We start from the raw sequence: 55,211 nt of genomic DNA on the forward strand, positions 1-55,211 counted from the left end.
AACAGGAGTTGTGGCCATGACCGACCTGGACGTGAGCCCCGCGCGGTCCGCGCGCGAGGTGCTGAGCTGGAGCCGTGCCGAGGTGGACCCGGCGCTGAGGGCCGCCGTGGAGCGGCTGCCGGAGTCGATGCGGCTGATCGCGGGCTACCACTTCGGCTGGTGGGACGAGCGCGGCAGGTCCGCCGACGCCGACCCGGGCAAGGCGATCCGGCCCGCGCTGGCGCTGCTGGGCGCGCAGGCCGTGGGCGGCTCGGCGGACGACGCGATGCCCGCCGCGGTGGCGGCGGAGCTGGTGCACAACTTCTCGCTGCTGCACGACGACGTGATGGACGGCGACGTGACGCGGCGGCACCGGCCCACCGCGTGGAGCGTGTTCGGGATCAACCCGGCGATCCTCGCCGGCGACGCGCTGCTCACCGCGGCGCTGGACGTGCTGGCGGGCAGCGGGCACCCGGCGGCGCCGCAGGCGATCCGCGTGCTGTCCGCGGCGGTGCAGGCGCTGCTGGAGGGGCAGTGCGCCGACCTGGCGTTCGAGGAGCGCGGTGACGTGCTGCTCGCGGAGTGCGTGCGGATGGCCGAGGGCAAGACCGGGGCGCTGCTGGGCGCGTCGTGCGCGGTGGGCGCGCTGTACGGCGGCGGCACGGCCGAGCAGGTGGGGCACCTGCGGTCGTTCGGCGAGAAGCTGGGGCTGGCGTTCCAGTTCGTCGACGACCTGCTGGGCATCTGGGGCGACCCGGCGGTGACCGGCAAGCCGGTCTACTCGGACCTCCAGAACCGCAAGAAGTCGCTGCCCGTCGTGGCCGCCCTCACCTCCGGCACCCCGGCCGCGCGCGAGCTGGACGAGCTGTACCGCGCGAACCGGCAGCTGACCGTCGCCGACCTGGGCCGTGCCGCCCACCTGGTGGAGGTGTGCGGCGCGCGGGCGTGGAGCCAGGGGCGCGCCGACGACCTGCTCGCCCAGGCCCGCGTGCACCTGCGCGCCGCGCAGCCGTCCGACCGGGCGGCGCGCGAGCTGGACGCAGTGGCCCGCCTGGCCACCCAGCGCACCCACTGACCATCCCCCCGAACGCGGGACTCACCCACCCCCAACGCAGGACTCACCGAGCCCGAGCGCAGGACACACCGGTCATGAGCGCATGACACACCGGTCATGAGCGCAGGACTCGCGGGACGCCCGCGAGTCATGCGTTCGCGACCCGCGAGTCATGCGTTCGCGACCCCCGGGTCGTGCGTTCGCAGTCGCGTCTACCCGAGGAGCGTCCGCATGGCCCTTCCCGTTGTGCTGCTCGCCTCACCGCGGTCGTTCTGCGCCGGGGTCGAACGGGCCGTCGACATCGTCGACCGACTCCTCGACCAGCGCGGCGGGCCGGTGCACGTGCGCAAGCAGATCGTGCACAACACGCACGTGGTGGCCGAGCTGGAGGCGCGCGGCGCGGTGTTCGTCGACGAGCTGGACGCCGTGCCGGACGGCGCCACGGTGGTGTTCTCCGCGCACGGGGTGTCGCCCGCGGTGCGGGAGGAGGCCGCGCGCCGCAACCTGGACGTGGTCGACGCGACGTGCCCGCTGGTCACGAAGGTGCACGCCGAGGCGAAGCGGTACGCCGCGCGCGGCGACACGGTGGTGCTCATCGGGCACGCCGGGCACGAGGAGGTCGAGGGCACGCTCGGCGAGGCGCCCGACCGGACGGTGCTGGTGGAGACCGTCGAGGACGTGGCGGCGCTGGAGGTGCCGGACCCGACGCGGGTGTCGTACCTGACGCAGACCACGCTCGCCGTGGACGAGACGACCGAGGTGCTCGACGCGCTGCGGGCCAGGTTCCCGGCGTTGCGGGGACCGGCGTCGGCCGACATCTGCTACGCCACGACGAACCGGCAGGAGGCGGTGCGCGAGGTGGCGCGGGACGCGGACCTGGTGCTCGTGGTGGGCTCGGCGAACTCGTCGAACTCGGTGCGGCTGGTGGAGCTGGCCCGCCGCTCGGGCACCCCCGCGCACCTGATCGACGACGTGTCCGACATCGACCCGGCGTGGCTGGAGGGCGTGCGGGTGGTGGGCCTGAGCGCGGGCGCCTCCGCGCCGCCGCGCCTGGTGGACGAGGTGGTCGAGGCGCTGGGCGCGCGGGACGTGCGGGTGCGCGAGACCACCTCGGAGACCATCCAGTTCACGCTGCCGGCGGCGGTGAGGCGGCGATGACGCTCCTGGGCGGCATCACGGGCCCGGCCGACGTGCGGGCGCTGCCCGCCGAGGCGCTGCCGGCCCTGGCGGAGGAGATCCGCGACCACCTGGTCGAGCACGTGACGCGCGCGGGCGGGCACCTGGGCCCGAACCTGGGCGTGGTGGAGCTGACGATCGCCCTGCACCGGGTGTTCGACTCGCCGCACGACGTGCTGCTGTTCGACACCGGCCACCAGTCGTACGTGCACAAGGTGCTCACCGGGCGGGCCGCCGAGTTCGTGGCGCTGCGCCGCGCGGGCGGCCTGTCGGGCTACCCGTCGGCGGCCGAGTCGCCGCACGACGTCATCGAGAACTCGCACGCCTCCACCGCGCTGTCCTACGCGGACGGGCTGGCGAAGGCGATGCGGCTCAGGGGTTCCGCGCGCCGGGTGGTGGCGCTCGTCGGCGACGGCGCGCTGACCGGCGGCATGGCGTGGGAGGCGCTCAACAACCTCGCGGACGCGCGGCACCCGGTCGTGGTGCTGCTCAACGACAACGGCCGCTCCTACGCGCCGACGACCGGGGGCCTGGCCGCGCACCTGGCGGACCTGCGCCGGGGTCGGCGGCCGTCGCTGTTCGAGGAGCTGGGCCTGGCCTACGTCGGCCCGGTCGACGGGCACGACGTGGCCGCCGTGGAACGCGCGCTGCGCCAGGGTGCCCGGCTGGACCGCCCGGTCGTGGTGCACTGCCTGACCCGCAAGGGCGAGGGGCACCGGCCCGCCGAGCAGGACCTGGCCGACCACTTCCACGCCGTGTCGCCCGCCGGGTCGCCCGCCGGGTCCGCACCGGCCGCGACGTGGACGGACGTGTTCGCCGACGAGATCACCCGCATCGGCGAGGACCGCGCGGACGTGGTGTGCGTGACCGCCGCCATGCGCGGCCCGACGGGCCTGGACGGGTTCGCGGGCCGCTTCCCGGAGCGGGTGTTCGACGTGGGCATCGCCGAGCAGCACGCGGTGACCTCGGCGGCGGGGCTGGCGCTGGGCGGGATGCACCCGGTGGTCGCGGTGTACTCGACGTTCCTGTCCCGCGCGTTCGACCAGGTGCTGCTGGACGTGGCGCTGCACCGGCTGCCGGTGACGTTCGTGCTCGACCGCGCCGGGGTGACCGGGCCGGACGGGCCGAGCCACCACGGCATGTGGGACGCCTCCGTGCTGCCGGTCGTGCCGGGCCTGCGGCTGGCGGCGCCCCGCGACCCGGCGCGGCTGCGCGAGGCGCTGCGGGAGGCGGTGGACGTGCACGACGGCCCGACCGCGGTCCGCTACCCGAAGGCGAAGGCGGCTGGCGACGTCCCCGCGCTGCGCCGCACGGGCCGCTGCGACGTGCTGCGCGAGGAACCCGACGCGGTCGGCCTGCTGGTCGCGGTCGGCGCGATGGCGGGCCCGTGCCTGGCGGCGGCCGAGGAGCTGGCCGGGCACGGCGTGCCGGTGACCGTGGTCGACCCGCGCTGGATCGCGCCGCTGGACCCGGAGCTGGTCAAGCTCGCCGCCGCGCACCGGCTGGTGCTGGCCGTGGAGGACACCACGACCACCGGCGCGCTGGGCGGCCGGCTGGCGCAGGCGGTGGCCGTGCTCGGCGCGCCCACCCGCGTCGGCACGTTCGCGCTGCCCGCGAACTTCCTCCCGCACGGCTCGCGCGAGGAGATCCTGCGCGCGCACGGCCTGGACGCGGCGGGCATCGCCACGTCCGTCCTGAAACGACTGAAGGAGCACAGTTGACCACCCTCCGCCTGGAACCGCCCGTCCGCAGGCGCCGGCTGTCCCGCCGGCTCGACGTGGGCGGCGTGGCGGTGGGCGGTGGCGCGCCGGTGAGCGTGCAGTCGATGACGACGACGCCGACCGCCGACGTGGAGGCGACGCTGCGGCAGATCGCCGAGCTGACCGCGGCGGGCTGCGAGATCGTGCGGGTCGCCGTGCCGTCGCAGGACGACGCCGACGCGCTGCCCGCCATCGCGCGCAAGTCGCCGATCCCGGTCGTCGCCGACATCCACTTCCAGCCGAGGTACGTGTTCGCCGCCATCGACGCCGGGTGCGCGGCGGTGCGGGTCAACCCGGGCAACATCCGCCGGTTCGACGACCGGGTCGGCGAGATCGCGCGGGCGGCGGGCGCGGCGGGCGTGCCGATCCGGATCGGGGTGAACGCGGGCTCGCTGGACCCGCGGCTGTACGAGAAGCACGGCGGCGCCACGCCGGAGGCGCTGGTCGAGTCGGCGCTGTGGGAGTGCTCGCTGTTCGAGGAGCACGGGTTCACCGACATCAAGATCTCGGTCAAGCACCACGACCCGATGACCGTGGTGAACGCCTACCGGCAGCTGGCGCGGGCGTGCGACTACCCGCTGCACCTGGGCGTGACCGAGGCGGGGCCGCTGGTGCAGGGCACGGTGAAGTCGGCGGTGGCGTTCGGCGTGCTGCTGTCGGAGGGCATCGGGGACACGATCCGGGTGTCGCTGTCCGCGCCGCCGGTGGAGGAGGTGAAGGTCGGCGGGCAGATCCTGGCGTCGCTGGGGCTGCGCCCGCGCAAGCTGGAGATCGTGTCGTGCCCGTCGTGCGGCCGGGCCCAGGTGGACGTCTACCGGCTCGCCGAGGAGGTCACCGCCGCGTTCGAGGGCTTCCCGCTGCCCCTGCGGGTCGCGGTGATGGGGTGCGTGGTCAACGGTCCCGGCGAGGCCAGGGAGGCCGACCTGGGCGTGTCGTCGGGCAACGGCAAGGGGCAGATCTTCGTGCGCGGCGAGGTGGTGCGCACGGTGCCCGAGGCCGGGATCGTCGAGGCGCTGCTGGAGGAGGCCCTGAAGCTGGGCGAGGCCCAAGCGGCGGAGGAGGCCTTGGCGCCGGGGGCGGACGCGGTGCGGGGTGCCGGTCCGGTGCGGGGTGCCGGTCCGGTGCCGGGTGCCGGTCCGGTGCGGGAGGCGGAGGGCGTGCTGGAACGGGGTGCGTGACCGTCGCCCGGCCAACCTCAAACCTTGGTCAACAACCGTTGTGGGAGCGCTCCACCCGTCACTAGCGTCGCGTTCGGCCACAAGCCGCTCGGTGGTGGGCTCATCACCAGGACACATCCCCCACGTGTTCTGCGAGGTCAACGTGATCGCGAATCCGACACCCATCGGGTAACCCCCGACGGACGCCTGGGACGACCGTCCCAGGCGAGCCGGCGGGAACGGCATGCGGGAGCAGCCCACCGGGCCGATCATCCGACGCGTGCGGAAGGGTTCAGAAACGCCCGGCGCACAACCCGGCACGCACCGTCAAAACGGCCCGGTATTCCTCCCACATGACGGGAAAGCCGAGACAGGAGCGTTGATCGCCGCCTAGGGTCTACCGTCGTCAGCGACCCTGACCGCGTGCGACCGTGATCAACGACCGACCGTTGAGGAGCTGGTGTGTCGACCCTCCGGGTGCGCCCCTACACCAGGACCGGCGGCCGTACGCACGCCGCGACGGCGTTGGCCATCGAGGCGATCGTGACGACCAACGAGCGCGCCGGCCGCGACGCCCTCACGTCGACCGCGGAGCACCGGATCATCAGCGACCTGTGCCGCCTGCCGCACTCGGTGGCGGAGGTGGCGGCGACGCTGCGGCTGCCGCTCGGCGTGGTCCGCGTGCTGCTGGCGGACATGTCGGGCATGAGCCTGATCAACGTGCACGCCGAGGAGGCGGTCGACGAGAAGGGCAGGCCGTCACTGGACCTGATGGAACGCGTCCTGGCCGGCCTGCGCCGCATCTGAGCGCTCGCGGATCGCGTGCACGACGGCGGCCATGTCGTCCGCGCCGCGCCCCTGCTCCACGGTGCGGGTGAACAGCTCCAGGCACACGTCCAGCAGCGGCGAGGCGATCCGGGCCGACCTGGCGGCGGCGGCGATCAGCTCGTTGTTCGTCAGCACGTCCCGCGCCGCGGCCTGCGCGTCGAGGTCGCCGGCGAGGAGCTTCGCGGTCTTGGCCCGCGACACCCGGCTCGCCATCGGGCCCTCGTCCAGCACGCCGGTGAACACGTCGAGGTCCAGGCCCTGCCGCTCGGCGAAGTGGAACGCCTCGGCCAGCCCCGTCGTCATGGTGATCAGGAAGAGGTTGACGGCCAGCTTCATCACCAGCGCCTTCGGCGCCTCGCCGCACTCGACGACCCGCGCGCACATCGGCGCGACGACCTCCCGCACCCGCGCGACGGCCCCCGGCTCGCCCGCGAGCATGGCGATCAGCTCACCGGCCTCGGCGGGGCCGCGCGACCCGGACACCGGGGCCTCCACGTAGTGGCCGCCCGCGGCGCGCACGTCGGTCTCCAGGGCGTGCGAGAACCCCGGTGACGTGGTGCCCATGTGCACGACGGTGCGCCCGGCGACGAGCCGCGCGAACCCGGGACCGCCCCGGCCCAGCGCGTCGTCGATGGCCGCCTCGCCGGCGAGCATGAGGATCACCACCCCGGCCCGCTCGAACACCTCGGCCACCGAGCCCGCGACGTCCGCGCCGGCGTCCCGCAGCGGCCCGCACCGGTGCGGCGACCGGTTCCACACCACCAGCGGCGTCCCGGCGCGGGCGAGGTTGAGGGCCATCGGCTGCCCCATGATCCCCAGCCCGATGAATCCGACCTGCACCACGACCTCCTCGTGCACGCGACGGCACGGCGCCGCCTCCCGTGCGGGAGTCAACGCCGTGCCGGTGCGCCGGGTCTAGAACGGTGGTGCGGACCCGCCGCGCCGCGGGGCCGGTCGTGGGACCGGGTCGTGCGGGGTCCGGGTCGTGCGGGTCCGGGTAGCAGGGGTTCGAACAGCAGGGGAATTCGGGTGGCAGGGGTGGGTCAGGAGACGGGGAGGCGGACCAGGGTCGCGCCCCCCGCGGTGTCGCGCACCGAGAACTCGGTGATGTCGTGCCACCGCAGGCCAACGGCGGCCTGGAGCCGCACGGGCTGGGCGTCGGCGTTCGCCGAGCCGACGAGCCACGAGCCGAGGACCATGCTCTCGCCGGTCCGCGACTTGGCGACCAGCTCGCAGCGGGTGGGGCCCTTGGCCCCCTTGACCTCCAGCTCCAGGGAGGTGCCCCACTGCTCGGGGAGCGCGGTGATCTTCGCGGAGACCCCGGTGGCCTGGTCGGTGCGGGTGAGGGTGCCCGCCGGGTCGGGTGCGGGGGCGTCCTTCGCCGCGTTGGACGGTGAGGGCACCCGGGACGAGTCGGTGGGGGTGGCGACCGAGTCGGACGGCGCGGTGACGCTCACCGAGACGACCGCGGTCAGCACGACGAGCAGCACGGCGGCGGCGGCGGCCAGCAGCACCGCGTTGCGGCGCTTGCGCGCCCGTTGTTCCGAGACCTCGTCGATCATCGCGCGCACCGAGCGGCCGTCGGGTCGCTCCCCCGTGTTGGCGCGCAGCATGCCGTTGGCGTCGGCCTCGTCGATCAGGTCGGGCAGTTCGGCGAAATCGCGCAGGTCGAGCGCACATCGACGGCACTGGGCGAGGTGGTTCTCGAAGGCGTCGACCTCGTCCTCGTCGAGGATGCCGAGGACGTAAGCCGCCACGTCGATGTGGTCCGTAGGCGAATTCACCTGCGTCAGCCCCGATCCTGCAAAGCACGCCGCAGGGCGCGGAGCGCGTAGTACACCCTGGACTTCACCGTGCCGGGCGGTACCCCGAGCACCGCTGCGGCTTCCCCGACAGTGCGATCCCTCAAGTACGTTTCGAGAATAGCCTCCCGGTGCTCCTCCGTCAGTCCGTTCATCGCTTCGGCCACGACTATCGCCGCCAGGGTGCGGTCCGCCTCGTCCCGCACCGGGGCCTCATCGGACGGCGTCAACTCCGACTCCTGCGGTCGGACGCTCCGCTTTCGACGGTCGTCGATGACCAGTCGCCGGGCGACGGTGAACAGCCAGGAGCGCAGCAGGACCGGGTCCCGCTCCAGCTTCTCGGCGTTGCGCCACGCCCGCACGAGCGTCTCCTGGACGATGTCCTCTGCCCACTGCCGGTCGCTGCCGGTCAGCCTCATGGCGTGTCCGAGCAGCGCACTGCCGAACTCCTGGTAGAGCCTGCGGATCAGCTCGTCTTCCAGGCTCAGTTCCGGCCAGGGCTGATCTCTTTGGGGGGAAGTGCTGCGTCTGTGCCGCGCCACGCCGTGCATCCAAGCGCGCCGACCCGGGCCGCGTCGAGGGTTTGGCGGCAAAAAAAGTGGTCGGTTTGTTCGTGAACCGTGTCCGCATCGTGTCCGTACTTCTCGGTATCCGCTCCGATGACGAGGACCTCGACACCCCCGGTCCTGGTCCTCCCGGCGGAACCGCCAGCAGGAGAAAGGACCAACGATGCGCGGTCGACGTACCCGAAAGGCGTTGCTGCTGGTTCCGGCAGCCGCGGCGTTGATGCTGGTCAGCGCCTGTGGCGCGACCGGTGTCAGCGCCGGTGGCGGCCAGGGCGGCGCGGCGGGCGCCGACTCCGGCACGACGACTCTCCGGCAAACCCCGGATTTCGGCAAGGAACCGCACCAGATGCTGTCGGCGACCGAGTCGCGGCAGGTGGGCTGGTTCGTCTCGGACGCGGCCGGTTTCGCCCTGTACCGCTTCGACCGGGACACCGCGAAACCGCCGAAGTCCAACTGCGACGCCGCGTGCCTGGAGACGTGGCCCCCGGTGCTGGTGAGCGACCACACCATGACCTCCGGTGTGGACCCGACGCTGGTGGGTTCGGTGGCCCGCGCGGACGGGAAGAAGCAGGTGACGCTCGCGGGGTGGCCCCTGTACCGGTACGCGGGTGACAAGGAGGCCGGCGACCTGACCGGGCAGGGCAAGGGTGGCACGTGGTTCGCGGTGACGCCGGAGGGCCGGAAGGCGCAGGCCGACGACGGCGCCGCCCCCGCGCAGCCGGGCACCGGCGACGGCTACTAGCCCCCGTTGCGACCGGAACCCCCCGACGGCGACCACTCCCCCACGGCGAACCCAGGACGAGAAACCGATGTCAGCCAAGCGAATCGCGGCGGTCCTGCTGGCCCTGCACCTGCTGCTCCTGCCCGCGTTCACCGGTGTGTCGCTCGCCGACGACCCGGTCGACGCGGGCCCGGTGGAGCAGACCCCGCTCGGCCCGATCACCGCGCTGGACAAGGAACTGCTGGTGAAGGTGCGGCTCGCCGGCCTGTGGGAGATGCCCATGGGCGAGGAGGCTCAGGAACGCGCCGCCAGCACCCGGGTCAAGGAGGTCGGCGCGCAGCTCATGAGCGACCACGGGTTCCTCGACGAACGGGTGGTGCGCCTGGCGTCGCAGATGGGCGTCGAGCTGCCGGACGAGGCCAACGCCGACCAGCAGTCCTGGATGGCCGAGATGCGCTCGCGCACCGGCGCGGCGTTCGACGACTCGTTCGCCAACCGGCTGCGGGCCGCGCACGGCGCGATCTTCCCGGTCGTCAGCACGGTGCGCGCGAACACCCGCAACGAGGCCATCCGGCAGTTCGCGCAGGTCTGCAACCAGATCGTGCTCAAGCACATGACCCTGTTGGAGAGCACCAACATGGTCACCGAGGAGGGACTGTCCAAACCGGTGGCCGCCGGCGCGCGCAACGCCGCCGGGCAGCCGGTGGACGCCGACCCGGTGCGCGCCGCCCAGGTGACCGCGCGGACCGGGCCGACCCCCCTGACCGTCCTGTTGATCTGCCTGGTGGGTGTGGCGGTGACGATCGGGCTCCTGCGCCTGCTCAGGCCCCGCGGCAACGTCAAGTGAGAGGAGGTGGTGGCCGGACCCGGCGACCGCACCAGCGCGAACTCCCCCCACGGGGAGCTGCCACACCCGAACCCGCCCGGCGGACGTGACCACTCCTGCGCGACCGTCCGGGCGGGTCGGCCCGACCTCCCACCACCTGCGAGTTCTCTCCCGCCATCTCGGAGGTAACGTCCCGTGTTCTCCCAGGTTCCGCTGCTGATCGCCCAGGCGACCGGCGGCGACCACGACGCCGGGGTGCGCCACGTCGCGCAGATCTCGGCGCGCCTGGCCTACGCGTTCATGTGCGCCACCCTGTGCTGGGGCGTCCTGATCGCGACCGGCTGGGCCAACAAGATCACCGGCAGACAGGGGCTGCGCAACAGCCACATGGTGCTGGCGACGCTGGCCCTGGCGTTCGGTTCCCTGCACGCGTTCGCGTTCACGCTGCTCAAGCTGGGCGCGTTCTCCTACGTCAAGCTCGTGCTGCCGTTCGTCGACGGCGGCCTGCTGCGGCACGCCCTGGGCGTCGTCGGCCTGGAGCTGATGCTGGCCATCGCGTTCACCGCGGGCCTGCGCAAGAAGGTCTACTACCGCAAGTGGTTGCGGCTGCACCAGGTCGCCTACGCGGCCGTCACGCTCACCGTGGTCCACTCCTGGTTCGGCGCCGTCGCCAACGGCAACCTCGCCGTGCTGTGGCTGGCCGGCCTCACGATCCTCATCCCCACGGTCACCATCGCCGTCGCCCGCTTCCTGCCGCCGGACCTGCTGGTGAAGCTGGGCATGCTGGAGCCGGAGCCGGGCTTCGAACCCGAACCGGACGGCGCGGGCGGCAGCGCGCTCGACATCAGCGTCGACAACGAGCGCTGCCACCGCTACGGGATCTGCCAGGCCGAGGCGCCCGGCCTGTTCCAGCTCCTCGACGACGAGCGCCTGCGCTACGAGCGCAGGCCCCCACCGGAGCTGTTCGCCAAGGCGCGAGCCGCCGCGCGCGCCTGCCCCATGCGCGCGATCGAACTGCGGGAGCGTGTGCGGTGAAGAACGAGGAACGCGTGGTCATCGCGGGCGGCGGCCTGGCCGGCCTGCGCGCGGGCGAACGCCTGCGGGAGCTGGGTTTCCGCGGCGAGATCGTCATCGTGAGCGCCGAGCGGCACCTGCCCTACCACCGGCCGGCGCTGTCCAAGGAGGCCATCAACGGCGAGCTGACGGCCTCCGACCTGCGGTTGACGATCAGCCGCGAGCTGAACGCGGTGTGGCGGCTGGGCACGGCCGCCACCCACCTGGAGCCGGACCGGCACGTCGTGGGGCTGCCCGGCGGCGAGGAGCTGAAGTACGACGGGCTGGTCATCGCGACCGGTGTCGAGCCGCGCCACCTCGCGGGCGCGCCGCGCCAGGACGCGCGCATCCACGTGCTGCGCACGGTGGACGACGCGATCGCGATCAAGCAGGCGATCAACTCCACGCAGGGGCTGGTCGTGGTCATCGGCGGCGGCCTGATCGGCTGCGAGATGGCCGCCTCGGTGAAGATGATGGGCCGCGACGTGGCCATCGTCAGCAGGTCGTCCACGCTGCTGGGCAGCGCGGTCGGGAAGAACATCGCCGACACCGTCACCGAGGCGCACCGCGTCCGGGGCGTGCGGATGGCGATGGGCGTGAAGATCCGGCACTGGGTGCGCCAGGCGGGCGGGGTGGCGATCCACCTCTCCGACGGGCAGGTGTTCTTCGCCGCGGTCGTGGTGATCGCGGTGGGGGCGTCCCCGTCGATCCACTGGCTGCGCGGGTCGGGTCTGGTGCTGGAGGACGGGGTGCTGTGCGACCCCACGTGCCACGTGGTCGGCGCGGCCGACGTCGTGGCCGCGGGTGACGTCGCGCGGTGGCCCAACCTCCGGTTCGGAGGCCAACCGCGTCGGGTCGAGCACTGGCTCAACGCGGTGGAGATGGGGCGGGCGGCCGCGGAGAACCTGTTGGCGGGCAGGCAGAACTCGCGGCCGTTCACCCCCGTCCCCCGCTTCTGGACCGAGCAGTACGGGATGCGCATCCAGGGGTCCGGGCTGCCCGCGATGGGCAAGGACACCACGACGCTGGCCGGGTCGCAGAAGGACCACCGGACCATCACCGGGTTCGTCGACGACGGGCGCCTGGTCGGCATGGTCGGGCTGGACGCGCCCACGGCGATGATCAAGCTGTCGACGGAGCTGTGGCGGCAGAACCGGGTCGCGGCGGCGGGTCCGCAGCGCCGGCCGCCGCAGCACCTCGCGCCACCCGAGCGACTGGCCGAGCCGGTGCGGGAGCCGTTGCCCGGTCGGTACGAGGAGAGGCCGGCGCGGTTCGAGGAACCCGCGCCGGCCCCTGCTCCCCCGCCGCTCCCCGCCCCGCCGCCGCTCCCCGCCCCGCCTCTTCCCGCTCCGCCGCCCCCGCCGGCGGTCGGTCACCCGGCCCCGGCGCGGGTCGAGTGGCTGCGGTACGAGTCGGACCGGGTCGGCACGGGACCGGCGGGCACGGGCGCCCCTCCGCCGTCCTACGAGGCCGTGGCCAACGCCTACGAGACGGCCCGGTTGGAGGCCGCCAGGATGGAGGGCGCGCTGCTGGAGGTGGCCCGCCGCGAAGGGGCCCGGGTCGGGGTACCGCAGGTCGGGGTACCGCAGGTCGGGGTGCCGCAGGTCGGGGTGCCCCGGGTGGAGGGCACCCGGTTCGCCGGCGCCGCGGGCTACGACACCCGCTCCCACGAGGAGGCCGGCTACGAGCGCGGGTCCTACGAGCGGTCGCGGCACGACGTCGTCGAGCCCACCCGGTTCGAGCGGCCCGCCGGGCGGCCGGAGCCCGGCGACCGGCCCGAGCCGCCCCCGGAGCACGCGACCGACCTGCCCCGGCAGCAGCAGGAGTCCCAGCCGCTGCCGGTCCCGACGCACGCGCCCGTCGTGCGCACCAGGTCCAACGTCCGCCCGCTCGTCCGCACCGGACGGCGGGCCCGGCCGCGTTGACCCACCACCACCGGGTGTCACCCGGGCCGGTGGACCCCCGGCCGGGGCGCGCGTCTCCTCCGCGCGCGCCCCGGCCCCACCACGAGCACGTCACCGTCCGCCACGGGCACGTCACCGCCCCGCCGGGGGCCTCCCGACGCCGAGTCCACGGCAAACACCCTGCGATCTGTTACGCCGTCGCCGTGTTCCCGTAACCCGGGCCACCAAGCATTCGGTCTCATGGCGAACCGGAGTCAAGTCACCGTCGTCGGGCTCCCGGCCCGCGACGAGGCGCGCACCGTCGGCGCGGTGGCGCAGGCCGCCGACGCGGGCCTGCACGCGGCGTTCCCGGAGGGGACCAACGTCGTGGTGCTCGCCGAGAACGGCAGCACCGACGGCACCGTGCAGCGCTTCGCGGAGACGCCCCTCAGAGCGCGCAAGGTCGTCGCCAGCTCCAGCGGCGAGGGCACGGGCAAGGGCACCAACGTGTTCGCGATCATGGACCGGGCGCTGGAGCTGGACGCCGACCGGTTGCTGCTGCTCGACGCGGACGTGCGGTCCACCGAACCCCGGTGGATCCCGTCGCTGGCCGACGCGGTCGAGGGCGACGACCCGGTGCTGGCCGTGCCCGCGTACCGGCGCAACCGCTTCGAGGCGAACACCACCAACCACCTGGCCAGCCCGCTGCTGGCGGCCGTGTTCGGCGTGCACGTGCAGCAGCCCATCGGGGGCGAGTTCGCGTTCAACCGGGCGTTCCTGGAACGGGCCCGCACGTGGCCGCGCCCCGACAGCGCCTACCTGTACGGCATCGACGTCTGGCTGACCGCCAACGCGCTGCGCGAGCGGATGCGGGTGGTGGAGGTGCCGCTGGGGCGCAAGCTGCACAACTCGCCGTTCCCGAAGATCCTGCGGCTGCCGCAGCAGGTGCTGGACTCGCTGTTCCACGTCGTGCTGCGCACCGACGGGGTGCGGGAGCAGGTGGTCGCGAAGGCGTCGGCGCGGGCCGCGGTGGACGGCGCGGCGGTGCCCCAGGACCCGGCGGTGGTGTCGCGGGTGTCCGAGTCGGTCGCCCGCTACCTGGACGTGCACCGGGGCGACGTGCGGTCGCTGTTCCCGTCGGCGGGCTCGGTGCCGGCCGCGCCGTGGGGCCTGCGGGTGACCACCGAGGAGTGGCCGCACGTCCTGGCCGACGCGCTGGCCGCGGTGTCGGCCGGGCGGTTCGAGCAGGCGCGCGACCACCTGGTGGCGCTCTACGTCAACCGGGTGATGACGTTCTGGGACGAGATCGAGGGCCTGGACGACGACGCGATCGACGACCTGCTCGACCGGCAGGCGGCGCGGACCGTCGAGGCGGTGCGCGACAAGCGCATCGCGCTGGGCGGGCGGACCGGGCCGGACGGGTTCGATGTGCGGCACTGGGCGGGGTTCAACGAGGTGTCGCCCGCCTGGAGCGTGCCCGCCTGACCGCGCACCCACGTGGTCGCGTAACGCCGGACCTCGCGTGAACGCTGTTCAGGTATGAGGACGCGGGGCGCGCGGGTGCTGGTCGGGCTGGCCACGGTCTTCCTGGCGGTGGCGCTGTGGAACGGCGTGCTGGCCGTGGAGGACCAGACGGCGTGGCGGAGCGCCGCGGCGGGCATGTGCGTCGTGGCCTCCGCCGGCCTGCTGTGGGCGGCGGTCGGCGAGCGCAGGCGGTGACCGCCGGGGGGGGCGTCGGCACCCGGCGTTCACAAGCTATTCCTCTTGTGTGAATTTTTCAGACATCGGAGACAGATTGACGTAAGTTTTCAACTACCGGCAGGCTTCCGGACCTCCGCTTGATTGTCGAGAGGTCTGGAGGTCCCTGTGCTCCGACGTGTCCTGTCCTTCCTGGCGTCGCTGTCGTTGGTCGCCGTCGTGCTCCTGGTCGGTGGTGGCGGTTCGGCGCAAGCCGACGGCTGCTACACGTGGAACCGGACCCTGTCCCAGGGTGCGTCCGGCGAGGACGTGCGCCAGTTGCAGATCCGCCTGTCGGGCTACCCCGGCACCGGCGCGGTCCTCGGGCTGGACGGCCAGTTCGGCCCCGCCACCCGGTCCGCCCTCATCCGCTTCCAGCAGGCTTACGGGCTGGGCGCGGACGGCGTGGCGGGCAGCGCGACGTACTCGCGCATCTACGCCCTGCAGGACGACGACTGCACGCCGGTGAACTTCTCGTACGCCGAGCTCAACAACTGCAACTCCACCTGGGCCGGGGGCAACGTCTCGGCCGCGACGGCGAAGGCCAACGCACTCGTCTCGATGTGGAAGCTCCAGGCCCTGCGGCACGCCCTGGGGGACCAGGCGATCCGCGTGACCAGCGGTTTCCGCAGCGTGGCGTGCAACAACGCGGCGGGCGGGGCGTCGAACTCCCGCCACCTCTACGGTGACGCCGTGGACCTGGGCTCGGGTCCGCACTCGCTGTGCCGCCTGGCCCAGCAGGCCCGCAACCACGGCTTCAACGGCATCCTGGGCCCGGGCTACCCGGACCACAACGACCACACCCACGTGGACCACCGGAGCAGCCGCTTCTGGTCCGCGCCGTCCTGCGGCATCTGACCCGCCCGCACCACACCCGGGACCCCGCGACGCCCCACGCGCCGCGGGGTCCCGTCGTTCGTCCACACAGGACGGAGCAACCCGGTCGCGACCGAACGGCCCAATGGTCCGTTCAGGGGTTTTCCCGGACCGCACGGGCGGCGTACCGCCACTAGCATGGGGACATGATCGCCCTCGCCGTGGTGCTGACCCTGATCGGCCTCGGCACGCTGCTGTGGCGCGACGCCGACGTGCTCGGCCTGCCGCCGGGCGCGGTCGGCGCCGTCGCGCTGGTGCTCGGCGTCGCGGCCGGCGTGGCGTGGGCGCTGCGCAGGCGGCGCCGGTGGGAGCACGACGGCGAGCGGCGGCCCGTCGGCAACGTGGTGCAGCGCGCCAAGGCGCTCCCGCGGCTGCTGCGGGAGCGCAAGGCGTACGGGCTGCCGACGACCACCCTCGCCACCTGGGCGTTCGCCGCCGTCTACCTGGTGTCGCCGATCGACGTGCTGCCCGAGCTGCTGCCGCTGATCGGCGTGACCGACGACGCGGGCGTGGCCGTGTGGCTGCTCACCAGCCTGTCGACCGCGGCCGGGCAGTTCCTGAACTGGGAGCGCTCCGGGCGGAGCACCCCGCCGCCGGAGCCGTCAGAAGAGGGTCACCGCGAGCCCTAGCGCCACCACCACGTTGACCGCGGTCGAGGCGGCGAACACGCCGACCGGCCGCCAGCCGGCCTGCTTGAGCGCGCCCGCCCGGAACTCCAGGCCGATGGACACGAACGCGAGGATCAGGAACCACGTGCGCAGGTCGTTCACCACGGCGACCTGCGCCTTGCCCGCCGGGTTCGCCGACAGGTACGCCGTGGCGATGACCGACGTGGCCAGGAACCCCAGGACGAACTTGGGGAACCGGTCCCACAGCTGCCGCGCCCGCGACCCCGAGGGCGCGGCGGACCGCTCGACCTTCAGCGCGAAGTAGGCCGTCAGCGCCACCGCGACCACGCCGAGCAGCGCGTTCTGGGTCACCTTGACGATCGTCGCGATCTGGAGCGACTCCTCGCCCGCCAGGGTGCCGGCCGCGGTCACGGCGGCGGTGGTGTCGATGTTGCCGCCGATCCACGCCCCGGTGGAGCGCGGGTCCAGGCCGAGCGCGGTCGCGGCCGGCGGCAGCAGGAAGATCGACGGCAGCGCGAACGCGATCACCAGGCTCGCGCTGTAGGCGAGCTGCTCGCGCTTGGCCTGCACCGCGCCCGCCGCGGCGATGGCCGCGCTGACGCCGCAGATCGCCACCGCCGCGGACAGCAGGGCCCGCAGCTTGTCCTCCAGGCCGAGCCGCCCGCCCAGCCACCAGGAGAAGCCGAACACGACGCTGATCAGGACCACCGACTGGACGATCGCCGGCCCGGCCGCGCCCGCGATGACGGCCAGGTTGATCGACGCGCCCAGCAGCACCAGGCCCGTCTTGATGAAGAACTCGGTGCGGAACCCGCCGGCCAGCCGGTCGCGCCACCCGAGCGCGCCGAGCGCGGCGTTGCCGAGCAGGCCCAGCAGGATCGCGTAGACCGGGAACTCGACCGCCGCGCCCAGCCCCTCGGCACCGGTGCCCTCGGTCCACTCCGGCACGCCGGTGGACAGCCACCGGGCCACCCACGACAGGGCGAGCACGACCAGCACGCCCAGTGCCGCGAACAGCAGCGGCGACCTGCCGGCACCCTCCCCGGCGGCGTTCACCCCGGCCGAGTCCGTCCCGGCGGCGTCCACCCCGGCGGCGCTCTGCTCGGCCGCACTCGTCCCGGCGGCGTCCACCCCGGCGGCGTTCGTCTCCGCGGCGTTCGTCCCGGCGGCGCTCTCCCGCGCCGCGCGCCCGTCGGCGGCCATCACGGCACCAGCCCCGGGGTGATGACGCCGAGCAGGGCCAGGGCGAACAGCGCCAGGCCCACGCCCACGGCCAGCCAGTCCTCGTTCACGCGGTGGTCGGACATCGCTCACGCTCCACGATGTGGGAGGGGAAGTGAGCCAGGACGCTAGCGACACCACCGCACCCCGTCACCGCCTCCCAGGATGTGGGAGGTCCCGCACGCCGACGAGCAGGGTCGTGATGGCGTCCATGATCCGCGCCGTGGCCTCGTCCAGCACGGCCTTGGTCGGCTCCAGCCCGTACAGGTCCGACAGGTCCACCTCGGTCCCCGCGGCCACCGTCACCCGCCGCCACGGCCGGGGCACGAACGACCCGGGCGGCAGCAGCTCGCGGACGCCCCACTGCGCCACCGGCAGCACCGGGGTCCGGGTGGCCAGCGCGAGCCGCGCCACGCCGTTCTTGCCGCGCATCGGCCAGCCGTCCGGGTCGCTGGTGAACGTGCCCTCCGGGTAGACGATGACGCACTCCCCCGCCTCCAGGGACGCGCGGGCGCCGTCCACGGCCCGCCCGGCGCGCGCCGACCCGCGGTCGACCGGGATGTGCCGCCCGGACGACATCACCCACCCGAGGACGGGCACCTTCCACAGGCTCGCCTTCGCCAGGTAGCGGGGCACGCGGCCGGCGGCGAGCGCGAACGCCGTGAGCGTCACCGGGTCCGCGTTCGACAGGTGGTTCGACGCGAGCAGCACGGCACCCCGCCGGGGGACGTTCGCCCGGCCGGCCATGCCCATGCGGACGAACAGCACCACCAGCGGCCACAGCAGGTCGATGGCCACGGAGTACCAGAAACCCCTGCCTCGGCGCGGCAGGCGGGGGGTCAGCGCCACCATCCGGGAGAACGTCACAGCGCGATCCTCGGTCATGCCCCCGACGCCGGTCACCGCACCCCCGTGCACCGCCGTCGCCCGGCGCTGATCGAGTTCGACTAATCTCCTCCCCCGTGGCAGGGCTCCCCGCACCGCGCACCGCGGTGGACCGCATCAACGTGCTGCTCGTCGAGGACGACGAGGGCGACGCCGTGCTGGTCGAAGCGCTGCTGGACGAGGTCGAGGCGGACGTCTCGCTGCACCGCGCGCGCACCCTGCGCGAGGCCGAGAGGCTGCTGGGCAGCGCCGACTGCGTGCTGCTCGACCTGGGCCTGCCCGACACGACGGGCCTGGACGGCCTGACCCGCCTGCTCGGCCACCCGGCGCCGGTGGCCATCATCGTCCTCACCGGCCTGAACGACGAGCACCAGGGCACCAGGGCGGTCGCCGCGGGCGCGGAGGACTACCTGGTCAAGGGCCAGGTCGACGGCGTGGGCCTGGCGCGCAGCATCCGCTACGCGGTCGGCCGCAAGCGGGCCGAGGAGACGCAGCGGCAGCTGCGCGACGAGCAGCTGCTGGCGGCGGAGAAGACCCGCCTGGAACGCGGCCTGCTGCCGTCCCCGATCCTGCACGGCGAGGACCTGGAGGTGAAGTTCCGCTACCGGCCCGGCGGCAGCCGGATGCTGCTCGGCGGCGACTTCTTCGACGCGGTGCGCACCCCCGACGGCACGTTGCAGGTCCTCATCGGCGACGTGTGCGGCCACGGACCGGACGAGGCGGCGCTGGGCGTGTTCCTGCGCATCGCGTGGCGGGCGCTGGTGCTGGCCGGCCAGGAGCCGTCGCGGGTGCTGCGCACGCTGCACGAGATCCTGGAGCACGAGCGGCACCAGCCGGGCCTGTTCACCACGGCGTGCATGGTGACGATCTCCCCCGACCGCCGCTGGGCCCGCGTGTACCTCGCCGGGCACCCCGAACCGATGCTGCTCGTCGGCGACCGCGTGGTCGAGCTGCCCCGGGACCGGGCGGGCCTGCCGCTGGGCGTGCTGCCGGACAGCACGTGGAGCGGCCTGGACGTACCGCTGCCGCCCGGCTGGACGATGCTGCTCTACACCGACGGCCTGGTCGAGGGCCGGGTGCTGGGCGACCCGGAGCGGTTGGGCTCCGAGCGCTTGATCGAGCTGATCGGCGACATCACCGGCGGGCGGCCGGACTGGGCGCGGGAGCCGTCGGCCATGCTGGACGACCTGATCGCGAGGGTTAAGGAGCTCAACGGCGGGGAACTGGACGACGACATGGCCGTACTGCTCATCTCGGACCGGGACTGAAGTGGACTACCGCACCCGCTGGCCCGCCGCCCGTCTCCTCGTGGCGGCCGTGTCGATCCTCATCATCGTCTGCGCCGGCGCGATCGGCGGTCTGGCGGTCGCGCTGGCCGGCCTGTCGGACGCCCGCGTGCTGCTGCTCGACCAGATCGGCCCCTCCCGGCGCATGGTGCTCCAGGTGGACAACGCGCTGGTCAACCAGGAGACCGGGGTGCGCGGGTACGTCCTCACCGCCAACCGCGACTTCCTCACCCCCTACACCGACGGGCAGCGGGCCGAGGGCGAGGCCATCGCGACCGCCCGCCGGTTGCTGGGGCCGGTGCGCCCGGACCTGGTGCGCGAGCTGGACGAGCTCGACCAGCTCGCGGCCGACTGGCGGCAGAGCTACGCCGAGCCGCTGGTCAACCTCGTCTACGTGTCCGGCAACCCGCAGACCGCGCTCGCCGACCCGGAGCGCGGCAAGGAGCTGTTCGACCGGGTCCGGACCGCCGTCGACCAGCTGGTCGACAGGCTCAACGCCGCCTCCGACGAGGCCCGCGGCGAGCTCGACGACGTCGCCGACGACGTGCTGTACCTGGTCGTCGGGCTGGGCGTGCTGCTGGTGCTGATCATCACCGGGGTCGCGGTGATGCTGTACCGCATCCTGATCGCGCCGCTGCGGGACCTGGCGAGCGACGTGCGGCAGGTGTCGTCCGGCGACTACACGCACACCGTCGAGGTGGGCGGACCGCGCGAGACGGTGATGCTCGGCCAGGACGTCGAGGCGATGCGGTCGCGCATCCTGAACGACCTCGCCGAGCTGAAGCGGTCGAACGGCGAGCTGGAGCAGTTCGCCTACGTCGCCTCGCACGACCTTCAGGAACCGCTGCGCAAGGTGGCGTCGTTCTGCCAGCTGCTGGAGCGACGCTACTCCGGGCAGCTCGACGACCGCGGCGAGCAGTACCTGCGGTTCGCCGTGGACGGCGCGAAGCGGATGCAGGTGCTGATCAACGACCTGCTGGCGTTCTCCCGGGTGGGGCGGATCAGCCGCGAGCAGGTGCTGGTCGACTGCGACGAGCTGGTCGCGCAGGTGCTGGACAACTACTCCGAGGTCATCGAGCGCACGCACGCCACGATCGAGGTGGGCGAGCTGCCGACGGTGCGCGGCGAGGCGTCGCTGCTCGGCGGCGTGTTCGGCAACCTGATCAGCAACGCGCTGAAGTTCCACGGCGAGGAACCGCCGCAGGTGCGGGTGGACGTGGAGCGGACGGGTGAGTTCTGGACGTTCACCGTCAGCGACCACGGGATCGGGATCGACGCCGAGTACGCTGAGCGGATCTTCGTCATCTTCCAGCGCCTGCACCACAAGGACGACTACCCGGGCACCGGGATCGGCTTGGCGATGTGCCGGAAGATCATCGAGTACCACGGTGGCACGATCTGGTTGGACACCGCGCAGGAGTCCGGCACGACCTTCAAGTTCACCCTCCCGGCAGTAGAGGACGACGAGCAATGAGCAGCCCGCTGAACGTGATCGACGTACTGCTGGTCGAGGACGACCCGGGTGACGCCCTGATGACGCAGGAGGCGTTCGAGCACCACAAGATCCGCAACCAGCTGCACGTGGTACGCGACGGCGTGGAGGCGCTGGAGTTCCTGCGCCGCGAGGGCCAGTACGAGGACGCGCCGCGGCCGGGGCTGATCCTGCTCGACCTGAACCTGCCGAAGATGGACGGCCGCGAGGTGCTCGGCGAGATCAAGGCCGACCAGTCGCTGCGGACGATCCCGGTGGTCGTGCTGACCACGTCGGAGGCGGAGGAGGACATCCTGCGCAGCTACAACCTGCACGCCAACGCCTACGTCACCAAGCCGGTGGACTTCGACCGGTTCATCGAGGTCGTCCGCCAGATCGACGACTTCTTCGTCACCGTGGTCAAGCTGCCCCGCTAGTCCCCGGCCGGCCCTCGGCGCTCCGCGTTCCGGGGCCCGTAGGCGGCCAGGAAGACGCGGACACCGTCGTCGGCGTGCCGGAGGCGGTGGTGGCCGGCGCGCGGCGCTCACCCGGGTGGCCGGTGCTGGAGTCCGTCGCGCACACCACGGCCTACGACCTGACGACCACCGGCACCGCGCCGGACCTGGGCGCGGTCGACGTGCCGGTGCTGGTGCTGGACAGCGCGAGCAGCGACGCCCGCCTGCGCGCCTGGGCCGACGGCGTCGCCGCCCGCCTGCCGAACGCCACCCGCCGCACCCTGCCTAACCGCGAGAGTCCAACCTCCAGGCCCCGAGAGTCCAACGCTCAGGACCCTTGAGTTCTTTACTCGCGAGTAAAGAACTCAAGGGTCCCGAACGTACGACTCACCCGACCTGGGCGTTGGACTCTCGGGGCCTGGGCGTTGGACTCTCGCGGTTAAGGGAGGGTGTAGGTGGTGGGGCCGTCTGGGGTAGGGGTGGCGGTCAGGAGGTTGCGGCGGACCAGGACGTCGAGGTGGGCGGCGGTCTCGCCGGTGGCGAGGACCTGGTTGAACAGGTCCAGGTCGGCGAAGCGGCGGGCACGTCGGGTCCAGCCCAGCCTGGCCGCCGTCTCGTGGGCCGTGCCGGTGCCGGTGCCCACGGCGGCCAGGGTGGCCTCCAGGCGCTCCTCGTGGTGCGCGACCAACTCGTCCACGCGGGCGTGCGCCGACTCCGTCACGGGACCGTGCGCGGGCAGCAGCCGCAGGTCCGGGTAGGTGCGGATCAGGCGCAACGAGTCCAGGTAGTCCCCCAGCGGCAGGGCGGGCCTGGCCGGTTCGAACCCGATCGACGGGGTGATGTGCGGCAGCACGTGGTCGCCCGCGAACAGCAGCGACGACGCCGCGTCCACGAACACCACGTGCCCGCGCGTGTGACCGGGCGTCGGCACGACCCGCAGCACGCGCTTGGCCAGCCCCACCTCGGTCTCGCCCAGCCACTCGTCGGGCTCCTCGTAGTCGCGCAGCGCGTCCTCGCCGGTCGCGGCCAGCACGGCGCGCCACGCCTCGGCCAGGTGCGGCGCGCCCCACTCGCGCAGGCTCGCCACCTGGCCGTCGCGGGCGCGGGCCAGGATGCGCTCTATCGACGGCTGCTCCCCCGCGCCGAGCGCGACGCGGGTGCCGAAGCGGCGGCGCAGGCTCACCGCCATCGTGTAGTGGTCGCGGTGCAGGTGGGTGACGAGGAACCGGCGCACGTCCTCCAGCCCGCGCCCGAGGCCGTCCAGGGCCGCGACGAGCGCGCGCTCGCCCTCGTCGAGCGACCAGCCGGAGTCGATCAGGACCAGGCCGTCGCCGTCGTCGATCGCGTACACGTTGACCGTGCGCAGGCCGTCGTTCGGCAGGGGCAGGGGAATGCGGTGCACGCCGGGCGCGACCTCGAACGCGCCGGGCTCGGTCCACTCCATCCCCGGATACTACTTACCGGTAACCTCGGTCGGCCCGGGGACCGGTCGAGGGCGGTCGGGTCCCGCGGCGGTCCGGCGGGGCAAGATTGCCGGATGGACGTCTACCTGCTGATCCTGGGCGACCACCTGCCCGACCCCGCCACGGGGCGGGTCGTCACCGAGGCCGACCGGCTGCGCGCGATCGTCGAGCAGGCCGTGGTGGCCGAGGAGGCCGGGTTCACCGGCGTCGCGATCGGCGAGCACCACTTCACCCGCTACATCGTCTCCGCGCCGGAGCTGCTGCTGGCCACCATCGCGGCGCGCACGTCCACGCTGCGGCTGTCCACCGGCGTCACGCTGCTCGCCCACCACGACCCGGTGCGCGTCGCCGAGGAGCTGGCCACGCTGGACGTGCTGTCCCGGGGCCGCGCCGAGCTGATCGTGGCACGCGGGGTGTCGCAGCGCACCGACGTGGCGTTCGGCGTCCAGGACGACCTGCGGGCGCGGTTCGACGAGAACCTGAGGCTGCTGCTGCGGCTGCTGGAGGAACCGCACGTGACGTGGCAGGGCCGCTACCGCAGCCCGCTGGTCGACGTCACCACGACGCCGCGCCCCGTGCAGCAGCCGCGCCCGCTGGTGTGGATCGGCAGCGGTTCGGCGGTGTCCGCGGACCTCGCGGTGGAGCTGGGGCTGCCGCTGATGCTGCCGAGCACCCTGCGCGACCCGAGCACGCACCGCCCGGTCGTCGAGCGCTACCGCGCCGCCATGGGCGGCCGGGGCCGGGTCGCGCTGCCCAGCCACGTGTTCGTCGCGCCGTCGGCGGCACGGGCGCGCGAGCGGTGGCGACCGCACCTGGCGTCCTACGCCCACTTCGCCGACCCGTGGCGCGGGAACGGGGCGGTCGACGTGGACGCGGTGATGGACGGCGCGGCGGTGTGCGGCGACCCGACCGAGGTGAGCGACCGGCTCAACGCGCTGGCCGAGCTGCTCGGGCTGGACGCCCAGCTGGTGATGGTCGACATCGGCGGCCTGCCGCACCAGGAGGTGCTGGACACCATCCGGTTGTTCGGCGAGGAGGTCCTGCCGGACCTCAAGGGCTGACGCGCGCGGACGCCGGCGCGCGCGTCCGAACGGCGGCGTCGGGTTTGAGCACGGCGGCGAGTGGTTAAGGAGTGGTCACCTCGTCTCGTACGCCTGCGCGGAACCCCGCGCTGCCCTCGCGTTGACCCTGCCGGAGCGGTGGACATGTTGAGCTCGTACCTGGAACCCGCACGCGCGGGTTTCCTGACCTTCGTCGGTGTCGGCGCGCTGGTCCTGCTGCCGCTGGCGGCGCTGCACTACTGGCGCTTCGGGCGGGTCGAGCCGCGGCGCGCGTTCGTCCTCTACGGCCTGCTGGCCTACGGGCTGGTGGCGCTGGCGCTGATCTTCCTGCCGTTCCCGGACCGGGCGACGGTGTGCCGGGGCGAGACGATGCTGTCTACGACGCCGTTCCAGTGGGTCACCGACATGCGCAACAACATGGCCGCCACCGGGCGCTCGGGCATCCAGGCGATGGTGACGTCGCAGGCGTTCGTCCAGCAGGCGTTCAACGTGGCCCTGTTCGTGCCGCTGGGGATCGTGCTGCGCCGGGCCTACCGGCGCGGACCGCTCGCGGTGATCGCCATCGGCCTCGGCGTGTCCCTGGCCGTGGAGGTCGTGCAGTACACCGGGAACATGGGCATCTTCCCGTGCCCGTACCGGATCGCGGACGTCGACGACCTGATCTCCAACACGGCCGGCTCGCTGGTCGGCTGGATGGTCGCGCCGGTCGCGCTCGTCGTGCCGACCGTGCCCGCCGCGGAGGAGTCGGCGGCGCTGCCGGGCGCGGTGAGCGTGCCGCGCCGGGTCGCCGCGCTGGTGGTCGACCTGTTCGCCGTGGTGCTGGTGGCGAAGTTCCTGCTGCCGCCCGACCCGGTGTGGGCGCTGGCGCTCGCGGTGGCGCTGCGGGTGGTGCTGCCCGCGGTCAGCGGCGGTTGGACGCCCGGCGGGTGGCTGCTCCGCCACCGGCTGCGCGGCGCCGACGGCTCGTGGCCCAACCCGCTGCGCGTGGTGCTGCGCGAACTGCTCGGCGTGACGGGCCTGTTCACCTACGCGGTCTTCGTCTCGCCCCTCTCGGACACGTGGTGGCAGTTCGGCCTGGACGTGTTCGTCATCGCGCTGGTGTTCGTCGGCACGTTCGCGGTGCCGGTGTTCCGCCGCGACCAGCTGGGCTGGCACGACCGCGTCGCGGGCACCCGCCCGGTCCCGGTGCGCCCCGGCGGGGACCGCGTCGAGGAGCGCGCGGCGGTGGGCACGCGGGGCTGAGCCCGGTACGCGCGGGGCTGGGCCCGGTGCGCGCGGGGCTCAGCCCGGTGCGCGGCGGCGGTCACCGGCGGCCGAACAGCCAGTCGCCCGGTTTGCCCGGCACGGGGTCGAGGCAGAAGTCCCGGACCGCGTCGACCACCTCCGCCGTCGACACGGTGCCGCCGCCGTCGCCGTCGAGGGTGGTCAGGACGGCCGCCGCACGGGCCGGGGACAGGCCGCACGCGGTGAGCAGGCGGGTCAGCTCGGCGGTGGTCGTGGTGCCGTCCCCGGTGCCGTCCCCGGTGTCGGCCAGGGCGAGGACGGCCTCGGCGAGCGGGCGCACGGCGTCCTCGAAGCCGTCGTGGTGGCCGTCGTCGAGCCAGCGCAGGAACTCGGCGCGGCTGACCCGCCCGTCGAGGTCGGTGTCGGAGCGGTCGGCGACGCCGCGCCACAGCGCCCGGTAGCCGTGCCGGACGGCCAGCGCCTTCGGCGAGCCCGGCGGTTCGCCGAACGCCTGCACCAGGCGCAGCGCGAACACCTCGTAGTCGTCCGCGGTGAGCACGCCGTCGCCGTCCGCGTCGAACGGGCCGGACCGGGGCACGGGGTCGGGCGGTCGCTCCAGCAGGGCGTCGGTCCACGCCACGAGGTCGTCGTGGCCCGCCGCCAGCACGTCGGCGTGCGCCGCGCCCGCGTGGCGGTCGAAGCGCAGGACGGTGCCCGCGCGGGCCAGGTCGGCGGCGAACCGCTCGACCACCTCCAGCGGCACGACCTCGTCGGCGGTGCCCGCGGTGAGGTAGACGGGCCGGTCCATCCGCGACACCGGCACGCGGCACGCGCGCAGCACCGGGTCGACGCCGGGCCGGGCGGGCAGGCCGGTGGTGCCGCCGTCGTCGTTGGTCAGGCGGGCGACCGCGCGGAACATGTCGACGAGGCTCGCCGACGCCGCCACGTCGAGCAGCCGGCCGCCGGCGGCGGTGAGCAGCGGGCGGGCGTCGAAGTCCGGGTGCGAGGCGCGCACGCCCGCCAGCAGGAACGGCAGCAGCACCGACAGCGGGCGCGTGCCGTCGGTGGTGACCAGGTCGACCAGCAGCGGCAGGTGGACCGGCGGGGCGAGGGCGAGCGTGCCGCGGAAGTCCAGCTCCGGGGCGTACCCGGTGGCCATGAGGCCGGTGAACAGCGCCGCGTGCCCGCCCTGGGAGAAGCCCGCGACGAACCACGTGCGGCCGACCCGGGGGTCGAGCCGGCGGGCCGCGCGCACGGCGTCCACCACGTCGTCGGCGACCGCCTCGCCGTTGAAGTACGGGTGCGGGCCGGGTGTGGCGAGGCCCTCGTAGTCGGTGGCGGCCACCGCGTACCCGGCGACCAGCCAGCGGCCGACGTGCTCGCGCTCCAGCCTGCTCAGGCCCGCCTCGGACGGCGCGCAGTGGTCGGCCAGGCCCGTGGTGCCGTGCGCGTAGGCCACGACCGGCCAGCCGCCCGGCGGCGCGTCGCGGCGCGGCAGGAACACCGACCCGCTGACCCGGCGCCCCGTCCCGTCGTAGCCGAGCCCCTGGTAGACGACCCGCACGGCGTCGGACGCGCCGTCGGGCCACATCCGGGCGGGCAGCGGACTGCGGTCGAGCACGGCACCCGGCACGCGCATGTGCCCCTCCCCAGGTCGCGGCGGGTGCGACGGTAGCCGTCCCCGGGCCGCCGCCGTACCCCTCGTCACCCGGTGGGGACGCGGTGATCACCCGCCTGCCGCAGTCCCGGCGATCGCGGTGGTCGTCCCGGTGTCTGAACGCCGGCCCGCCCGGGTAGCCCGCACCCAGGAGGTGCTCATGACGCAGCCCCGACCGCCCGACCGCCCGCTGCCGCCGACCCCGGACCCGGTGCCCCGGCCGCCCTCGCCGCCGGACCCGCACCCGACCCCGGCACCCGCGCCCGGCACGGAACCGCCGGTCCCGCCGACGCCCGAGCCGCCCACGCCGGCCTGACGGGTCGGGCCGCCCGGTCCGCGGGACCGGGCGGCCCGGTCAGGAGCGCAGGCGCTCGGCGGCCAGCCGGCCGGAGATCAGCACCGGCGGGATGCCCACGCCCGGCGTGGTGCCGCTGCCCGCCAGCACCACGTTGCCGCGCCGCGAGGGCAGGTTGCCCGACCGGAACGGCCCGGTTTGGGCGAACGTGTGCGCCGCCGAGAACGGGGTGCCCGCCGCCTGGCCGGAGCGCGCCCAGTCGTCCGGGGTGGTCAGCGACAGCCGCGTCACGTCGTCGTCGAGGAGCTTGCGGTCGACGAGTTCCGCCACGACCCGGTCGGCGTAGTCCTCGCCCAGCCGGTCCCAGTCGAACGGCCCGGCGTCGAGGTTCGGGCACGGCGCGAGCAGGTAGTGCAGGTGCCGCCCGTCGGGCGCGAGGGACGGGTCCGTGGTCGACGGGGTGGTGAGCAGCAGCGACGGGTCGCTCATCAGCTCGCCCCGGTCCACGATCTCGTCGAACGTGCCCTCCCACGCGTCGCCGAACGAGATGGTGTGGTGCGCGTGGTCCCGCCCGCGCGGCCCGCTCAGGTGCACCACCACCGCCGACGGCGACCAGCGCGTCGGCACCGGCCGGCGACGCGCCCGCGCGCCCAGCAGCCGGGCCGTCTGCGCGGGTCCGGCGGCCAGCACGACCGCGTCGCACGGGAGGCGGTCGTCGTCGGTGACCACGGCCCGCGCCCGGTCGCCGGCGAACTCCAGCCGCGTCACCTCGGTGCCGTACCGGAACACCACGCCCGCGTCCGCCGCCGCGTCCGCCATCGCCCGCGGCACGGCCCGCATCCCGCCGCGCGGGAACCACACGCCCGCCACGGTGTCCATGTAGGCGATGACCGCGTACGCCGCGAGCGCGCTGCCGGGCGCGACCCCCGCGTACAGCGCCTGGAAGGTGAACACCCGCCGCAGCCGCGGGTCGCGCAGGAACCGGCCCACCGCCCGGTCGAGCGTGCCGAAGCCGCCGAGCGCCGCCAACGCCGCCAGGTCGCGCCCGAGCAGGTCCAGCGGGGTGTCGAAGTTCGCGCCGATGAACCGGTCGCGCTGCACCTCGTGCAGCCGGGTCAGCCACGCCCGCAGGTCGCGGTACCCGGCGGCCTCGCGGTCGCCGGCGAACTCGCGCACCGCGGCCTCCATCGCCTCGGCCCCGGTGTGCACGTCGAGCGCGCTGCCGTCGGCGAAGCTCGCCCGGTAGGCCGGGTGCAGCGGCAGCAGTTCGAGCCGGTCGGCCAGCCGGTCGCCGACCGCGCCCAGCGCCTCGTCCACCAGTTCCGGCATGGTCAGGACGGTCGGCCCGGTGTCGATCCGGTGGCCGTCCACGTCCAGCCGCCCGGCCAGCCCGCCGGGGTGGGCGAGCCGTTCGACGACGGTCACCTCGTGCCCCGCGCCGCGCAGGTGCAGGGCCGCCGACAACCCGGCCAGGCCCGCGCCCACCACGACCACCGAATCGGTGCGGCCACGCACGACGCGCACCACGTCACCGCCTCCGGTCGGTCGCGGTGGACGCCAGGGCGGTCAGCGCGGCGCGCACCGGCGCGTCCAGCACGACCTGGTCGAGCGCCCGGAGCGCGTGGCCGGTGAGCGAGGTGATCCGCTCCTCCACCGCGTCCACCGCACCCAGCTCCCACAGCAGCGCGCGCACCTCCGCCACGGTCCGGTCGGTCACGTCGTGCCCCTCCAGGCAGTCGCGCAGCACGCGTGCCGCGTCGGGTCGGTCCGCGCCGCGGGCCAGGTTGAGCGCGAGCGCCATCAGCGGGGTCCGCTTGCCCTCGCGCAGGTCGTCGCCGACCGGTTTGCCGGTCTCCTCGGGTTCGCCGAACACGCCGAGCAGGTCGTCGCGCAGCTGGTAGGCCACGCCGACGTCCCGGCCGTAGGAGCGCAGCGCCTCCACCAGGTGCGGTGACGCGCCGGCCATCGCCGCGCCCAGGTGCAGCGGCCGTTCGACGGTGTAGGCGGCGGTCTTGAACCGGGCCACGTTCAGCGCCTTCTCCAGCGACTCCTCGCGCCGCGCGCCCGCGAGCAGGTCCAGGTGCTGCCCGGCGATCATCTCGGTGCGCATCGCCTGCCACGGCGTCCACGCCCGCGCCAGCGCCGCGCCGTCCAGCCCGGCGGTGACCAGCGCGTCGTCGGCCCACGCCAGCGCCAGGTCGCCGACCAGGACGGCGGCGCTGTCGCCGTAGTGCCGGGAGTCGCCCGCCCACCGGCCCCGGTGGTGGCGCGCGGCGAACGCCACGTGCGTCGCGGGCCTGCCGCGCCGGGTGGCCGACCGGTCCATCACGTCGTCGTGCACCAGCGCGCAGCCCTGGAGCAGCTCCAGGGCGACCAGCGCGCGCACCGCCACGTCGGCCCCCGGTCCCTCGGCCGGGCCGCCCGCGGCGCGCCACCCCCACCACGCGAACGTCGGCCGCACGCGCTTGCCGCCGGACAGCAGCAGCTCGGCCAGCGCCTCGGTGAGGTCCGGCGCCAGGTCGGGCGTACGGTCGAAGAACGCCTCCAGTTCGCGGTGCAGCCGGGGCACGAGCCCGTCGTCGAACGCCGGCCGCGTGCCGGGACGTGCCCTGGATACCAACGTCATCGTGCCCCCTCCGACGGCTGCGCTCACCGAACGAGCTAATCAGCACGCTGAACGTCCTGCACGACGGGACGCACGGCCGTGATCGACACGACCCGGCGCACCACCCGTTGTGCGGTGCGCGGCGGGTGGTCCTAGCGTGGTCGCGAAACCCTGCGGAAGGACGCCATGTCGGTCGATCGGGAACTCGACGCCGCCGCCATAACGGACCCGGAGCTGCGGCGGGCGTACCAGCGCTGCCGCGCGCTCAACGCCGAGCACGGCCGCACCTACTACCTGGCGACCCGCCTGCTGCCCCGCGAGCGGCGGCCGGCGATCCACGCCCTGTACGGCTTCGCCCGCTGGGCGGACGACATCGTGGACGAGGTGCACGACGGCCGCACGCCCGCCGAGCGCGCCGCCCAGCTGTCCATTGTGGAGGACAGGTTGGCGGCCGGCCTGGCCGCGGGCGGCAGCGACGACCCGGTGGTCGCGGCCGTGGTGGACACCGCCCGCCGCTACGACATCGACCGGTCGCTGTTCGACGACTTCATGACCTCGATGCGGATGGACCTCACGGTCACCTCCTACGACACCTACGCCGACCTGGGGCGGTACGTGCACGGGTCGGCCGCGGTGATCGGGTTGCAGGTGCTGCCGGTGCTGGGCACGTCCGTGCCGCGCGCGGAGGCCGAACCGGCGGCGGCGGCGCTGGGCGTGGCGTTCCAGCTGACGAACTTCCTGCGCGACGTCGGCGAGGACCTCGACCGGGGCCGCGTGTACCTGCCGACCGAGGAGCTGGCGTCGTTCGGCGTGGACCGGGAGCTGCTGCTGTGGGCGCGGCGCACCGGCCGGACCGACCCGCGGATCAAGCGGGCGCTGGCGTTCCAGGTCGAGCGGACGCGGGCGGTGTACCGCGACGCCGCGCCGGGCATCCCGATGCTCTCCCCCGCGTCCCGGCCGTGCGTGGCCACCGCGTACCGGCTGTACGGGCGCATCCTCGACCTGGTGGAGCGCGCCGACTACGACGTGCTGTCCCGCCGGGTCACCGTGTCCAACGGCAGGCGGTTGGCCATCGCCCTGCCCGCCCTGGCCCGTGCCGTCCTGGCCTGACTTGGAGACCCCCATGCCCATCCCGTTGCGCCGCTTCGCCGCCAAGCCGTGGCCGGAGCAGGAACCCACCTGGCGGGACGCGAAGCCCGCGCTGATCGAGGCGGCCCTGAAGCGCGCCACCGCCCGCCCGTCGGGCAACTGGTTCGTGCTGGCGGCGAGCCGCGAGGTGCGCGCCGACGCGCCGTTCGGCCGCACGGTCGCCGGGCGCGAGGTGGTGGCGTGGCGGTCGGGGTCGTCGGTGCTGGCCGGACCCGGTTCGTGCCCGCACCTGGGCGCGCCGCTGTGCGACGGGGCCGTGCACCGGGGCGAGCTGGTGTGCCGGTGGCACGGGTTGGCGCTGGGGTCGCGCAAGTTCGGCTCGTGGAGCCCCTACCCGGCGCACGACGACGGCGTGCTGGTGTGGGTGCGGCTGGACGAGGTGGGCGGTGAGGAGCCGCTGGACGCGCCCGTGCTGCCGGAGCGCCCGCCCGCCGGGTCGCTGGACGCGGTGGCCACCATGATCGGCCGGTGCGAGCCCGAGGACGTCGTCGCGAACCGGCTCGACCCGTGGCACGGCGCGTGGTTCCACCCCTACTCGTTCGCGAACCTCTCCGTGCTGGAGACGCCGACCGAGGAGGACGACCGCTTCCTGGTCGAGGTGACGTTCAAGCTGGCGGGCCGCATCGGCGTCCCCGTGGTCGCCGCGTTCACCTGCCCCGAGCCGCGCACGATCGTCATGCACATCGTGGAGGGCGAGGGCGCGGGCAGCGTCGTGGAGACCCACGCGACCCCGCTCGCCCCGGCCCCGGACGGGTCGGCGCGCACCGCCGTCATCGAGGCCACGATCGCCTACTCCGACCGCGCGGGCTTCACCAAGGCCCTGCCGGTGGCCCCGGCCATCCGCCCGCTGATGAAGTGGGCGGCGGCCCGGCTGTGGAAGGACGACCTGGCCTACGCCGAGCGCCGCTACGACCTGCGCACGACCGGCCGCTTCCCGTCCTGAGCCCGGTTCCGCCGCTCGATCCCGCTGCTCGATCCCACCGGTTCCCGCCGCGGGCCGCCCGTCGCCGGCTCACGACGGGCGGTCCGCGGCGTCGGCTCAGCCCCGGCGCACCGGCCGGACGGGGCTACCGGGCTTGGTGCCAAAGGTGGCCGTGACGCTGAAGGTGACCCGCCAGCCCGGGACGAGCCCCCGGACGAGGCAGACGAGCACCTGGGCGAGCAACTGCCCCGCCCACAGCAGGCCGATCACGGGCGTGGCCAGGTCGACCGGCGCCCCGGTGTCGATTTCCCCGAGGAAGTAGGAGGTCGTGAAGCAGAGCGGCAGCAGGAACGGCGCGAGTTGACGCCGCAGAGGAACGGTTGACGTCGCTTTTCCTTCGTCGAGCGTGATCGCCACGATCACATCCCCTGTGTTGGTGTTCAGCGAGGCCCGTCGAGTCGCGTCCACCCCTGAACAGACTGCGACGAGCGTGCTACACCAGACCAGACAGGGCCCGAGAAGGGCAAGGGAAAAGAACGGGATTCACTCGTTCGTGCCGCAGGACAACGGATAAGGTCCTGTACTGCCCATCGCCCGATCACAACACCTGGGGGGACTCGGGCGATGGGTTCGCTGAACCCGCACACCATTCGCGGGCCGACCACAAGTTCCGACACCAAACCTATCGTTCTATTACGCCCGTTTCAAGCGATTGTTCCGCGGTTCACCCGAAGGGGCCGCCCGGACCGCGCACCCTCGCCGACTCCGCAGAGTTGCGGGCTCTGCCGAACGGGTGCCAGCGACCGGCGGGCGTTCCTGCGGGCGTGTCGTTCTGGCACGGTCTGTGCTCATGGCACAGCGGACCGTCTCGGCCGAACTAGCGGCGGACCACGCGCTGCCCGGCCTCCTCGGCATCACGAAGGACCGGGGTCGGGTCGTGGTCGAACTGACCCTGCCCCGGAACATCGACCACCTGCCCAAGAGCCTGCTGCCGGGCGTCGAGGCGCTCGTCGTGGGCTACCTGGTGCGGCTGCACCGGAGATCGCGGCCGACCGAGCGCGAGCAGGTCACCGTCACCGCGGACCACCTGACCGCGCGGCTGCACAAGGACGACCTGCCGCACTTCCTGGTCGGCCTGTCGGCGCTGCTGGAGGGGGCGGTGTATTGGTCGCGGACCAGGTGAGGCAGGGACGGGCGCGTGGCGCCGCGCGCGACGGGCACCCCCTCGGTCCGGACCGGGGGGGTGCCCGTCGCGCGGTCGGTCAGAACCCGCAGTGCACGTTGCTGCCGCGCACGCCGTCCTTGATCGGCAGCAGGTCGTCGCGCGTCCACCCGAGCACACCGGTGTTGGTGTTGCGCAGGTACGTCCACGAGAAGCCGTCGTTGCCGACGGTCCAGCAGTAGTAGTCCAGCACGTGCGACGACTGGCTGGAGCCCCGCGCGGTGCAGCCGGCGTCCGAGCCGGTGCGGATGCGCGCCCCCGACGTGGCGCCCGAGGCCGTCCGGTTGTCCAGGTTCGGGCCGTTGGTGCCGCAGGGCGCGTGCCGCGCCGCCACGTCACCGGCGCCCTTCGGCTCCGCCTGCGCCGGCGCGCCCAGGGCCACGACGGGCATGGCGGCGGCGACGGCGGCCAGGGCCAGTTTCGCGATCGTCCTCATGACTTCCCCCTTTTGTGCGGTGGTCGAACACGCATGAGCCTGCCCCCGGCCGGGTGTACCGCGCCAGGCTTTTGCAGCACAGCGGAAACGTCGTCCGGCGCAGGCCGATAAGCAGAACGGGGTAGCGGAACGTCCGGGGGGACTTCGTGGTGCGGATCTTCTTCGACAACGACGACTTGGCGCGCACGTCGGTGGCACCGGGGGCCGACCCGTTGTGGGAGGTGGCGCTGGCGGCGTGCCGGTTGCGGGACCGGTCGCCGGAGTTCCGGGAGTGGGAACGGGCGGTGCGCGGTGCGCTGTCCCGCCTCGGCCCGGCGGTGCGGGTGCTGCACCTGCTGACCGCGCGGGAGCCGCGGTTCCCGTCCCTGCTCACGCCGCCGGAGTCGGCCGCCGGGTTGGCGGCGGGCCTGGAGGCGGTGCGGCGCGCCCCGGCGGCCGGCGTGCGGGCGGACCTGGCCCGCTTCGGACCGCTGCCGGACTGGGCGACGCCGCTGGTCCGGGGCGAGCCGCACGCCCTGATGAGGGTGGCGGACGCGCTGCGCGACCTGCACGCCGCGCTGGTCGCGCCGTGGGCGGCGGCGGTGCGGGAGAGCGTGGACGCCGACCGCGCCCGGCGCGCCCACGACCTGCTCGACGGCGGGGTGCACGGCCTGCTGTCCGGGTTCGCCCCGCACGCCCGCTGGGAACCGCCGGTGCTGGTGGTGGACCGCGCGCCGGACGGCGAGCTGCACCTCGGCGGGCGCGGGTTGCGGCTGGTGCCGTCGTACTTCTGCCGCGGTCGCGCCCTGGTCCGGGCCGAACCGGCACCGGCGCTCGTCTACCCGGTGGCCCGGGAGGAGCGCCCGACCGCGGTCGGCGACGGCCTGGACGCGCTGCTCGGCCCCACGCGCGGCGCGGTGCTCCGGTGCGCCCGGACGGGGGCGGGCACGACCGAGCTGGCGCGCCGGGTGGGCACGTCGGCGGCGTCGATCAGCCGGCACACCGGTGTGCTGCGCGCCGCCGGCCTGCTCCGCTCGGCCCGCCTGGGTCGCCGGACCGTGCACTCCCTGACGGCGCTGGGGGAATCGCTGGTCGCCGGCCAGGGCGTGCCGGCCGAGGCGTGACAGCCGGGGCTCGACAGCCAGGGCTCGACGGCTGAGGCTCGACGGTCGGGGCGTGGTGCGGCGCGGCAGGTGGTCGGGGTCCGGATCGGGTTTGGTCGGCCTGCCGGTCAGCTCGTCGTCGGGGTGCGGCCGAACCGGCGGGCCAGGGTGCGCAGGAGCGGCCCTCGCCCCGTCGTCGGCACGCTCCACAGGTCGGTCCCCGCCGCGCCCCACCCCGACAGCAGGTGGTTGGCGGCGGCGAAACCGGTGGTCGCCGCGCGTTCCATCAGGGCGACCGGCAGGTCGACGCGGACCAGGTCGCCCGCCAGCACCACGCCGGGTTCCGGCGTGCGCACGGTCGGGCGGGTCGACCAGCCGCCCGGCGGGAACAGGGGGCAGTCGGCGCGCAGCTCGTGGCGCTCGTCGACGATCCCCGCCCCGCGCGTCTCCGGGTAGACCTCGTGCAGCTGCGCCAGCAGGCGGGCGCGGGCCTCGTCCTCGGTGACGCCGTCCGGGACCGCGTAGCCGTGCAGCTCGACCACCGCGCCGCCGGTGCGGGCCGCCCACGCGCGGGCCTCGTGCTCGTAGGCGTCCAGCACGGAGACGTTGTCCAGCAGGTCGTAGCCGCTGGTGCCGACGAAACCCGGCCGGTCGCGGCGGACCGGGCGGTCGAGCCAGTAGCGGGAGACCAGGAACGGCGGGGCGGTGTCCAGCGCCTTCACGCCCGCCCGCCACTCCGGGGTGCCCAGGTCCGAGTTCTCGACGATCCCGCGCAGGCCGTTCACGTCCGCAGCCAGCACGACGGCGTCGGCGTCCAGCACCTCGTCGTCCAGCTGCACGGTGAAGCCCCGCTCGACGCGGCGCACGGGCGTGCCGGTGCGGACGTCGACCCCGCGCTCGGCCAGGTAGCGGCCCAGCGGGTTCCACAGGGCGTGCGGGAACGGGTCGGCCGCCACGTCGAACAGCAGGCCCTCGGCGGAGCCCAGGAAGTAGATGTGGAACATGGTCGCCAGCTCGGCGGCGGACATGCGGCTCGGGTGGGCGAAGAAGCTGCGCGAGAAGACCTCGAAGGCCAGCGCGTGCGCGGCCTCCGGAAACCTGATGCGCCGCAGGTAGGTGGCCGCGTCGAGGTCGTCCAGCTCGTCGTAGGTGCGCGGCACGGAGACGTCCAGCAGCGGCAGGGCGGCGCGGGCGTCCACGGTGGTCAGGTCGCGCGGCCGGAACGTGGGGCTGCGCAGCAGGAAGCCCAGGGCGTTCCACGGCGCGGTGCGCGGCAGGCCGGCGAAGCCCTCGCGGTACCCCCCGGCGTGCCACAGCGGGTAGTCGGGCATTCCCGTCAGGGCGTCACCCGAAGGGTCGACGCGGCGCAGCAACGACCGCAGGTTGTAGTACTGCCGGAAGAACGCGTGGAACCCGCGGGTCATCGTGGCGCGGCTGCCGTCGGCCAGGGTGGTCTCCCAGCCGCCGACCCGGCCGCCCAGGTACGGCTCCCGTTCGCACAGCACGACCCGCGCCCCGCGCTCGGCCAGGACCGTCGCCGCGGCCAGCCCCGCGATGCCGCCGCCGACGACCACGACCCGCTTCCCGTCGCACGACGCCCGCCCGGTCGGGCCGGGCACGCGCACGGCCCGGCGGTCCGCCGGGCCGTGGTCGGTCGGCCGGCGGTCGGTCAGGCCGCGCCCCACCAGGCCGCGACCCACCGGACTGCGACCCACCAGGCTGCGACCCATCAGGCGCGACCCACGAACGTGTGCACGATGCCGCGCTGCCACCCGGCGGCGGGCAGCGAGCGGACGCCGGTGAACCCGGTGCGCCGCAGGCGGTCGCGCAGCGCGGACGCGCCGTCGAAGTCCAGCACGCTGCGCCACAGGTAGGTGTAGAGCTTCGGCGACCGGGTCACCAGCGCCCCGCTCGGGACGATCACCGCCCAGCAGACGAACGTCCACAGCGCCGCCGCCGCCCACGAATCGCGCACCGAGTACTCGTGCGCCACGAACCGCCCGCCCGGCTTGAGCAGGTCCCGCACGCTCTTGAGCACCGGGTCGGGGTCCTCCAGGTTGCGCACCAGGTACGCGGCGAACACGCCGTCGAACGGCCCGTGCACGGCCAGGTCCTCGGCGCGCGCGTGCACGAACGTCACCGTGTCCGGCCACGACTTGCGCCGCGCCCGGTCGAGCATCCCGGCCGAGGCGTCCACCGCGACGACCTCCGCGTGCGGGGCCGCCGCCAGCAGGGCCGCCGTGGACGCGCCCGTGCCGCAGCCCAGGTCGAGGAAGCGCTGCCCGCGCCCGCCGTCGCGCACGCCCAGCGCGGTCGCCGAGCGCCGCAGCTCCCGGTGGTAGTCGGGGTTCGCGCCGACCAGCAGGTCGTACCCCGGCGCCGCCTCGTCGAACGCCCCCGGCACCGCGCCGACCGCCAACCTCGCCATCCCGCCACCTTCCGCTCGCACGCGTTCTCGCCCGCACCGGCCGCGGGAGCCGCGCCCGGTCCGTGATCACGGTAGGACCCGCATCAGCCGTTCGCATGACGGCGGTCCGGTGGATTCCGCGCGGGGCGGGGTACTCCCCCGCCCGTGACGACAGCGACGAACCTGTACTCCACCACCGCCGTGTCCGGGCCGGGCGCGGTGCGCGTGGACGACTCCGACCTGCCCGTGGCCGCCCCGCCGGAGCTGGGCGGCCCGGGCGGCGGCTGGAACTCCGAGCAGCTCTACGCCGCCGCGCTGGCCACGTGCCTGCACCAGAGCATCGAGCTGATCGCGTCCTCCGGCGGCGACGACACCTCCGGCTGCACCGTCTCCGCCGGCGTGACCCTGCGCCACGAGGGCGCCGAGAAGTACGACGTGGAGGCGCGGCTGAAGGTCGAACTGCCGAACGTGCCCCGGGAGCGGCGGCAGGACCTGGTGGACCTGGCCGTGTCGCACGCGCCCCTGATCGGCGGCTGGCCGGTGGGTGTGGCGTGAGCGACTCGGTGCGCATCACCCCGTGACGGCCGGGTCGCGGACCACGACCAGGCGTCGCGTCGCCCTGGTCAGGGCGACGTAGCGCTCGGCGGGCGACATCCGCTCCGGGTCGAGGACGACGACCACGTCGAACTCCAGGCCCTTGGCCGCGCGCGGCGTGAGCGGGCCGTCGACCCCGATCACCGCGAACGTGCCCGTCGACGGCCGGAACGACGCGGGGTCGGCGCCGGTGACCTCCAGCGGGGGTTCGCCGGAGCGGATCGGCGTCGGGGCGGTCGCGGTCGGGTCCACCTCGGCCAGGGCGCGGGCGGCGTAGGCCACGATCTCCGCCGGGGTGCGGTAGTTGACCGTCAGGCCGCGGTACCGCCAGCGGCCCGGGACGTAGCGGTCGAGGACGCGGTCCCACGCGCGGACGCCCGCCTCGGCCTGGCGCTGCGCGAGGTCGCCGACGATCGTCATGGAGCGGTTCGGGCAGCGGCGGGCCAGCACGCGCCAGTCCATCTCGGACAGCTCCTGCGCCTCGTCGACCACCACGTGGCCGTAGGTCCACTCGCGGTCGGCGGCGGCGCGGTCGGCGAGCACCCGGTGGTCGACCTCGGTGTGCCGGTCGGCCAGCCACTCGGCGTCGACCAGGTCCACCGCGCGCAGGTCCTCCTCGTACATCTCCGCGTCGGTGTCGACCACCTCCAGCACGCCCCGCGCGTAGTCGACCTCGGCCCGCCGGGCGCGGGCCGCCTCCCGCTCGGCGCGGCCGTCGGTGCCCAGCCGCTCGGCGGCCTCGTCCAGCAGCGGCACGTCCGACACCGTCCACGCGGTCGGGTCGTCGCGGCGCAGCTCCGGTCGTCCGAGCGCGTCGCAGCGGCCCGCGTAGAGGTCGGCCAGCAGCTCCTGCGGCGTGAGCACCGGCCACAGCGCGGCGGCGGCGCGGCGCAGGTCGGGGTGGCCGGCCAGCTCGCGCCGCACGTCGTCGGCCAGCTCCGGCCAGTCCTCGCCGATCAGGGCGAGCGCGGGCGCGACCAGCCCGTCGACCAGGGCGCGGTGGAACACCGGCCCGGCCTCGTTGTGCCTGAGGCCCGACGCGCGGGCGGCGTCGCGGGCGGCGGCGGCGATCGGCGCGGTCAGCTCGACCACCACGTCCTCCAGCTCGACCGGCACCGGCTCGGCGGGCAGCTCCTCGCGGTCCGCGACCGCCTCCCGCACCAGGTCGACCGCGTCGAGGCCCCCCTTGAGCACCTGGAGCGCCGGGGTGTCCTCCCGCTCGGTCCGCACGCCGGGGAACAGCTCGCCGGGCGTCGCGAACACCACGTCGGTCTCGCCCAGCGACGGCAGCACCCGGGAGATGTGGCGCAGGAAGCCCGCGTTCGGGCCGACGACCAGCACGCCCTGCCGCGACAGGCGTTCCCGCCGCGCGTAGAGCAGGTAGGCGACGCGGTGCAGGGCCACCGCGGTCTTGCCGGTGCCCGGCCCGCCCTCGACGACCAGCACGCCCTCGTGCGGCAGGCGGATCACCTCGTCCTGCTCGGCCTGGATGGTGGCGACGACGTCGCGCATCACCTCCGAGCGGGGCGCGGTCACGGCGGCCAGCAGCGCGGCGGACGTCGTGTGCAGCTCGTCGTCGTGGAAAGCCTCCAGGAATCGCCCCCTGGTGTGGAAGTGGCGGCGTCGGACCACGCCTTCCGGGTGGGCGGCGGTCGCGGTGTAGAACGGTCGGGCGGCGGGTGCGCGCCAATCCGTGAGCAGCGGTTCCCGGTCCGCGTCCTCGTCGAACAACCCGACCCGGCCGACGTAGGTGCGCGTGCCGTCCTCGTGGTCGAGGCGCCCGAAGCACAGGCCGGATTCCGCCGCCTTCAAGCGGCTGAGCTGCTCGGACAGCGTCCGGACGGTCACCTCGCGGTGCCAGCGCTGTTCGTGCGGGTCGCGCAGCGCGGCGTCCAGCCCGGCCCGCGCGGCGGCCCGCTCCCGGTCGAGCCGGTCGTGCAGGAAAGCGATGCGGCGTCGTTCGGCGGACAATTCCCCTGTTGTCACGCTTGCTCCTCGTGTTATACTTGGTCGAGCGCTTTCCGCCCTTTCGGGCGAATACAACCCTTCTTTTTAGCACGCCCCTCCCGTGTGCGCGAGGATTCCGCGTCATGGGGATTCTCGACGGCAAGGCCGTGGTGGTGACCGGCGCGGGCCGAGGCCTGGGCGAGGCGTACGCGCGGCACGCGGCGGCCGGGGGCGCGCGGGTCGTGGTCAACGACGTCGCGGGCGCCGAGGAGGTCGCCGCGGCGATCCGGGCGGCGGGCGGCGAGGCGGTCGCGCACACCGGCTCGGTGGCCGACCCGGAGCAGGCGGCGGCGCTCGTGCGGCTGTGCGTCGACACGTGGGGCGGGCTGGACGGGCTGGTGAACAACGCGGGCGTCACGCACTTCGCCCCGCCCTGGGAGGACGACCCGGCGGTGCTGCGGCACGTCGTCGAGGTCAACGTGCTGGGCACGCTGTACTGCGGCACCGAGGCCGCGCGGGTGATGCGCGGCGGGTCGATCGTGAACGTGGTGTCCGGCGCCATGCTGGGGCGCGCGGACGCGGCGGCCTACTCCGCGTCCAAGGGCGCGGTGGCGTCGCTGACGCTGTCGTGGGCGGGCGCGTTGGCCGAGCGGGGGGTGCGGGTGAACGGCGTCGCGCCGCTGGCGTGGACGCCGATGATGGACCTCGACCCGCGCCGCGACGCCATCAGCTCGCCGGAGCAGGCGCCGGACCTGATGGCGCCGCTGGTCACCTACCTGCTCAGCGACCTCGCCGGGGCGGTCACCGGCCACCTGGTGCGGTTCCTGCCGGGCAAGCTGCACCTGGTCGCCCAGTACGCGGCGAAGCAGCCTGTGCTGGAGCGGGAGGTGTGGGACGTGGACGCGATCGCGGAGGCGTTCGGCACCGCGCTGGTGGCCGAGCCGCCCGGCCGGGACAGGTGGCGGGTGTAACGAATATGTGGCCGGCCACATATCGGAGTACGGTGGGTGCCGGACCACAGGAGGACCGCACCCGGTCGACGCGGACCGGCGCACTGGACGAGGAGACGTGACGATGGAAGCCGTTGTGCTGGACGAGTTCGGCGGGCCCGAGCTGCTGCACGTGGCCGAGGTGGACACCCCCGAACCCGGCCCCGGCCAGGTGCGGGTGCGCGTCCGGGCGATCGGCGTGAACCCGTTCGACGCCAAGGTGCGGTCGGGCGCGATGCGGGGCGCGATCCCCGGGCTGCCGGCCGTGCTGGGCCTGGAGGTGGCGGGCGAGGTGGACGCGCTCGGCCCCGACGTGACCGGGGTGTCGGTGGGCGACGCGGTGTTCGGGTTCGCCGACGGCGGCGCGTACGCCGAGCTGGCGCTCGCCTCGTCGTTCGCGCACAAGCCCGCGGAGCTGTCCTGGGAGGCCGCGGCGGCGCTGCCGGTGGCCGTGGAGACCAGCGACCGGGTGCTGCGGCTGCTCGGCGTGAAGTCGGGCGAGACGCTGCTGGTGCACGGCGCGGCGGGCGCGGTCGGCACGCTGGCCGTGCAGATCGCGCTGGCGGCGGGCGTGCGCGTCATCGGCACGGCGGGCGCGGGCAACCAGGAGTACCTGGCCGCGCTGGGCGCGGTGCCCACGACGTACGGCGACGGGCTGGTGGAGCGGGTGCGGGCGCTCGCGCCGGACGGCGTGGACGCGGTGTTCGACGTGGCGGGGCGGGGCGCGCTGGCCGACTCGGTCGAGCTGCGCGGCGGCACCGCGGAGCGGGTCGTGACGATCGCCGACCCGACCGCCCGGCAGCACGGCGTGGTGTTCAGCGGCGGTCCCGCGGAACGCGACCCGGCGCGCCTGGCGGAGGTCGCCGAGCTGGTGGCGCGCGGTTCGTTCACCGTCGAGGTCGGGGCGACCCTGCCCCTGTCCGAGGCGGCCGAGGCGCACCGCGTCGTCGAGGCGGGCCACGCCCGGGGCAAGCTCGTCCTGCTCCCCTGACCCCGAGAGTCCAACCTCCAGGCCCCGAGAGTCCAACGCCCGGGTCCCGAGAGTCCAACGTCCAGGTCCCGAGAGTCCAACGTCCAGGACCCCTGAGTTCTCCGTTCCGCATAACGACCGGTCGGCTCGAACGCAGAACTCAGGGGTCGCGAGCGTTGGACTCACGAGACCTGAGCGTTGGACTCTCGGGTCTTGAGCGTTGGACTCTCGGGGTCTGGGCGTTGGACTCTCGCGCGAACGTGGGCGCCGGCTGATCATTGCGGCTGGGGCGGGCAGACTCGTCCGCCCGGCGGACGATGCGGAGGTGACCCGTGGTCGGTGGGACGCGGATCGACGGTGACGCGGTGCTGCTGGAGGGCGCGGCGCTGGCCGACGGGCGCTCGGACTCCGTGCGGCGCGGGGTGTCGCTGCTCGTGGAGCACGGCGTCGTCACCGGCCTGTGGGAGGGCGACCGGCCCGAGGTGCCGGCCCGCGCACGGGTGGTCGACGCGTCCGGCGCGACGCTCGTGCCCGGCATGGTCGACTCCCACGCCCACCTCAGCATGCCCGGCGGCGCGCAGTGGGTGCAGCGCGGGTTCGACGCGGCCGACGAGCTGCTGGCCGTGGCCGAGGAGAACGGCGAGCTGATGGTGCGCGCGGGCATCCGGTGGGCGCGCGACGTCGGCGCCCCGCGCAGGCCGGACCCGACCACGGGCGGCGAACGGGCGCTGAGCCTGCGGCTGCGCGACGAGTGGGCGGGCCGCGCCGACCGCCCGTACCTGCGCGCCGCGGGCACGTGGATCGCGCACGCCGGCGCGCTGCCGCACGGGCTGGCGGTCGAGGTCGCGCACGGCGCGGACCTGCTCGACGCGGCGCGGGTGCAGCTCGACGACGGCGCGGACCTGGTCAAGGTCTACCTGGACGGCCCGGACCGCGACACGCCGCCGTTCAGCGTGGACGAGGTGTCCGCGCTGGTCCGGGAGGCGCACGGGCGCGGGGCGAAGGTGGCGGCGCACGCGGGCGCGCTGCACGGCGCGCGGGTCGGCGCGGCGGCCGGGGTGGACAGCGTCGAGCACGGGTTCGAGCTCGACCGCGACGCGGCGGCGGCCATGGCCGCGGCCGGCACGACCCTGGTGTCCACGCTGGGCGTGCTGCACTCGTGGCTGACGTTCACCTCCACGTCCACAGTGGACCGGTTCACCGGGCCGGGGTCGCGGGCGACGATCGGCGCGCGGCTGGAGGCGGCCGAGGAGGGCGTGCGGCTGGCGCACGCGGCCGGGGTGGCCGTCGCGGGCGGGTCCGACTTCGGCGGCGGCTCGCTGCGCGCCAACCAGCTCGCGTGGGAAGCGGAGGCGCTCGTCCGGGCCGGCCTGCCGCCGCACGAGGCGCTGGCGGCGCTCACCTGGCGCGGCGGCGACCTGCTCGGCGACCCGGCGGCGGGCAGGCTGGTCGTCGGCGGGCCCGCGCACTTCAGCCTGGTGCACGGCGACCCGCTGTCCGACCCGGCGGCCCTGTGGCGGGTGTGGCTGACCCGTTAGCCGACCCCGTCAGCCGGACTCCGTCGGCCGCCCGTCAGACCGGGGTGGCGTCGCCGCACAGGAGGGCGTAGAGCGCGTCGCCCTCCGGCACCGGCCGGTCCGCCGGGTGCCGGACCAGCCACAGCTTCGCGTCGTCGGCCACGCCGTAGGAGTCGAAGTCCTCGCCCTGCGCGACGACCAGCAGGCAGTCGCCCGCGCGCCACGCCGCGTGGTGCCACGCCTCGTCGTGCGTGCCGGTCACGAGCGGCTCGCCCAGCCGTGCGGCGACCCGCTCGACCCCGGCGCGGAACAGCGCGTCGAACGCGTCGCGGTCCGCGTCCCCGTCGACCGACCACCCCGCGCCGAAGTGGTCGAAGAAGCCCTCCTCGCCCTCGGCGTCCTCCAGGAACACCGCGAACGCGACGGCGAACGCGGTCACCCGCTCCGGGTCGGGCTCCACGCCGACGGCGAACGCCCGGTCGCCCGCGACGAGCCGGTAGTCGCCCTCCTCGTGGACCTGCCACGCCACGGGCGTCGCCGGCAGGCCCGCGGCCACCCAGGAGGCGTCCAGGTCGTCGCGCTCCCACGACGCGCCGGCCAGGGAGACCAGGGCGTTCGCGGTGGCGTCGTCGAGCGGGTGCGAGGCAAGGGGCATCAGGACCAGGGCTCCTCGGTGACGGTGGTGGTGCGGTCGTGGTCGGCGGCCTCCTCGACGGCCAGCGCGACGCGGTGGTCGTGCACGCCGTCGGCCAGCGGGTACGGCGGCTCGCCGGCGTCCTCGACCCAGCGGGCGGTGTCGAGCAGCAGGGTGGCGATCGCGACCTCCTCGTCGTTCCACCGGTGCCCCTGGAAGGGGTTGCGGTAGAGGACGGTCGGGCCGTGGGTGATGTGGTCGGTGTCGTAGCCGTCCAGGTCGAGGTCGTAACCGGTCTGGCGGCGCACGAGCGGGGTGCGCACGATCGTGCGGTCGCCGGCCAGGTGCACGACCTCCTGGTCGCGGACCTCGCCCCGCGTGCCGCGGACCAGCAGGCGGCGCGTCAGCAGCTGGTTGTGCCACTGGTTGTCGGTGAAGTCGTAGACGCCGAGCCCGCCGCCGTCGAACGCGAGCGTCGCGATGGTCGTGGTGGCGGTGCCGACCCGGGGTTCGGCGACCCAGCCGGACCGGTCGATCGGGTCCAGCAGCGGCGCGGTGGACCGCGTGGCCCGCACGGTGACGGGCCCGCGCCCGGCGCCCAGGAAGGCCCGGATCAGCGACACCGCGTGGTACTGGTGCGTCGAGGACACGTCCACCCGCGTGGGGTCGCCGATCACGCCCGACCGCACCAGGGCCAGCCGGGCGGCGTGCGCGGGCATCCGCGCGTACTGCTCGGCGACCTGCACGAGCCCGCTCCCCCCGACCGCCGCCCACAGCCGCCGCAGCCCGTCGAGGTCGGGGGCGGGCGGCGTCTCGGCCAGCACCGGCACGCCGCGCTCCACGAGCTCGACGACGAGCCCGGGCGTGACGCCCCACGGCGTCGCGGTGACGACGAAGTCGGGCTTCGCGCGGGTCAGGCACTCGTCGAGCGAGGTGAACACGGGCACGGGCAGGTCCTTGGGCGCCCGGGACACGACCCCGGCGCAGACCGGGTCGCCGAGGGCGGTGGCGAGGCGCCAGAAGTACTCGGCCCGCCACCCGGAGCCGACGATCGCGAAGCTCGTCACGGCACCATCCAACAACACGGTCCGTTCACCCCGCCGGGCATGGGTCTTCCCGGGCCGCCACCCCCGTCTCCGCCGGGGCGCGGTGCCGTGCCGTCCCGGAACCGCGCAGCACACCGTCGACGACCACCGCCGCGGCCGCACCCAGCCGGTGACCGGCACCCCGCTCCCGCGCGGCCACGGCCGCCGGGCGCCCGAGCGACGAGGCACCCAGGAGCCGGCGGACCTCGGCGCTCCCGGTTTGCGGCTCGTCCTCCTCCTCGTCGTCCCGCGCCCGGCCCCGCCCGGCGTCGGCGACCTTGTGCGCGGCGATGCCGTACACGAAAGCGAGGAAGGGCCTGCCCTGGTCCCGGTAGGAGGGGAGTGCCCGGAGGACCGCCCGGCAGGTCTCGTCGGCGACGTCCTCCGGGCGCGCGGTCGAACGGCCCGCGCGCCCGATCCGGGCTCGGCAGTAACGCGTGACGAGGGGACGTATGTGCGCCAGGAGTTGTTCGACGGCCCGCCGGTCACCACCGACCGCGCCCGGCAGGAGTCGGGCCAGTCGCTCGTGGTCGGCGCCCTCGTCGCCGGCGCGCTCGTCGTCGGGGGTCGTCCTGTTGTCGGGGGTCATCGCCCCTCCTCTCCCCACTGCGGAAAGATGTCGCGCGCCTTGGCCCGCGCACGGCGCAGTCGTCCTTCGACCGCGCGAACGGTCATGCTCGTGATGTCGGCGATCTCCGCTTGGTCGTAGCCCTCGCCGACCAACCCGAACAACCGCATCTCGAGCGGGCTCAACACCTCGGCGAGCCGGTCGACGACCCGTTGCACGTGGTCGGTCTCCTCGTGCCACCCCGGCACCGGGACCACCGCCACGTCCTCGACGGGGACTTCGGCGGAGTGCCGGGCTCCGCGCCGCAGCCACGTGCGCAGGGCGGAGGGGAAGACCAGGCGGCAGGCCCCGATGAAGTACGTGGTCAACGACGCCCGACCCGGCTCCCACCCGCCGCCGACGAGGCCCTTGTCGACGAAGAGCGCGAACCCGGCCAGGACGACGTCGTCCACGAGTTCGTCGACGTCGGAGGGCCTTCGCCGGAGGGCGTCGAGGTACGCGGGCCGGGTCGCCGTCCGGTCGCTCACGACGTACCCGGTCGCGATCAGCATCCTGACCCGGTCCACGCCGTAGGCCATCAGCTCGTCCACGAAACCGTCCCACGCAGGCCCCTGGAACCCCTGCCGCCGGAGCAGGTCGCACAGTTCGGCGTCCGCACGCGCCCTGGCGGCCGACTCGTCATCGTCGTCCGCGTCGAGCAGTCCGCGCGTCACCGGCCACCACCGCCATCTCGTCACGCCCCCGTCCTTGCACCCACCTGTATGCCGGTGCGGTCGAGCCGATCCCACGCACCACGTCGGATTTGCGGGAGAAATCACCACATCGCGTGGGTGCCGACCCGCGGCCCGGAGGGCCGACCGACCCGGCCGCGTGCCGCGAACAGGTGTCGGTTGGCGGCGCACGGGCGGGGAAACCCCCGCGGCATGGGTGATGCGCGCACGGATGCCCGGACCGGGTTCCCCCGGCGGCTCGGGGTGGCGGTCGGGGTGGGGGTGCCCGGGACGTACCTGGGCGCGGCGGACTACCTGGGGTGGCCGCACCCGTCGTTGCCGCCCGCCCTGGCGGCGGTGGTGTTCGGGGTGGCGATCGTGAGCGCGGCGTTCGTGCTGTCGTGGGCGGCGGAGGCGGCGCAGGTCGACGTGAGCGCGGGGCTGGCCATCGCGGTGCTGGCGATGGTGGCCGTGCTGCCCGAGTACGCGGTGGACCTGGTCTTCACGTTCGAGGCGGGGCGGGTGTTCGCCGAGAACGGCGCGTGCGCGGCCCCCGCGGGCGGGGAGGACCCGTGTTCGCTGGCGCTGGCGAACATGACCGGCGCGAACCGCATCCTGGTCGGCATCGGGTGGCCGCTCGTGGTGCTGGTGGCGAGCGTCGCGGCGCTGCGGGCGCGCCGGGAGACGCCGTCCGCGCAGCCGGGGCGGGTGGCGCTGGCGCCGGTGATGTCGGCGGAGGTGGCGTTCCTCGGGCTCGCCACGCTGTACTCGCTGACCCTGCCGCTGCGGGACTCGTTGACGCTGGTGGACGCGGCGGTGTTCGTGTCGATCTTCGGCGGGTACGTGTGGCGGCTCGCGAAGGCCCCGGTGGAGGAGCCGGACCTGCTGGGCGTGTCGGCGTGGGTCGGCGGGAAGCCGCGCGGGCCCCGGCGGCGGTGGGTGATCGGGATGTTCGCGGTGGCCGGCGCGGTGGTCCTGGCGTCCGCCGAGCACTTCGCGAGCAACCTGGTCGACACCGGCGCGCAGCTCGGCGTGGACCAGTTCCTGCTGGTCCAGTGGGTCGCGCCGCTGGCGAGCGAGTCGCCGGAGCTGATCGTGGCGTGCCTGTACGCGGTGCGGCTCAAGGCGTCGCACTCGCTGGGCACCCTGCTGTCGAGCAAGGTCAACCAGTGGACGCTGCTGGTCGGCACGCTGCCGATCGCGTTCGCCGTCGCGTCGGGCTCGACGTCGGGGCTGCCCCTCGACCAGCACCAGCGCCTGGAGCTGCTGATCACGGCGGCGCAGTCGTTGTTCGCGGTGAGCGTGCTGGTCGACCTGGGGTTGACGGTGGTCGGCGCGACGACGTTGTTCGTGCTGTTCACGGGCCAGTTCGTGGCCGGGCTCGTGCTGCCCGACGAGGTGAACGCGGTGGTGACCACCGTGCTGGCCGGCGTGTACGTGGCGCTGGCGGTCGGGCAGCTCGCCGTGCGGTGGGCCGACGCGCGACGGGTGGTGCGCGACGGCCTGGTGACCCCGTTCGACGCCCTGTCGGACCAGCCGCCGCGACCCAACTGACCCCATACTGGTGAGTAGTCACTCGTTCGTGGGTGAGTTCGTGGGTCAGGAGGTCGCGGTGGACGTGCTTCGCGAACGCCTCGGTGCGGCCGTGTTCAGCCGCGTGGCCGGTCCGGACGGCCCGGGGGTGCGCGACCGCATCCACTCGGGCCCGGGGCCGCGCTGGTTCGCCCCGGACAGCCCGATCCGCCGGGTGCACGGCGACGCGGCCATGTTCATCGGCGGCCTGCGCGCCCTGCTGCTCCAGTCGCTGCACCCGCTCGCGATGGCGGGGGTGGCGGGCCACTCGGACTACCGCCAGGACCCGTGGGGACGGCTCCAGCGCACCAGCGCGTTCCTCGCGGTGACCACGTTCGGGCCCGCGGCCGACGCCGAGCGGGCCGTGGCCAGGGTGCGCGGCATCCACCGCCGCGTGCGCGGCACCGCGCCCGACGGCAGGCCGTACCGGGCGGACGACCCGCACCTGCTCGACTGGGTGCACACCGCCGAGGTCGACAGCTTCCTGCGCTGCCACCGGCGCTACGGCTCGACCCGCCTGACGCCCGCCGAGCAGGACGGCTACGTGGCCGACGCGGCGCGGGTGGCGCGCGCCCTGGGCGTGCCCGACCCGCCGACCACGGTGGCCGGCCTGGACGCCCGGCTCGCCGCGTTCCGCCCGGAGCTGCGCGGCACGCGGGAGGCCCGCGACGCCGCCCGCTTCCTGCTGCTCACCCCGCCGCTGCCGGTGCCGGCGCGCCTCCCGTACGCCGCCGTCGCGGCCGCCGCGGCGGCGTCCCTGCCGTGGTGGAGCCGGCTGCCGCTGCGCCTGCCGCTCCTGCCGCTGACGGAGGCGACCGCGGTGCGCCTGGCGGGCCACGGCGTCACCGGCGCGATCCGCTGGCTGCTCCCCCGCCCGGAGGCGACCGGTCACGCCGGCGCGTAGACCACCCCGACGCGCAGGTCACGCCGGCGCGGGCCACCCCGGCGCAGGCTGTCCCGGTGCAGGCTGTCCCGGCGCGCAGGTCACCGCAGGCCCCCTGCGCGCACGCGGCGCGGGATGTCGCGCCCCGGGCCGCACCGCGTCCACGGGGGTCAGCCCCGCGCCGGCAGCCAGGCTCGGGCGGCGGCGGCCAGGGCCGCCGCGCCCAGGTCGAGGGTGGGGCTGACCACCGGGGCGAACAGGGGCGAGTGGTTGGCCGGCTGGGCGGCCACCCTGGCGCGGATGTCGTCGACGGACGTGGCGCCCTCGAACGCCGCCGGGTCGGCGCCGCCCAGCAGCCAGTAGACCAGGGGCGCGCCGGCGGCGGTGGCGAAGACGCCCACGTCCTCGCTGCCGGTGACCGGGCCCGGGTCCACCACGACCGGCACGACCGAGGCGAGGGCCGCGCGGGTCCGCTCGACCGCGTCCGGGTCGTTGACCACGGCCGGGTAGCTCGTCTCGACGACCACCTCGGGCGGTTCGGGCGCGCCGGACGCGTCGGCCTCCGCGCGGGCGATGCGCTCCACGGCGGCCAGCGCGCGGGCCCGCACGTCCGGGTCGTAGGTGCGGACGCTCAGCAGCAGCTCCGCGTCGTCCGGGATGACGTTGGCGACCGTGCCCGCGCGGACCGCGCCGACGGTGACCACGACGGTGTCGGTGGCGGCGGTCTCGCGGGACGCGATGGTCTGCAACCGCAGGACGACCGCCGCGGCCATCACGACCGGGTCCACCGCGGCCTCGGGGCGCGAGCCGTGCCCGCCCCGGCCGCGCAGGGTCACCCGGAGGCTGTCGGCGGCGGCGAACGCCGGGCCGGGGCGCAGGCCGAGCACGCCCGCCGGGATGGGCGCCACGTGCTGCCCCAGCACGACGTCGGGCCGGCCGAAGCGCTCGAACAGCCCGTCGGCGACCATCGCCTCGGCCCCGCCGCCCACCTCCTCGGCGGGCTGGCACACCGCCAGCACCGTGCCCGACCACGACGAGCGGTCGGCGGCCAGCGCCCGGGCCGCGCCGACCAGGCACGTCACGTGCACGTCGTGGCCGCACGCGTGGGCCACCGGCGTGCCGTCGACCACGACCGCGCTGGCGTAGGGCAGGCCGGTCCTCTCCTCCACCGGCAGCGCGTCCATGTCGGCCCGCAGCAGCGCGGTGGGGCCGTCGCCGTTGCGCAGCACCCCGACCACCCCGGTGCCGCCGACGCCCTCGGTCACCTCGAACCCGGCGGCCCGCAGCTCCCGGGCCGCCACCGCGGCCGTGCGCGTCTCGGCGAACCCCAGTTCGGGGTGCTGGTGCAGGTCGCGGTACAGGTCGGCGAGGTCCATGGTGATCACTATCGGCACCGGGTGCGGCGAGTGCAACACCGCCGTCGCGCGGTGGAAACGCGGGATCGGACGAAGTATGCATCGGGAAACGATGCGTCCGCGCCGCACCCGGCGGGTGACCACCCGGGCACAGGCCGTCAACCTGCGGCTTCAACACCGGCGCGGAAGCGCGTACTCCTTTCGCCGATGGACTTGACGAATTCCTGCGGACCATTCCCGCGAGTGCGCTGATACGGTCGCCGTTGTTCTGTCCCAGAGCTTTCCGAAAAGCGCTGCTTTTCCGGGTGCTGCGCACCGGAAAGCTTTCCACCGGGGGCGGTGGAAATTAATCCGAAAGGGGCGGGGGGATCGGTCATGGCCCTCATCACCGATATCGGCACGACACCGCGGGCGGGTGCGGTGCTCGCCGCGTTCGCCGGGTACGGGGCGCTGTGGGGCCCGTACCTGGCGCTGCTGCCGGAGATCAAGCGCGTCACCGGCGCCGGTGACGCGGACCTCGGCGCGGCGCTCCTGGTCGGCGCGCTGGCCGCGATGCCCGCGATGGCCGCCGTGGGCAGGCTGCTCGACCGGTTCGGGCGGCCGGTCGCGGTGACCTCGGCGGCGCTGTTCGCGCTCACCGCGTGCCTGCCGTTCCTGGCCTGGTCGGTGCCGGCGCTCGTGGCCGGGGTCGCGCTGTTCGGGGTCGGCTCCGGCGCGTGCAACGTCGTCGTGCTGGCCCTGGCCGCGAACGCCGAGGCCCGGTCCGGGGCGCGCGTGATGAACCGGGCGCACGCGCTGTTCTGCGTCGGGCTGCTGGTCGGCGGCACGGTGGCGGGCGTCGCGCGGGCGGCGGGGGCGTCGGCCCCGGTGGTGGGCGTCGTGCCCGCCCTCGCGGCTGCGGTCGCGGTCGTCGTGGCGCGCGGACTGGTCCCCGAGCACCTGGCGCGGGGCGGGCCGCGTCGCCGCGCGCGGGTGCGGCCGGACCGCGCGGTGCTGGTGCTGTGCGCGCTCGCGGGCGTGGCGATGCTGGTGGAGAGCGGCGTGCAGCAGTGGAGCGCGGTGTACCTGGCGGAGGTCCTGGGCGCCCCGGTGACCCTGTCGGCCGCGGCACCCGGCGTGTTCGCGGGCGCGATGGCGGTGGGGCGGCTGAGCGGGCACCGGCTGTCCTCGCGGTTCGGCGACCGGGCGCTGCTGGTGGCCTCCGGCGCGCTGTCCGGCGTCGGCGTCCTGCTGCTCGCCCTCGCCCGGACGCCCGAGCTGGGGCTGGCGGCGACCGCGCTCGTCGGCGTCGCCGTCTCGGTCGCCGCGCCCACCGCCTACGGGCTCGTCGGGCGCGGGGCGTCCGACGAGGACCGGGGCGCGGCGCTCGGCTCGGCCGCCTCGCTCGCGGGCGTGGGACCGCTGCTCGGCCCGGCCGCCGTGGGTGGGCTCGCCGGGCACGCCGACCTGCGGGTCGCGGTCGGCGCGCTGCTGGTCGGGTCGGTCCTCATCTGCCTGCTGGCCCTGCGCGCCACGACCCGCGCCCCGGCCACCGCCCCGGCAGGGGCACGACGATGACGGGAGGTGGCGTGGTGGACGTCGTCGCGGGGCTGGGCGGCCTGGACTTCGTGGAGGGCAGGGAGGTGCGGCACCTGGTGGGTGATGTGCCGCTCGCCCCGGACCGGCCGGTGTGCCCGGTGACGACCGCCGGCGGCGGGCGCCGCTGGGTGGTCACCGGGTACCGGGAGAGCCTGGAGCTCCTGCGGGACCGCAGGTTCAGCCGGGCGCGGTCGGCGGAGGCGGTGCACCCGCGCGGGCCGGCGACGCTGATGTCGATCACCGAGTTCGACCCGCCCAGGCACACGGAGGTGCGCGCCCTGCTCGGCGGCGCGTTCTCGGCGCGGCGGGCCGAGCTGCTGCGCCCGTACGCGGAGCGCGTGGCCGGGGAGCTGCTGGACGGCCTCGCGCGGGCGGGCTCGACGGCGGACCTGCTGCACGACTACTGCGCGCCGCTGACGTTCGCCTCGCAGTGCGAGCTGCTCGGCGTGCCCGGACCGCACCGCGAGCGGGTGCGCCGCGCCGCGAACGACCGGCTCGGCCAGCCGGGCGCCACGCGCGAGGAGGTCCACCGCGCCGAGCTGGTGCTGCACGAGGTGGTCGCGGCCGTGCTGCACGACCGCGACCACCCGCCGACCGGGCTGCTCGCCGACCTGGTGGCGGCGCACCGCGACGGCCGGCTGGACGCCGGGGAGCTGACCGGGCTGGCCGCGTCGCTGTTCTTCGACGGGCACGCCCTGTCCGCGGCGCAGATCGCGCACACCGCGCTGTGCCTGCTGTCCCGCCCGGACCTGCTCGACGCGGCGCGGCGGGACCCGGCGCTGCTGGACGCCGCCGTGGAGGAGGCGCTGCGGTACAGCCCCTCGGTCACCACGAGCATGGCGCGCACCGCCGTCGAGGACGTGGAGCTGGGCGGCGAGCTGGTGCAGGCGGGCGAGGAGGTCACCGCGGCGCTGCCGCTGGCCAACCGCGACGGGGACCGGTTCGCCGAGCCCGACGGCTTCGCGCCCGGCCGCACCGGTCGGCACCTGGCGTTCGGCCACGGCACGCACCACTGCATCGGCGCGCACCTGGCGCGGGTGGAGCTGCGGGTCGCGCTGGCCGCCCTGCTGGACCGCGCGCCGGGCCTGCGCCTGGCCGTGCCGGAGGGGGAGCTGCGGTGGACGGTGTCGCCGGCCATGCGGACGTTGGCCGCGCTGCCCGTGCGCTGGTGACGCCGGCGGCGGGGCGGGCGTTATCGGCGGCGCGGGTGTCGAACGCCGTCGAACGGCGTCGAACGGAAAAGGCGGGACCGTCGAACAACGCACGACGACAACCGCGCTGACCTGCGCCGCCGATTTACCGCTGTCGAAACGGTTGCGTTTCCGACACCTCACGGGAAGCATCGTGCCGGGCGATTTGTGCAAAGGAGCGAAATGGCCGGTCCGCGAGGCAACTCAAGAATGGCGCGGTGGTGGGTCGGACTGCTGGCGAGCGCCGTCGCCACCGTCCTGGCCGGTTTCGGCGTCGTCGCCGCGACCAACGCCCAGGCGGCGCCCGGCTGCCGCGTGGCGTACGCGGTGCCGAGCCAGTGGCAGGGCGGGTTCTCCGCCAACGTCGAGGTCACCAACCTCGGCGACCCGGTGTCCGGGTGGCGGCTGACGTGGGCGTTCCCGTCGGGCCAGTCGGTCACCCAGGCGTGGGGCGCGACGGTCACCGCGTCGGGCGCGCAGGTCACGGCGACCAACGCGAGCTGGAACGGCTCGATCGCGACCAACGGCAAGGTGTCGTTCGGCTTCAACGGCACGTGGACGGGCGGCAACACCGCGCCCTCGTCGTTCGCGCTCAACGGCACCACGTGCACCGGGAGCACCAACCCGACGACGACCACCACGACCACGACCACGACGACCACCCCGCCGGCGGGTGACGCGGTGGCGGCCGTGGCGGCGATGCAGCCCGGCTGGAACCTCGGCAACTCGCTCGACGCGACCGGCGCCGACGAGACCTCGTGGGGCAACCCGAGGATCACCGAGGCGCTGCTGGACAACGTCCGCGCGCAGGGCTTCAACAGCATCCGCATCCCGGTCACGTGGGGCCAGCACCAGGGCGGCGCGCCGTCGTACGCGATCGACCCGGCCTACCTGGACCGGGTGAAGGAGGTCGTCGGCTGGGCGCTGGCGGACGGCTTCTACGTGATGCTCAACGTCCACCACGACTCGTGGCAGTGGATCTCGGCCATGCCGGGCGACCGCGCGAACGTGCTGGCCCGCTACAACGCGACGTGGACGCAGCTCGCGAGCGCGTTCCGCGACTCGTCGGACAAGCTCGTCCTGGAGAGCGTGAACGAACCGCAGTTCACCGGCAGCTCCGGCGACGCGCAGAACGCGCAGCTGCTCGACGAGCTGAACACCTCGTTCCACCGGATCGTGCGCGGCTCCGGCGGCGGCAACACCACCCGCCTGCTGGTCCTGCCGTCGCTGCACACGTCGGCCGACCAGGTGCACCTGGACAACCTGAACGCCACGTTCAGCGCACTCGGCGACCGCAACCTGATCGCGACGTTCCACTACTACGGCTACTGGCCGTTCAGCGTGAACATCGCGGGCGGGTACCGCTTCGACGCCACCGCGCAGAAGGACCTGACGGACGCGTTCGACCGCGTGCACGCCACGTTCACCGCACGCGGCATCCCGGTGGTCCTGGGCGAGTACGGCCTGCTGGGCTTCGACCGCCACACCGGCACGATCGAGCAGGGCGAGAAGCTGAAGTTCTTCGAGTTCCTCGGCCACCACGCGAAGACCCGCAAGATCACCACGATGCTGTGGGACAACGGCCAGCACCTCGGCCGCACCTCGTTCCGGTGGAGCGACCCGGAGCTGATCGCGCAGATCGAGTCGAGCTGGACGACCCGGTCCGGCACGGCGTCCACCGACCAGGTGTTCAACCCGAAGTCGTCGGCGGTGAGCGCGAAGACGATCACGCTGAACCTCAACGGGACGTCGTTCACCGGCCTGCGGCACGGCGGCACCGACCTGGTGCGCGGCACGGACTACACCGTGTCGGGCGACCAGCTCACGCTGTCCGCGCCGCTGCTGACCCGGCTGCTCGGGTCGCGGGCGTACGGGGTGAACGCGACGCTGTCGGCGCGCTTCTCGGCCGGCGTGCCGTGGCGGGTCGACCTGGTCACCTACGACCCGCCGGTGCTCCAGGCGGCGACCGGCACGACGGCGGCGTTCGCGATCCCGACCGCGTTCCGCGGCGACAAGCTGGCCACCATGGAGGCGAAGTACGCCGACGGCTCCAACGCCGGGCCGCAGAACTGGACGTCGTTCAAGGAGTACGACTACACCTTCGCACCGGACTACGCGGCGGGCACGACGCTGCTCAAGCCGGAGTTCTTCGCCGAGGTGACCGACGGGGCCCGGGTGACGCTGACGTTCCACTACTGGAGCGGCACGACGGTGACCTACCACGTGACCAAGTCGGGCTCGTCGGTCACCGGCGCCACGGCGTAGAACTGTGGGGTGACGATCGAGGAAGCGCTGGGCGCGCTGGCCGACGGTGACCGGGCACGGGCGCGGGAGGCGGTGCGCGACGCCGCCACCCCGCTCGGCCGGGCCCTGGCCGAGCACCTCGACAGCGCGGCGGGCGGGTCGGTGTACGACCGGCCCGCCGCGTTCGAGGCGTTCGCGGGCGGCGGCGGCAACGTCGCGCTGTACGAGGCGGTCGTGGACGCGCTGGGCGCGCTGTACGACCGCGTGCGGCCCACGACCCTGCTGGACGTCGGCTGCGGTGACGGCCGGGCCTTGCGGCCCGCGCTGGCCCGGCCGCACGCGCCGGTCGGGGTGAGCGTGGTGGAGCCGTCGCGGGCGCTGCTCGACGGCCTGCGGCTGCCCGGCGTGACCGCGTTCCCAGGGCGGGTGCAGGACTTCCTGACCACGACGGGCTCCGCGTACGACGTGGTGCAGTCGACGTTCGCGC

At 74.6% G+C, this 55,211-nt stretch carries 53 protein-coding genes (1 of these 53 running past the window's edge); 34 read left to right on the forward strand and 19 right to left on the reverse strand.

The window, feature by feature from the left end:
* The first annotated feature begins 16 nt into the window (after nt 1-16).
* From ACR807_RS13050 to ACR807_RS13070, 5 genes are all read left to right on the forward strand, one after another.
* Nucleotides 17-1,054: a family 2 encapsulin nanocompartment cargo protein polyprenyl transferase gene (locus ACR807_RS13050; RefSeq protein WP_438921533.1), complete on the forward strand. Its 1,038-nt coding sequence runs from the start codon at nt 17-19 to the stop codon at nt 1,052-1,054.
* Between the two features lie 210 nt (nt 1,055-1,264).
* On the forward strand, nt 1,265-2,191 hold the full coding sequence (gene ispH / locus ACR807_RS13055) for a 4-hydroxy-3-methylbut-2-enyl diphosphate reductase (protein WP_438921534.1): 927 nt from the start codon (nt 1,265-1,267) through the stop codon (nt 2,189-2,191).
* Nucleotides 2,188-3,930, forward strand: coding sequence for a 1-deoxy-D-xylulose-5-phosphate synthase (locus tag ACR807_RS13060; RefSeq protein WP_438921535.1), 1,743 nt, complete (start codon nt 2,188-2,190; stop codon nt 3,928-3,930). Before ispH ends, ACR807_RS13060 begins: the two co-directional genes overlap by 4 nt.
* The gene (gene ispG / locus ACR807_RS13065) at nt 3,927-5,147 is read left to right on the forward strand and encodes a flavodoxin-dependent (E)-4-hydroxy-3-methylbut-2-enyl-diphosphate synthase (RefSeq protein ID WP_438921536.1); all 1,221 of its coding nucleotides are present in this window, start codon (nt 3,927-3,929) and stop codon (nt 5,145-5,147) included. The genes ACR807_RS13060 and ispG overlap by 4 nt, the downstream gene beginning before the upstream one ends.
* A 441-nt stretch (nt 5,148-5,588) precedes the next feature.
* Nucleotides 5,589-5,933 carry a DUF742 domain-containing protein gene (locus ACR807_RS13070; RefSeq protein ID WP_438921537.1) on the forward strand — a complete coding sequence of 115 codons (345 nt, stop codon included), beginning with the start codon at nt 5,589-5,591 and terminating at the stop codon, nt 5,931-5,933.
* Here ACR807_RS13070 and ACR807_RS13075 read toward each other — a convergent pair.
* The 3 genes from ACR807_RS13075 to ACR807_RS13085 all read right to left on the reverse strand — a co-directional run bounded on the left by ACR807_RS13075 (nt 5,886) and on the right by ACR807_RS13085 (nt 8,307).
* Nucleotides 5,886-6,797 carry an NAD(P)-dependent oxidoreductase gene (locus ACR807_RS13075; RefSeq protein ID WP_447008760.1) on the reverse strand — a complete coding sequence of 304 codons (912 nt, stop codon included), beginning with the start codon at nt 6,795-6,797 and terminating at the stop codon, nt 5,886-5,888. The genes ACR807_RS13070 and ACR807_RS13075 overlap by 48 nt on opposite strands.
* A gap of 200 nt (nt 6,798-6,997) precedes the next feature.
* Nucleotides 6,998-7,711, reverse strand: a complete 714-nt coding sequence (locus ACR807_RS13080) for a zf-HC2 domain-containing protein (RefSeq protein WP_438921539.1) — start codon at nt 7,709-7,711, stop codon at nt 6,998-7,000.
* Between the two features lie 32 nt (nt 7,712-7,743).
* Complete coding sequence (locus ACR807_RS13085) at nt 7,744-8,307, reverse strand: sigma-70 family RNA polymerase sigma factor (RefSeq protein WP_438921540.1); 564 nt, start codon at nt 8,305-8,307, stop codon at nt 7,744-7,746.
* Nucleotides 8,308-8,485: 178 nt separating this feature from the next.
* Here ACR807_RS13085 and ACR807_RS13090 point away from each other — a divergent pair, with 178 nt between their 5' ends.
* The 8 genes from ACR807_RS13090 (at nt 8,486) to ACR807_RS13125 (ending at nt 16,047) form a co-directional block, all read left to right on the forward strand.
* Nucleotides 8,486-9,064, forward strand: coding sequence for a hypothetical protein (locus ACR807_RS13090; RefSeq protein WP_438921541.1), 579 nt, complete (start codon nt 8,486-8,488; stop codon nt 9,062-9,064).
* Nucleotides 9,065-9,131: 67 nt separating this feature from the next.
* Complete coding sequence (locus tag ACR807_RS13095) at nt 9,132-9,890, forward strand: DUF4142 domain-containing protein (protein WP_438921542.1); 759 nt, start codon at nt 9,132-9,134, stop codon at nt 9,888-9,890.
* Between the two features lie 174 nt (nt 9,891-10,064).
* Complete coding sequence (locus tag ACR807_RS13100) at nt 10,065-10,904, forward strand: ferric reductase-like transmembrane domain-containing protein (RefSeq protein WP_438921543.1); 840 nt, start codon at nt 10,065-10,067, stop codon at nt 10,902-10,904.
* Nucleotides 10,901-12,847: an NAD(P)/FAD-dependent oxidoreductase gene (locus ACR807_RS13105; RefSeq protein WP_438921544.1), complete on the forward strand. Its 1,947-nt coding sequence runs from the start codon at nt 10,901-10,903 to the stop codon at nt 12,845-12,847. The genes ACR807_RS13100 and ACR807_RS13105 overlap by 4 nt, the downstream gene beginning before the upstream one ends.
* Nucleotides 12,848-13,066: 219 nt before the next feature.
* Nucleotides 13,067-14,290: a family 2 glycosyl transferase gene (locus ACR807_RS13110; protein ID WP_438921545.1), complete on the forward strand. Its 1,224-nt coding sequence runs from the start codon at nt 13,067-13,069 to the stop codon at nt 14,288-14,290.
* A 54-nt stretch (nt 14,291-14,344) separates the two neighbouring features.
* Nucleotides 14,345-14,524: a hypothetical protein gene (locus ACR807_RS13115; protein WP_438921546.1), complete on the forward strand. Its 180-nt coding sequence runs from the start codon at nt 14,345-14,347 to the stop codon at nt 14,522-14,524.
* A gap of 147 nt (nt 14,525-14,671) precedes the next feature.
* The gene (locus tag ACR807_RS13120; protein WP_438921547.1) at nt 14,672-15,400 is read left to right on the forward strand and encodes a D-Ala-D-Ala carboxypeptidase family metallohydrolase; all 729 of its coding nucleotides are present in this window, start codon (nt 14,672-14,674) and stop codon (nt 15,398-15,400) included.
* Nucleotides 15,401-15,564: 164 nt separating this feature from the next.
* Nucleotides 15,565-16,047: a YkvA family protein gene (locus tag ACR807_RS13125; protein ID WP_438921548.1), complete on the forward strand. Its 483-nt coding sequence runs from the start codon at nt 15,565-15,567 to the stop codon at nt 16,045-16,047.
* Here the strand turns inward: ACR807_RS13125 and ACR807_RS13130 are convergent.
* Together ACR807_RS13130 and ACR807_RS13135 are read right to left on the reverse strand one after the other, a co-directional pair.
* A complete protein-coding gene (locus tag ACR807_RS13130; RefSeq protein ID WP_438921549.1) occupies nt 16,021-17,250 on the reverse strand; it encodes a YeiH family protein in 1,230 nt (409 codons plus the stop codon). The two genes, ACR807_RS13125 and ACR807_RS13130, sit on opposite strands and share 27 nt — an antisense overlap.
* Nucleotides 17,251-17,418: 168 nt before the next feature.
* Nucleotides 17,419-18,120: a lysophospholipid acyltransferase family protein gene (locus tag ACR807_RS13135; protein WP_438921599.1), complete on the reverse strand. Its 702-nt coding sequence runs from the start codon at nt 18,118-18,120 to the stop codon at nt 17,419-17,421.
* 110 nt (nt 18,121-18,230) lie between these two features.
* On the opposite strand from ACR807_RS13135, the gene ACR807_RS13140 reads away from it, so the two are divergent.
* The 4 genes from ACR807_RS13140 to ACR807_RS13155 all read left to right on the forward strand — a co-directional run bounded on the left by ACR807_RS13140 (nt 18,231) and on the right by ACR807_RS13155 (nt 21,706).
* A complete protein-coding gene (locus ACR807_RS13140) occupies nt 18,231-19,421 on the forward strand; it encodes a PP2C family protein-serine/threonine phosphatase (protein WP_438921550.1) in 1,191 nt (396 codons plus the stop codon).
* Between the two features lies 1 nt (nt 19,422).
* Nucleotides 19,423-20,913, forward strand: a complete 1,491-nt coding sequence (locus tag ACR807_RS13145) for a sensor histidine kinase (RefSeq protein WP_438921551.1) — start codon at nt 19,423-19,425, stop codon at nt 20,911-20,913.
* Entirely contained in the window at nt 20,910-21,347 is a 438-nt protein-coding gene (locus ACR807_RS13150; protein ID WP_438921552.1) for a response regulator, read from the forward strand. The genes ACR807_RS13145 and ACR807_RS13150 overlap by 4 nt, the downstream gene beginning before the upstream one ends.
* Nucleotides 21,348-21,421: 74 nt before the next feature.
* Nucleotides 21,422-21,706: a hypothetical protein gene (locus tag ACR807_RS13155; protein WP_438921553.1), complete on the forward strand. Its 285-nt coding sequence runs from the start codon at nt 21,422-21,424 to the stop codon at nt 21,704-21,706.
* A gap of 98 nt (nt 21,707-21,804) precedes the next feature.
* Here the strand turns inward: ACR807_RS13155 and ACR807_RS13160 are convergent, their stop codons facing one another.
* Nucleotides 21,805-22,809 (reverse strand): MBL fold metallo-hydrolase, encoded by a 1,005-nt coding sequence (locus ACR807_RS13160; protein ID WP_438921554.1) that lies wholly within the window; start codon nt 22,807-22,809, stop codon nt 21,805-21,807.
* A gap of 93 nt (nt 22,810-22,902) precedes the next feature.
* On the opposite strand from ACR807_RS13160, the gene ACR807_RS13165 reads away from it, so the two are divergent.
* Together ACR807_RS13165 and ACR807_RS13170 are read left to right on the forward strand one after the other, a co-directional pair.
* Nucleotides 22,903-23,889: an LLM class flavin-dependent oxidoreductase gene (locus ACR807_RS13165; protein ID WP_438921555.1), complete on the forward strand. Its 987-nt coding sequence runs from the start codon at nt 22,903-22,905 to the stop codon at nt 23,887-23,889.
* A gap of 144 nt (nt 23,890-24,033) precedes the next feature.
* On the forward strand, nt 24,034-25,131 hold the full coding sequence (locus ACR807_RS13170; RefSeq protein ID WP_438921556.1) for a VanZ family protein: 1,098 nt from the start codon (nt 24,034-24,036) through the stop codon (nt 25,129-25,131).
* Between the two features lie 61 nt (nt 25,132-25,192).
* Here the strand turns inward: ACR807_RS13170 and ACR807_RS13175 are convergent, their stop codons facing one another.
* Nucleotides 25,193-26,752, reverse strand: coding sequence for a lipase family protein (locus tag ACR807_RS13175; RefSeq protein WP_438921557.1), 1,560 nt, complete (start codon nt 26,750-26,752; stop codon nt 25,193-25,195).
* Nucleotides 26,753-26,930: 178 nt separating this feature from the next.
* Here ACR807_RS13175 and ACR807_RS13180 point away from each other — a divergent pair, with 178 nt between their 5' ends.
* The gene (locus tag ACR807_RS13180; RefSeq protein ID WP_438921558.1) at nt 26,931-27,086 is read left to right on the forward strand and encodes a hypothetical protein; all 156 of its coding nucleotides are present in this window, start codon (nt 26,931-26,933) and stop codon (nt 27,084-27,086) included.
* 39 nt (nt 27,087-27,125) lie between these two features.
* Here the strand turns inward: ACR807_RS13180 and crtI are convergent, their stop codons facing one another.
* Both crtI and ACR807_RS13190 read right to left on the reverse strand, forming a co-directional pair.
* A complete protein-coding gene (gene crtI, locus ACR807_RS13185) occupies nt 27,126-28,589 on the reverse strand; it encodes a phytoene desaturase family protein (RefSeq protein WP_438921559.1) in 1,464 nt (487 codons plus the stop codon).
* A gap of 4 nt (nt 28,590-28,593) precedes the next feature.
* Entirely contained in the window at nt 28,594-29,691 is a 1,098-nt protein-coding gene (locus tag ACR807_RS13190; RefSeq protein ID WP_438921560.1) for a polyprenyl synthetase family protein, read from the reverse strand.
* A 165-nt stretch (nt 29,692-29,856) separates the two neighbouring features.
* Between ACR807_RS13190 and ACR807_RS13195 the strand changes: the two genes are divergently transcribed.
* Together ACR807_RS13195 and ACR807_RS13200 are read left to right on the forward strand one after the other, a co-directional pair.
* Complete coding sequence (locus ACR807_RS13195; protein ID WP_438921561.1) at nt 29,857-30,780, forward strand: phytoene/squalene synthase family protein; 924 nt, start codon at nt 29,857-29,859, stop codon at nt 30,778-30,780.
* Nucleotides 30,781-30,793: 13 nt separating this feature from the next.
* Entirely contained in the window at nt 30,794-31,762 is a 969-nt protein-coding gene (locus tag ACR807_RS13200) for a DUF5914 domain-containing protein (protein WP_438921562.1), read from the forward strand.
* Nucleotides 31,763-31,858: 96 nt separating this feature from the next.
* Here ACR807_RS13200 and ACR807_RS13205 read toward each other — a convergent pair whose 3' ends face one another.
* Nucleotides 31,859-32,158, reverse strand: coding sequence for a hypothetical protein (locus ACR807_RS13205; RefSeq protein WP_438921563.1), 300 nt, complete (start codon nt 32,156-32,158; stop codon nt 31,859-31,861).
* 433 nt (nt 32,159-32,591) lie between these two features.
* Between ACR807_RS13205 and ACR807_RS13210 the strand changes: the two genes are divergently transcribed.
* Nucleotides 32,592-32,924, forward strand: a complete 333-nt coding sequence (locus ACR807_RS13210; RefSeq protein WP_438921564.1) for a hypothetical protein — start codon at nt 32,592-32,594, stop codon at nt 32,922-32,924.
* Between the two features lie 79 nt (nt 32,925-33,003).
* On the opposite strand, the gene ACR807_RS13215 is transcribed toward ACR807_RS13210, so the two are convergent.
* Nucleotides 33,004-33,399 (reverse strand): SH3 domain-containing protein, encoded by a 396-nt coding sequence (locus tag ACR807_RS13215; RefSeq protein ID WP_438921565.1) that lies wholly within the window; start codon nt 33,397-33,399, stop codon nt 33,004-33,006.
* A 149-nt stretch (nt 33,400-33,548) separates the two neighbouring features.
* Here ACR807_RS13215 and ACR807_RS13220 point away from each other — a divergent pair, with 149 nt between their 5' ends.
* Nucleotides 33,549-34,502, forward strand: a complete 954-nt coding sequence (locus tag ACR807_RS13220) for an ArsR/SmtB family transcription factor (protein ID WP_438921566.1) — start codon at nt 33,549-33,551, stop codon at nt 34,500-34,502.
* A gap of 107 nt (nt 34,503-34,609) precedes the next feature.
* Here the strand turns inward: ACR807_RS13220 and ACR807_RS13225 are convergent, their stop codons facing one another.
* On the reverse strand, nt 34,610-36,211 hold the full coding sequence (locus ACR807_RS13225) for an FAD-dependent oxidoreductase (RefSeq protein ID WP_438921567.1): 1,602 nt from the start codon (nt 36,209-36,211) through the stop codon (nt 34,610-34,612).
* Nucleotides 36,211-36,909: a class I SAM-dependent methyltransferase gene (locus tag ACR807_RS13230; RefSeq protein WP_438921568.1), complete on the reverse strand. Its 699-nt coding sequence runs from the start codon at nt 36,907-36,909 to the stop codon at nt 36,211-36,213. The genes ACR807_RS13225 and ACR807_RS13230 overlap by 1 nt, the downstream gene beginning before the upstream one ends.
* Before the next feature lie 144 nt (nt 36,910-37,053).
* On the opposite strand from ACR807_RS13230, the gene ACR807_RS13235 reads away from it, so the two are divergent.
* A complete protein-coding gene (locus tag ACR807_RS13235; protein WP_438921569.1) occupies nt 37,054-37,443 on the forward strand; it encodes an OsmC family protein in 390 nt (129 codons plus the stop codon).
* 15 nt (nt 37,444-37,458) lie between these two features.
* Here the strand turns inward: ACR807_RS13235 and ACR807_RS13240 are convergent, their stop codons facing one another.
* A complete protein-coding gene (locus tag ACR807_RS13240; protein ID WP_438921570.1) occupies nt 37,459-39,468 on the reverse strand; it encodes a UvrD-helicase domain-containing protein in 2,010 nt (669 codons plus the stop codon).
* A 104-nt stretch (nt 39,469-39,572) separates the two neighbouring features.
* Here ACR807_RS13240 and ACR807_RS13245 point away from each other — a divergent pair, with 104 nt between their 5' ends.
* The 3 genes from ACR807_RS13245 (at nt 39,573) to ACR807_RS13255 (ending at nt 42,926) form a co-directional block, all read left to right on the forward strand.
* Complete coding sequence (locus ACR807_RS13245; RefSeq protein WP_438921571.1) at nt 39,573-40,400, forward strand: SDR family NAD(P)-dependent oxidoreductase; 828 nt, start codon at nt 39,573-39,575, stop codon at nt 40,398-40,400.
* A 103-nt stretch (nt 40,401-40,503) separates the two neighbouring features.
* Nucleotides 40,504-41,409: an NADP-dependent oxidoreductase gene (locus ACR807_RS13250; RefSeq protein WP_438921572.1), complete on the forward strand. Its 906-nt coding sequence runs from the start codon at nt 40,504-40,506 to the stop codon at nt 41,407-41,409.
* 311 nt (nt 41,410-41,720) lie between these two features.
* Complete coding sequence (locus ACR807_RS13255) at nt 41,721-42,926, forward strand: amidohydrolase family protein (RefSeq protein ID WP_438921573.1); 1,206 nt, start codon at nt 41,721-41,723, stop codon at nt 42,924-42,926.
* A 34-nt stretch (nt 42,927-42,960) separates the two neighbouring features.
* On the opposite strand, the gene ACR807_RS13260 is transcribed toward ACR807_RS13255, so the two are convergent.
* Genes ACR807_RS13260 through ACR807_RS13275 form a run of 4 tightly spaced genes read right to left on the reverse strand, consistent with a single transcriptional unit; the run spans nt 42,961 to nt 45,929 of the window.
* Nucleotides 42,961-43,560, reverse strand: a complete 600-nt coding sequence (locus ACR807_RS13260; RefSeq protein ID WP_438921574.1) for a hypothetical protein — start codon at nt 43,558-43,560, stop codon at nt 42,961-42,963.
* Nucleotides 43,560-44,606, reverse strand: coding sequence for a Gfo/Idh/MocA family protein (locus ACR807_RS13265; RefSeq protein WP_438921575.1), 1,047 nt, complete (start codon nt 44,604-44,606; stop codon nt 43,560-43,562). The genes ACR807_RS13260 and ACR807_RS13265 overlap by 1 nt, the downstream gene beginning before the upstream one ends.
* Nucleotides 44,607-44,631: 25 nt before the next feature.
* Nucleotides 44,632-45,213: a sigma factor gene (locus tag ACR807_RS13270; protein WP_438921576.1), complete on the reverse strand. Its 582-nt coding sequence runs from the start codon at nt 45,211-45,213 to the stop codon at nt 44,632-44,634.
* Nucleotides 45,210-45,929 carry a sigma factor-like helix-turn-helix DNA-binding protein gene (locus tag ACR807_RS13275; protein ID WP_438921577.1) on the reverse strand — a complete coding sequence of 240 codons (720 nt, stop codon included), beginning with the start codon at nt 45,927-45,929 and terminating at the stop codon, nt 45,210-45,212. Before ACR807_RS13275 ends, ACR807_RS13270 begins: the two co-directional genes overlap by 4 nt.
* 186 nt (nt 45,930-46,115) lie before the next feature.
* Here ACR807_RS13275 and ACR807_RS13280 point away from each other — a divergent pair, with 186 nt between their 5' ends.
* Together ACR807_RS13280 and ACR807_RS13285 are read left to right on the forward strand one after the other, a co-directional pair.
* Nucleotides 46,116-47,456 (forward strand): calcium:cation antiporter family protein, encoded by a 1,341-nt coding sequence (locus ACR807_RS13280; protein ID WP_438921578.1) that lies wholly within the window; start codon nt 46,116-46,118, stop codon nt 47,454-47,456.
* 28 nt (nt 47,457-47,484) lie between these two features.
* On the forward strand, nt 47,485-48,378 hold the full coding sequence (locus ACR807_RS13285) for an oxygenase MpaB family protein (RefSeq protein WP_438921579.1): 894 nt from the start codon (nt 47,485-47,487) through the stop codon (nt 48,376-48,378).
* 149 nt (nt 48,379-48,527) lie between these two features.
* Here the strand turns inward: ACR807_RS13285 and ACR807_RS13290 are convergent, their stop codons facing one another.
* Nucleotides 48,528-49,733: an amidohydrolase gene (locus ACR807_RS13290; protein WP_438921580.1), complete on the reverse strand. Its 1,206-nt coding sequence runs from the start codon at nt 49,731-49,733 to the stop codon at nt 48,528-48,530.
* Between the two features lie 354 nt (nt 49,734-50,087).
* Here ACR807_RS13290 and ACR807_RS13295 point away from each other — a divergent pair, with 354 nt between their 5' ends.
* The 4 genes from ACR807_RS13295 to ACR807_RS13310 form a co-directional block, all read left to right on the forward strand.
* Entirely contained in the window at nt 50,088-51,269 is a 1,182-nt protein-coding gene (locus ACR807_RS13295) for an MFS transporter (RefSeq protein WP_438921581.1), read from the forward strand.
* Between the two features lie 14 nt (nt 51,270-51,283).
* Nucleotides 51,284-52,462: a cytochrome P450 gene (locus tag ACR807_RS13300; RefSeq protein WP_438921582.1), complete on the forward strand. Its 1,179-nt coding sequence runs from the start codon at nt 51,284-51,286 to the stop codon at nt 52,460-52,462.
* A gap of 201 nt (nt 52,463-52,663) precedes the next feature.
* Entirely contained in the window at nt 52,664-54,745 is a 2,082-nt protein-coding gene (locus ACR807_RS13305) for a cellulase family glycosylhydrolase (RefSeq protein WP_438921583.1), read from the forward strand.
* Between the two features lie 9 nt (nt 54,746-54,754).
* Nucleotides 54,755-55,211 carry the 5' portion of a class I SAM-dependent methyltransferase gene (locus ACR807_RS13310; RefSeq protein WP_438921584.1) on the forward strand. The gene runs 389 nt beyond the window's last position, so only the first 457 of its 846 coding nucleotides appear in the window; it begins with the start codon at nt 54,755-54,757; its stop codon lies off the right edge, out of view.

The organism is Saccharothrix sabaoui, assembly GCF_051756985.1.
Taxonomy (GTDB): domain Bacteria; phylum Actinomycetota; class Actinomycetes; order Mycobacteriales; family Pseudonocardiaceae; genus Actinosynnema.

What these genes read in the sequence shown, in the direction of transcription:
- ACR807_RS13050 (WP_438921533.1), top strand. Translation starts at nt 17, where the DNA reads ATGACCGACCTGGACGTGAGCCCCGCGCGGTCCGCGCGCGAGGTGCTG.
- ispH (WP_438921534.1), top strand. Translation starts at nt 1,265, where the DNA reads ATGGCCCTTCCCGTTGTGCTGCTCGCCTCACCGCGGTCGTTCTGCGCC.
- ACR807_RS13060 (WP_438921535.1), top strand. Translation starts at nt 2,188, where the DNA reads ATGACGCTCCTGGGCGGCATCACGGGCCCGGCCGACGTGCGGGCGCTG.
- ACR807_RS13085 (WP_438921540.1), bottom strand. Translation starts at nt 8,307, where the DNA reads ATGCACGGCGTGGCGCGGCACAGACGCAGCACTTCCCCCCAAAGAGAT.
- ACR807_RS13090 (WP_438921541.1), top strand. Translation starts at nt 8,486, where the DNA reads ATGCGCGGTCGACGTACCCGAAAGGCGTTGCTGCTGGTTCCGGCAGCC.
- ACR807_RS13095 (WP_438921542.1), top strand. Translation starts at nt 9,132, where the DNA reads ATGTCAGCCAAGCGAATCGCGGCGGTCCTGCTGGCCCTGCACCTGCTG.
- ACR807_RS13110 (WP_438921545.1), top strand. Translation starts at nt 13,067, where the DNA reads ATGGCGAACCGGAGTCAAGTCACCGTCGTCGGGCTCCCGGCCCGCGAC.
- ACR807_RS13115 (WP_438921546.1), top strand. Translation starts at nt 14,345, where the DNA reads ATGAGGACGCGGGGCGCGCGGGTGCTGGTCGGGCTGGCCACGGTCTTC.
- ACR807_RS13125 (WP_438921548.1), top strand. Translation starts at nt 15,565, where the DNA reads ATGATCGCCCTCGCCGTGGTGCTGACCCTGATCGGCCTCGGCACGCTG.
- ACR807_RS13130 (WP_438921549.1), bottom strand. Translation starts at nt 17,250, where the DNA reads ATGGCCGCCGACGGGCGCGCGGCGCGGGAGAGCGCCGCCGGGACGAAC.
- ACR807_RS13135 (WP_438921599.1), bottom strand. Translation starts at nt 18,120, where the DNA reads ATGGTGGCGCTGACCCCCCGCCTGCCGCGCCGAGGCAGGGGTTTCTGG.
- ACR807_RS13150 (WP_438921552.1), top strand. Translation starts at nt 20,910, where the DNA reads ATGAGCAGCCCGCTGAACGTGATCGACGTACTGCTGGTCGAGGACGAC.
- ACR807_RS13160 (WP_438921554.1), bottom strand. Translation starts at nt 22,809, where the DNA reads ATGGAGTGGACCGAGCCCGGCGCGTTCGAGGTCGCGCCCGGCGTGCAC.
- ACR807_RS13165 (WP_438921555.1), top strand. Translation starts at nt 22,903, where the DNA reads ATGGACGTCTACCTGCTGATCCTGGGCGACCACCTGCCCGACCCCGCC.
- ACR807_RS13170 (WP_438921556.1), top strand. Translation starts at nt 24,034, where the DNA reads ATGTTGAGCTCGTACCTGGAACCCGCACGCGCGGGTTTCCTGACCTTC.
- ACR807_RS13175 (WP_438921557.1), bottom strand. Translation starts at nt 26,752, where the DNA reads ATGCGCGTGCCGGGTGCCGTGCTCGACCGCAGTCCGCTGCCCGCCCGG.
- ACR807_RS13180 (WP_438921558.1), top strand. Translation starts at nt 26,931, where the DNA reads ATGACGCAGCCCCGACCGCCCGACCGCCCGCTGCCGCCGACCCCGGAC.
- ACR807_RS13190 (WP_438921560.1), bottom strand. Translation starts at nt 29,691, where the DNA reads ATGACGTTGGTATCCAGGGCACGTCCCGGCACGCGGCCGGCGTTCGAC.
- ACR807_RS13195 (WP_438921561.1), top strand. Translation starts at nt 29,857, where the DNA reads ATGTCGGTCGATCGGGAACTCGACGCCGCCGCCATAACGGACCCGGAG.
- ACR807_RS13200 (WP_438921562.1), top strand. Translation starts at nt 30,794, where the DNA reads ATGCCCATCCCGTTGCGCCGCTTCGCCGCCAAGCCGTGGCCGGAGCAG.
- ACR807_RS13210 (WP_438921564.1), top strand. Translation starts at nt 32,592, where the DNA reads ATGGCACAGCGGACCGTCTCGGCCGAACTAGCGGCGGACCACGCGCTG.
- ACR807_RS13215 (WP_438921565.1), bottom strand. Translation starts at nt 33,399, where the DNA reads ATGAGGACGATCGCGAAACTGGCCCTGGCCGCCGTCGCCGCCGCCATG.
- ACR807_RS13225 (WP_438921567.1), bottom strand. Translation starts at nt 36,211, where the DNA reads ATGGGTCGCAGCCTGGTGGGTCGCAGTCCGGTGGGTCGCGGCCTGGTG.
- ACR807_RS13230 (WP_438921568.1), bottom strand. Translation starts at nt 36,909, where the DNA reads ATGGCGAGGTTGGCGGTCGGCGCGGTGCCGGGGGCGTTCGACGAGGCG.
- ACR807_RS13245 (WP_438921571.1), top strand. Translation starts at nt 39,573, where the DNA reads ATGGGGATTCTCGACGGCAAGGCCGTGGTGGTGACCGGCGCGGGCCGA.
- ACR807_RS13250 (WP_438921572.1), top strand. Translation starts at nt 40,504, where the DNA reads ATGGAAGCCGTTGTGCTGGACGAGTTCGGCGGGCCCGAGCTGCTGCAC.
- ACR807_RS13260 (WP_438921574.1), bottom strand. Translation starts at nt 43,560, where the DNA reads ATGCCCCTTGCCTCGCACCCGCTCGACGACGCCACCGCGAACGCCCTG.
- ACR807_RS13270 (WP_438921576.1), bottom strand. Translation starts at nt 45,213, where the DNA reads ATGACCCCCGACAACAGGACGACCCCCGACGACGAGCGCGCCGGCGAC.
- ACR807_RS13280 (WP_438921578.1), top strand. Translation starts at nt 46,116, where the DNA reads ATGGGTGATGCGCGCACGGATGCCCGGACCGGGTTCCCCCGGCGGCTC.
- ACR807_RS13290 (WP_438921580.1), bottom strand. Translation starts at nt 49,733, where the DNA reads ATGGACCTCGCCGACCTGTACCGCGACCTGCACCAGCACCCCGAACTG.
- ACR807_RS13295 (WP_438921581.1), top strand. Translation starts at nt 50,088, where the DNA reads ATGGCCCTCATCACCGATATCGGCACGACACCGCGGGCGGGTGCGGTG.
- ACR807_RS13305 (WP_438921583.1), top strand. Translation starts at nt 52,664, where the DNA reads ATGGCCGGTCCGCGAGGCAACTCAAGAATGGCGCGGTGGTGGGTCGGA.